Raw genomic sequence first — 56821 nt, 5'->3', positions numbered from 1 at the left:
GGTGGTATCAAGTCGATCAGTTTTGAAAAGCTCATCAATCGTGCTCCAGAGCGCGTGATCGAGTCTGCCGTAAAAGGCATGTTGCCGAAAAACCCCTTGGGTCGTGCAATGTACCGCAAGATGAAAGTGTACAAAGGTGCAGCTCATCCGCATGCGGCTCAGCAGCCTCAAGAACTCAAGATTTAAGGGATCTCATTATGTCGGCAACACAAAACTACGGTACCGGCCGTCGTAAGACTGCCACAGCTCGGGTCTTTCTGCGTCCGGGCAACGGAAATATCTCCATCAACAGCCGCACCATCGAAAACTTCTTCGGTCGCGAGACTGCACGGATGGTTGTTCGTCAGCCGCTTGAGCTGACTAACAGCACTGAGAAGTTCGATATCTATGTCACCGTCAAGGGCGGCGGCAGCTCCGGCCAGGCCGGCGCTATTCGCCACGGTATCACCCGTGCGCTGATGGAATATGACGAGACCCTGCGTGGTGAGTTGCGCAAGGCTGGTTATGTGACTCGCGATGCCCGTGAGGTCGAGCGTAAGAAGGTCGGTCTGCGTAAGGCACGTAAGCGTCCACAATACTCCAAGCGTTAATTTCCACGCTTGTGTCAACAGCGCCCGGTATCCCGAAAGGATGCCGGGCGTTGTCGTATCTGCGACATGGTGTCACGCACACCGGGCGCTGAATGCTGAAGCCCCGATTGGCGCGCCCTGGCAATGGATTGTGCACTAGAGTTGGGATGGATATCTCCTTGTCAAAAAAGGGCTTTTTCATTACCATCTGTTTCATTTTGTGCAAGTAGTACAAAAAACTTCAAAGCCTTGTCAAAAGGCCTGTTTAGCTGATGGGAGACGACTGGATGAGTAATGACGGCGTTAATAACGGCCGGCGTCGCTTCCTGGTGGCAGCCACGAGTGTTGTAGGTGCCGCCGGTGTAGTGGGGGTAGCAGTTCCCTTTGTTGGGTCCTGGTTCCCAAGCGCCCGAGCCAAGGCGGCTGGTGCGCCAGTGAGGGTGAATATCAGCAAGCTGGAGGCGGGTCAGCAGATCGTCGCCGAATGGCGGGGTCAGCCGGTCTTTGTGTCTCGTCGAACGCCTGAGGCGCTGACGATTCTGGAGGAGAACACTGGTGTTCTCGCTGATCCCCAGTCCGAGGCATCCGATCAGCCTGAATACGTTGATTCTGTGACCCGATCCATAAAACCAGAAATACTGATTGTGATGGGCATCTGTACGCATCTCGGCTGCTCGCCGCTGTTTATTCCTGAGGTCGCTTCGGCTGACATGGGGTCGGACTGGAAGGGCGGGTACTTCTGCCCCTGCCATAGCTCCCGTTACGATATGTCCGGTCGGGTACATAGGGGCCAGCCGGCACCGTTGAACCTCCCGGTCCCCCCGCATTCCTATGAGACCGACGATATCATCGTAATCGGTCTGGACGAGGAGACAGCCTGATGAGCAAGCTTTGGACGTGGGTGAATGAGCGGATGGGGGTCAACGAGGTGATCGAGAATCACCTTACCAAGTACTACGCTCCCAAAAACTTCAATTTCTTTTACTTTTTCGGCTCGCTGGCAATGCTGGTGTTGGTTAACCAGATACTGACCGGCATCTGGCTGACGATGAGTTATGAGCCTTCTGCCGCCGGTGCATTCGCCTCCATCGAATACATCATGCGTGATGTGGAATATGGCTGGCTGTTGCGCTACCTGCACTCTACCGGTGCTTCGGCCTTCTTCGCTGTGGTTTACCTGCATATGCTTCGCGGCATCATGTACGGCTCCTATCAGAAGCCACGCGAGCTCGTATGGTTGTTCGGTATGCTGATTTACCTGGCGCTGATGGCTGAAGCCTTCATGGGTTATCTGCTGCCCTGGGGTCAGATGTCCTATTGGGGTGCCCAGGTGATCATCTCCCTGTTCGGGGCGATTCCGTTCATCGGTCCGGATCTGGCGCAGTGGGTGCGTGGTGACTATCTGATTTCCGGTATCACGCTGAACCGCTTCTTCGCACTGCACGTTATTGCGTTGCCGATAGTGCTGCTGGGGTTGGTGGTGTTGCACCTTATCGCGCTGCACGAGGTGGGCTCCAACAACCCGCTGGGTGTCGATATCAAGAAGGTGAAGGATGAAACGGGCAAGCCGCTGGATGGCATCCCCTTCCACCCTTACTACACCGTCAAGGATATCGTTGGCGTGGTGGTCTTCCTGTTCGTGTTCTGCACCATCGTCTTCTTCTTTCCGGAGATGGGCGGCTTCTTCCTTGAGCATCCGAACTTCGAAGTCGCCAACCAGTTGAAGACGCCTGACCATATTGCGCCGGTCTGGTACTTCACGCCGTTCTACGCGATTCTCCGTGCCGTACCGGCAATTGGTGGCTCCGCGTTCCCGGGTGTCATGGCGATGGGTGCGTCGATCGCTATGTTGTTCGTACTACCCTGGCTCGATCGCAGTCCGGTCCGCTCTATCCGCTACAAAGGCTGGATGAGCAAGCTATGGCTGGCAATCTTCTGCGTCGTGTTTGTGATCCTGGGTGTTCTGGGTGCGATTCCCGGTAACGAGACCCGGACGCTGATCGCGCGGATTTGTACAGTCCTGTATTTCGCCTTCTTCATACTCATGCCGTTCTATACCAGCATGGAGAAGACTAAGGCCGTTCCGGAGAGGATCCCTGGCTAATGAAAAATCGACTAATTGCCCTGTTATTTGCACTGGTGCCCTGCGTTGCGCTGGGTGCCGCCAGCGGGTACGAGCTGGACGAGGCCAATATTGACTTGACCGACAAGGCTTCGCTGCAGGACGGCGCGCGTACTTTTGTTAACTACTGCATGGGTTGTCACTCTGCTCAGTATCAGCGCTATGAACGCGTTGCTACTGATCTGGGCATCCCGGAAGAGCTGATGCTTGAAAACATGGTCTTCACCGGCGCGCTGATCGGTGATCACATGGAAAACGGCATGCGCCCCGTAGACGCGAAAGTATGGTTCGGTACGGCTCCGCCGGATCTGACCATGGTTTCCCGCGTGCGCGGTGAGGATTGGCTGTACACCTACATGCGCACCTTCTACGAAGATCCGACGCGGCCGCTGGGCGCCAACAACAAGGTGTTCCCGAACGTGGGCATGCCTAACGTGCTTGCCGAGCTGCAGGGTGATCAGGTTATCGGTTGCAAGCCAATGCCGGTGTTGGAAGACGGTAAGCCCGTGCGCGATACGCTGACTGGCGACACCGTTCAGGAAGAGCAGTGTGACGTGCTGACCGTAGTGCCTGAGACGGGTACTCAGTCCGAGGAGGAGTTCGACGAAACAGTACGTAATCTGGTCGCCTTCCTTGCTTACTCGGCTGACCCGATCAAGCTGGAGCGCCACCGCATCGGCATCTATGTGCTGCTGTATCTGGCCTTCCTGTTCATCTTTGCTTACCTGCTGAAACGCGAGTACTGGAGAGACGTTCACTGATCCACGGCTTTAACCGGATCAATTGCGCGCGCCCTTTGGGGCGCGCGCTTGTTTCTGGGGTATAATGCACGCCTAATTGATAGCGGCCGGGGTAATTTCACCGGTCTGCGCGGCCGTGGCTACGCATGCAGGCTGCTACCGCAATGCGCAAAGGATGAGGGTTGATATATGGGTGTTACCGCCAGCAAACGTTCGTCGATGGCTTTTTTCTCAGATCCACGGGACCATTATTGTCACCGCGTACGCATTGTTCTGGCAGAGAAAGGGGTTACCGTCGATGTGATCAACGTCGAGTCAGGCGATCATCCTCAAGAGCTTATTGAAAACAATCCCTACAATACTGTTCCAACATTGCTCGATCGTGATCTGGTGCTCTATGAGCCAAACATCATGATGGAGTACCTGGACGAGCGATTTCCGCACCCGCCGTTGTTGCCGGTCTATCCGGTTGCGCGAGCCAATACGCGGTTGCTGATGTACCGGGTACAGCGCGACTGGTGCAATCTGGTCGATACCATTGCCGACCCAAGGACGCCCGCTGCGGCGGCGACCAAGGCGCGCAAGGAATTACGTGAAAGTCTGACCGGTGTTGCGCCGGTGTTCGCTGAAATGTCCTATTTCATGAGCGACGAATTCAGTCTGGTTGACTGCTGCATCGCGCCGATCCTCTGGCGTTTGCCCATGCTGGGAATCGAACTGCCTAAACAGGCAAAGCCCTTGCAGGATTATATGGACCGCATTTTTCAGCGCGATGGTTTCATTGGAAGTCTGTCGTCCGCCGAGAAGGACATGCAGTAGTCATTCACCTTATTCTCAGGAGGCATGCATGGCTGAAATGAGCTCAAGCCGGCCCTATCTGGTGCGTGCGCTGTACGAGTGGATTCTCGATAATCAGTGCACCCCCTACTTGCTGGTCAACGCGGAGTATCCGGACACTGTTGTGCCGGACAGCTTCGTCGAAGGCGGGCAGATCGTTCTCAATCTGTCTCCCAGTGCTATCCGGCATCTGGAAATGGACAACGACAAGATCAGTTTCGATGGCCGTTTCGGTGGCCGTCCGCAGCAGGTCTGGTTGCCCGCGCAGGCGATCATGGCGATCTACGCGCGTGAGAACGGGCAGGGCATGGTATTCGAGATAGAACCGGTTGCGCCGCCGCCGGAAGACGACAAGGGCGGTGCTGAAGGCACCAAGCCCGAGGCCAAACCGTCCGGACGTCCGTCGTTGAAGGTTGTGAAGTAGCAAGAGCTATCGAAGCAGCAAGTGCTGCTTCGGTTCAGAATGGTTCGGGCCAACTGCAGGACGGTCGGCCCGCACGGTTCAATCGATATACTCAAAGAGTTTCACGATCCGCTGTACGCCACCCACCTGCTGTATCGCCTGCACGGCCAGCTCGGCTTCGCTGCGCCTTACCAATCCCATCAGATAGACCACACCCGCTTCAGTGGTGACCTTGATCCTGCGCCCCGGAATGCTGCTGTCTGTCAGCAAGCGGCTTTTGGCACTGGTGGTGATGAGGGCGTCGTTGTTGCGCGCCAGCAGCGTCAGCTTAGGACCGACGGTCAATTCGTTATGCACCACCTTGACGCGTTGCACTTCGCTGGCGACCTTTGCAGCAGTCTGTCGCAGTTCTTCGCTAGGCACCTGGCCGGCAAGCAGTACTACACCGTTGAAGCTGGTGACCTCGATGCGAGAGTCGCGCTCCAGTGCTACGTCGGCCTTGGCGATGTTGACGCCAGTACGGGTTTCGATGAGCTGGTCATCAATGGTACTGCCGAGCGTGCGGGTGCCATGGTCGCCCTGCATGGGCGTGTCGCGGGTAGCGGTCAGCACGCCGCTACAGCCGGCTAATGTGACCACAACCATGAATACGCCGATTCCTTTAAGCATCATTCTTCACTCCCGAACAGCTGACGATCGATAAGGTCGCACAGACAATGAATGGCGAGCAGGTGTACTTCCTGAATGCGTGCGGTGGAGCGCGCCGGGACGCGGATCTCGACGTCTTCTGGAAGCAGCAGAGAGGCCATGGCGCCGCCGTCACGCCCGGTGAGCGCTACCACCAGCATGTCGCGGTCATGTGCGGCCTGGATGGCTTGCAGCACGTTGCCGGAGTTGCCGCTGGTGGAGATAGCCAGCAACACATCGCCCGGCTGACCGAGTGCGCGGATCTGCTTGGAGAATATTTCTTCGTAGCTATAGTCGTTGGCAATGGAGGTGACGGTCGAGCTGTCGGTCGTCAGGGCAATTGCCGGCAGGCTGGGGCGCTCGCGCTCGAAGCGGTTAAGCAGCTCCGAGGAAAAATGCTGAGCATCTCCGGCTGAGCCGCCGTTGCCACAGGAAAGCAGTTTGCCTTCATTTAACAGGCTGTTGACCATTACCTGGCTAGCCTGTTCTATGCTCGGTCCCAGGGCTTCCATCGCTCTGGTCTTGGTTTCGATACTGTCGGTGAACAGTTGCCTGATGCGGTGCTGCATATCCATAGGAAGGAACTCGTTAGCAAGTAAAAGCTTCGCGGATCCATCGATAGGACGCAGGATCCGCAGGACTGCCATCGGCGGCAATGACGTCGAAGCGACAGGGCTGATCGGCCAGATGAGGGTGGGTCAGCAGATAATGTTGGGCTGCGGCGATGACGCGCTTTTGCTTGCGTCGGTCGACTGTCTCTACCGCGCTGCCCCATTGGCCCGTGCGCCTGAAGCGTACTTCGACGAATACTACTGTATCTGCGTCACGCATGACCAGATCCAGCTCGCCCAGCTTGCATCGGTAGTTGCGCGCCAGCAGCCGCATCCCGGCTTCAAGAAGCAGCTGTTCTGCAAGCCGCTCGGCCTGATTGCCAAGGATCTGCTTGGCCGTCAGACGGATCATGGCGAGCTGATTGCCTCATCGACCGGCACAATGCGACCTTCAGTGATCACGCCCCAGCTGAGGCTGCGGCGAATGCGACCATCTGCACCCAGCGACAGTCGCCCGGTTGCGCCCTCGACGCTGGCTTCTTCGTAGCGTTGCAGCTGTGGCAGGCGACTGAACAGTCGTTGGGCGTCGGCACCCATTGCATATAAGCGCCCCATCGGACCAGACGCCTGAGGCCAGCTATTGCTGACGGATTCATAGAGGGCATCCGAGCGCGTGAGCAGCCAGGGAATTTCGGCTACCAGTATGCCGTCCAGATCAGTGTTCTCAGCGGAGTCCACGCCCAATTGATAGGCATGGGAGGTGGCGTACACCGGCAGATCGGCTGCGTACTGAAAGGCCAGGGTCGGTTTGATCTGCCGGGCCTGCTGCGGTGTGGCGGCAAGAAACAAGGCGTGTAGATCCTGACGGGGAGTGGGCTGGACGACGACCTTGTTGCCCAGTGCGCTCTGAATGCGTGCGCCGCGCTGCTCGCTCTCGCGGATATTAAGCAGGTCGGCGATCTGTCCGGAAATGGTCGCGGGCTCATCGATTATGTCGCGACCAACCAGGATGCCGCCCAGCGCTTCCCATTCCGCCCGGAAGGCCTCATAGGAGCGCTGTCCCCAGTCAGTCTGAGCCGCCAGCACCGCCATGTTTCGATGTCCGTCGTCCCAAGCGCGCTGTGCGGCGGAGCGGGCCTCGTCTTCGGGGGCGAGCCCGAACTGGAACAGCGTCTGATCGGAGCTGATCGGATTATCCGTATAGTTCAGTGCAAGGGTGGGCAATGGCACGTCGGTCATGTTCGCCAGGCGACTGACCTGATCGCGTTCCAGCGGTCCTATCACCCACTGCACGCCGTCGGCCTCGGCATCGCGGTAGAACGCCATCGGGTCGGCGTAGGCCGTGCTGTCGTACAGGCTTATCCGCGGCTGCTCAAGACCCTGGCTGTGTGCCTGATACTGCGAGGCCATGAAGCCGTCACGCAGGGCTTGCGCGGCCCCGGCGAGCGGGCCTTCGAAGGGTAGGAACAGAGCGATATGCGTCGGCCGGTTGGCATGTAACTCGAGCAGCTGGGCGATCGACTCGGGCATCAGTTTGGCGGCCGGGTGGTCCGGGAAGGTTTCTGTCCACTGGTTTACCGCCTGAACCTGAAGATCCAGATTGCTTTGTTCGCGACTGATCAACGCCAGTTGCAGCCAGCCGGCGAATTCACCGGTTGCCTCGCCAGCTGCTTGCCGGATGTCTTCCAGCGGCGCACGATTGAGGTCTTCCCAGATCGCCTGGTGGTTGGCTTCTCGTTCGCCCTGCGGCAGCATGCCGTCAATGAATGTGCGTTCGCGGGCAGAATTCAGCGGGTCGCCAGTGGCCTGAAAAGCCTCGGCGCGCAGTTGCTGAATGGCTAACTGCTCCTCAATGGGTTGGGCCTCGAGATGAATCATTGACGGGTGTCGCAGTGCGAGCAGCGCAGCCTCCGGTTGGCCCAGCGCCAATGCGCTACGCGCTTGCAGTTCCGCGAAGCGCAGCTGTTGGTCCGGTGGCAGTTCACTCTGGGGGATTCGGCTGAGAATGCTGCGCACCCGCTCTGGCTGGTTAGTGCTCCAGGCAGCCTGGGCTGCGTACAAGCGCAGCAGATAAGCTTCGGCCCCGGAATACCGCTCGGCATCCTCCAGGATTTCGTCCACCGATGCGTCCGGTGTGCGCGGAAGGTCCGACAGTTGAGAGGGTGGTGGGGTTGCGCAGCCCCCGAGCATTACGGCAATGGCCAGGGCTGTAAGCGACAGGCGATTCATGCGGGGCATCAGGCAATCCTTACACGGTGAGCCTTGCGGGGCAAAGCTCCGTAACTGTGAGGCAGTCATTGTAACCAAGGGGCGGTGCGACCGCCATGCGCTTCGCTGGAACCTGCTCACGTCCTGTACAATGCCGGCTCCAATCTCGTTCCCAGGTAATGATATGTCTGCCAGCGCCGGTACCCTGTTCGTTGTCGCCACGCCCATCGGCAATCTGCAGGATCTCACGCCAAGGGCGTTGGAGGTGCTGCGGTCTGTTCAACTGATCGCTGCCGAAGACACTCGCCACAGCGCCCGGCTGCTGCAGCACTACGGGGTAACCACACCTACAACTGCGTGCCACGATCATAACGAACGCGACAAGAGTCAGCGGTTGATCGAGCGGATGCTTGGCGGCGAAGACATGGCGCTGATCTCCGACGCCGGGACGCCATTGATTTCCGACCCGGGCTATCACCTGGTGCGTCAGGCGCGCGAAGCCGGCGTCAAGGTTTGCCCCATACCGGGACCTTGCGCGCTGATAGCCGCGTTGAGCGCTGCCGGCTTGCCGTCTGATCGATTCGCTTTTGAAGGCTTTTTGCCCGCAAAGGCGCATGGCCGGCGGCTGCGTCTCCAGGCGCTGGCGGTAGAGCCCAGAACCTGGATGGTCTACGAGGCGCCGCACCGCCTGCTGGAATGTCTGGAGGATATGTTTGAACTGCTTGGTGCTGACCGGCACGTGGTCCTCGCACGGGAACTGACCAAAACCTTCGAGACCATTAAAGGTGCGCCGCTATCTGAGCTGGTTGAATGGGTGCGTAACGACGCGGATCAGCAGCGGGGCGAATGCGTGCTTGTGGTGGAAGGCATGTCGGTACTGCCGGAGGGCGAAGGCCTGGATCCGGAGGCTGAACGGGTCCTCGACATCCTGCTTGCCGAGCTGCCGGTAAAGCAGGCGGCGGCGCTGGCTGCGCAGCTTACTGGCGTCAAGAAGAACCGTTTGTATCAGGTTGCGCTGGAGAAAGCCGGCAAGCTGTGAAGCCCGGTTATAGAGCGTTACAAGAGAGTGCTTGCTCATCGCGATGAAGCTCGCTAACCTTGCGCCCAAGAGTTGGCTGGACAGTCGCCGTACCGCTTGCGGTAGGGAGGAAAGTCCGGGCTCCATAGGGCAGAGTGCCAGGTAACACCTGGGGGGCGTGAGCCCACGGAAAGTGCAGCAGAAAATATACCGCCTAAGCGCGCAAGCGCCGGTAAGGTTGAAATGGTGCGGTAAGAGCGCACCGCGCAGCTGGTAACAGTCTGTGGCTAGGTAAACCCCGCTCGGAGCAAGACCAAATAGGAACCCAACGGTGTGGCCCGCACTGGGTTCGGGTAGGTTGCTAGAGGCAGTCAGTGATGGCTGTCGTAGAGGAATGACTGTCCCAGACAGAACCCGGCTTACAGGCCAACTCTTATTTTTTTCCCGCCTAGCGTGATGCCCTCCTGCAGCAAAAAATATTCTCTGGTAACAGTTCACATTAACTTCCAGATATATCTGCTTGAAACGTCAATATTTTGTCTGAGCGCTACGCCCCCGTATACCACAGTATTACGTCGCTTTTTTGCTAACCCTTCGTCATTAAAGGCTTTTTAGTGAAATGCTCACTTGACGGTCTATTGGCGCGTTCCTATAGTGTGCCGAAGTGGTGTTATGTGGACGAAAGTGGGATTTATTGGCAAGGATAGCCATTCAGTGGGGGTAGCAGGAGCGTGTTTAGAGGAGCAAGTGCCATCAATCTGGACGCCAAAGGGCGCCTCGCCATGCCGGCTCGGTATCGCGATCGGCTGCTCGAGTCCTGTGGTGGCCATCTGATTGCGACGATTGCTCTGGAAGAGCGCTGCCTGTGGATCTATCCGCTGCAGGAATGGGAACTAGTAGAACAGCAGTTAAAGAAGGCGCCCAATATGAACCCTGCAGTAAAGCGGCTGAACCGGCTCCTGATCGGTAATGCCAATGAGATCGAGCTGGACGGCAACGGCCGTTTCGTGGTGCCGCCGTTATTGCGCGAGCACGCTGGTCTCGATAAGAAGGTGATGCTGGTCGGTCAGCTGAACAAGTTTGAATTGTGGAGCGACGACGAGTGGACTGCGACGACTGAAGCCTACCTTGAGGTGCAGGATGCTGGCGATTTGCCGGTTGAACTGCAGTCGTTAAGCCTATGAGCCAATCTCCTGTGTTTCAACATATAAGTGTTCTGCTCGATGAAGCCTTGAATGGTCTGGCGGTTCAGCCTGACGGCCTTTACGTGGACGGTACATTCGGTCGCGGAGGCCATAGTAGAGCCATTCTATCCAGACTCTCGAAGGAGGGTCGGCTCATCGGGTTCGACAAGGACCCGGAGGCGATCCGGGTCGGAACCCAACTGGCGGCCGATGACGGCCGCTTTGTCGTTGTACGCCGCAGCTTCGCGGACATGGCGGAAGAGCTGCGTCAGCGCGGTTTGCACGGTCAGGTCAATGGCGTATTGCTGGACCTGGGTGTGTCCTCCCCTCAGCTTGACGACGCCGAACGCGGCTTCAGTTTTCTCAATGACGGTCCCCTCGACATGCGCATGGACCCCGCCCAGGGTCAGAGCGCGGCGGAGTGGATCAACACTGCCGACGAAGCGGACATTGCCACGGTATTGAAAGAATACGGCGAGGAGCGCTTCTCCCGGCGCATGGCGCGGGCCATCGTCATGCGTCGCGCCGAGCAGCCGTTTACCCGCACCGCTGATCTGGCCGAGGTAATCAAGGTTGCTAATCCAGCCTGGGAAAAACACAAGCATCCGGCCACCCGCGCCTTTCAGGGTATCCGCATCTTTATCAATCGTGAGCTGGAAGACCTGGCTGACGGCCTCAAGGCCGCGCTTGACGTGCTCGCGCCTGGCGGTCGGCTGGTCGTGATCAGCTTCCACTCGCTGGAAGATCGTCTGGTCAAGCACTTCATGCGCCGCGAAGCCAAGGGTGCGCCAATACCCCGTGGATTGCCCATCCGCGAGATTGATATCCCCATCAGCATCAATCTGGTCGGCAAGGCTATCAAGCCCTCGGCCGAGGAAGTCGCGGGTAACCCACGTGCCCGCAGCGCGATGCTGCGGATCGCGGAGAAGCGCTGATGACTGAGCAGCTGACCCTTCAGGAACGCACCGGTTTGCCACGTAGCAGTGGCTGGTTGCTGGCTGTCGGTCTGCTGATCCTGGTCAGTGCGCTCGCCGTACCGTACAGCGCTCACTGGAGCCGTACATTGCTCAACGAACTCGACAGTGAGATGAAGCAGCGTGAAAAAGCCCAGGCTGAATGGGGGCGGCTGGTTCTCGAACAGAGTACCTGGACTGCACATCACCGAGTTGAAAGCATCGCCCGCGGCAAGCTCGACATGCGCGTACCCTCGGCTGTCGAAGTGGTACTGGTGAAGCCATGATCAGAATCAAGTCCAACGGCAGTCTTCACCCGTGGCGATTTCGTATCGTCATTGGCGCCTTGGGCGTATGTTGCGCGGTTATCTCCTGGCAGATCGTGCAGTTGCATGTGCTGGATGGCGGATTCCTGCGTAACCAGGGTGACAAGCGCAGCCTGCGCCATGTACCCATCACCGCGCACCGCGGGCAGATCACCGATCGTAATGGCGAGCCGCTGGCGGTCAGTACGCCGGTGCTGACCCTGTGGGCCAATCCGACACAACTGATTCATCAGCAGCAGCATTGGCCGCAACTGGCCGAGGCACTGGGTACGGACCTGGCTACCTTTAGTGAGCGCCTGAAAGCCAACGCCGAACGCGAGTTTATCTATCTGCGTCGTCGCATGACCCCGCAGGATGGCGCAGCCGTTGTCGCGCTCAAGGTCCCCGGGGTCTACAGCCAGGAAGAGTATCGCCGATTCTACCCGGCGGGGGATGTCACCTCGCATTTGGTGGGCTTTACCAATGTCGATGAACACGGACAGGAAGGTCTGGAACTTGCCTACAACGAATGGTTGCAGGGCGTTCCCGGCAGCCGTCAGGTGCTGCAGGATCGCCGCGGTCGTTTGATCAAGGATGTACAGGTCGTCAAGAATGCGCGTCCCGGCAATGATCTGGCGCTGTCCATCGACCTGCGCCTGCAGTATCTGGCCCACCGCGAACTGCGCAAGGGGCTGGACGAATTCGACGCCAAGGGCGGCTCCCTGGTGATGATCGATGTGCGCACCGGTGAAATCCTCGCCATGGTCAATCACCCCAGCTACAACCCGAACAATCGCGCGGACCTCAAGCCCGAAATGATGCGCAACCGCGCCTTGATCGACGTGTTCGAGCCCGGTTCAACGATGAAGCCCTTCTCCATGAGCGCGGCACTGGCTACCGGACGCTGGAAAACCACGGATCAGGTAGACGTCTACCCAGGCACCTTGAGAATTGGCCGATACACCATTCGTGACGTGTCCCGCGCACCGGGCGGCAAGCTCGATCTGGCGGGCATTCTGCTCAAATCAAGCAACGTCGGTATGAGCAAGGTCGCCTTTGATGTAGGTGGGCCGGCTATTCGTGGCGTGATGCATGACGTTGGCTTGGGCGAGTATTCCGGGCTGGGTTTTCCGGGCGAGCAGGTCGGCAATCTACCGACCTATCGCGAGTGGGGTCAGGCAGAAACCGCAACGCTGTCCTACGGCTACGGTTTGTCATTGACCACCGTTCAGCTGGCGCAGGCGTATTCGGTTTTAGCGAATGATGGCAACAAGGTCCCGCTGTCGCTGCTGCGGGTCAACGAAACGCCAGCTGGTGAACAAGTCATTTCCAGAGACGTGGCCAAGGCCGTGCAGGGAATGTTGCAGCAGGTTATCGAAGCCGAGGGCGGCACACATCGCGCCCTGGTCCCCGGCTATCACGTCTCTGGCAAGAGCGGTACGGCGCGCAAGGTCAGCCATACCGCTAAGGGTTATAAGGAAGATTCCTATCGGTCCTTGTTCGCCGGCTTCGCCCCGAGCACGGATCCACGCATTGCCATCGCCATTGTGGTGGACGAGCCCACCAAGGGCGGCTATTACGGTGGCCTGGTCGCAGCGCCGATATTCAGTGATCTGATGGCCGGTGCATTGCGGCTGATGAACATCACGCCGGATAATATGCCGGAGCTGCAACAGGTGGAAATTCCCCCGACCAAGGGAGGATTCCGCGGATGACAACCTTGCGTCAGCTATTCCCCGATTGGCAGGGCCAGGACGTAACAGTCACTGGCCTCACGCTGGACAGCCGGCAGGTAAAGAGTGGCTATCTGTTCCTGGCGGTGCCTGGACTGAAGGTTGACGGTCGGGACTATATCGAGCAGGCGCTGCAGGCCGGCGCAGTCGCGGTCGCCTACCACGCCACCGGCGACCGTGATTACACGGGTGCGGTGCCCATGCTGGCAGTGCCTGACCTGGCTGACCGGGTGTCTGCGATTGCTGGACGCTTTTATGCCGACCCTTCCGCCACGCTAACGCTGATCGGGATAACCGGCACCAATGGCAAAACCTCGGTTTGCCAAATGCTGGCGCAGGCGCTGAACGAGCTGAACACACCTTGTGGCGTTATCGGGACGCTCGGTAGCGGCATGCCGGATGCACTGATCGATCATGGCATGACCACGCCCGATGCAGTAAGCGTTCAACGCCAACTGGCCCAGCTGCGCGACGCCGGCGCCCAGGCGGTATGCATGGAGGTGTCATCCCACGCGCTGGATCAGGGACGGGTCGCGGCGCTGGATTTCGATGTGGCGGTGTTTACCAATCTGAGCCGTGACCACCTCGACTATCACAGCGACATGGATAGCTATGAAGCGGCCAAGGCGCGGCTGTTTGATGTTGCCGGTTGTCATGCCGTTATCAATCTGGATGATCCCGTCGGGCGTCGGCTGGTCGAGCGATGCCCCGCGCGGCAGGGCGATGCTCAGCTGATCGGTTACAGCCTGCAGGATAAGACCGCTGAGCTGTACGGCAGCGACGTACGTTATGACGATGCCGGCATCCATGCCCAGCTGAATGTGGGCGATCAGCAATTTGCGCTCAATAGCCAGCTGCTCGGGGCTTTCAATCTAAGCAATTTGCTCGCAGTTGTGGGCAGCTTGCTGGTGCTGGGTTTCACTCTGCAACAAGCCGTTGAGCGCGCTGCAGGCCTGCGCGCGCCGGCTGGCAGAATGCAGCGTCTTGGCGGCGGTTCGCGTCCGCTGGTTGTTATTGATTACGCCCATACCCCGGACGCGCTGGAAAAGGCGCTGACCGCGCTGCGTGCCCACGTCGGCGGGCGGCTTACCTGCGTATTCGGCTGCGGTGGCAACCGGGATGCCGGCAAGCGTTCCCTGATGGGCCGGATCGCCGAAGAGTACGCCGATCGCGTCGTCGTCACCGATGACAATCCGCGTAATGAGCCGTCCTCGAGCATCATCGGGCAGATCTGCCAGGGTATCGGCAAGCCTCAGAAAATTACTGTCCTTGCTAATCGCGCCGAGGCGATCGCGCACACCATCAGCCGCGCCCATCGCGAAGACGTCATTCTTTTGGCCGGCAAGGGCCACGAAACCTATCAGGAGATAAACGGCGTGCGCCACGCTTTCAGTGACTACGAACAGGCCGAATGCGCCTTGCAGCAGTGGGAGGCGAGTCATGCTTGAAGCCATGCGCCTGTCCGATCTGGTCGGTCCTCTCGCTGCGACCCTGAAGGGGCTTGACGCTCAATTCGATAGCGTCGCCTTCGACAGCCGCGCTATCCAGCCCGGCGGCTTGTTCGTCGCTCTGGCGGGGACACGCACCAACGGACACGATCATTTGGCCGATGCCCGCGCGCGCGGCGCAACCTGCGCGCTGGTCGAATATCTGGTTGAAGATCGACTGCCGCAGCTGCTGGTTCACGACAGTCTGCGTGCCCTGGGCCAGTTAGCCGGCCTGGCCCGTGCAGCGTACACCGGTCCGTTGGTGGCAATTACCGGCTCCAGCGGCAAGACCACCGTCAAGGAAATGGTCGCTGCGATTCTCCGCCCGCTGGGCCCGGTATTGGCCACTCAGGGCAATCTGAACAACGAAATCGGCGTGCCTATGACGCTGCTCGGCCTGACCAACGAACACCGTTACGCGGTGATCGAGATGGGCGCCGCCGCCCGTGGCGACATTGCCTACAGCATGGACATCGCCAAGCCCACCGTCAGCGTGCTCACCAATGCGGGCAACGCACACATCGGGCGCTTCGGCAGCCTGGCCAACATCGCCAAAGCCAAGAGCGAAATCTTCAGCGCATTGAGTGGCAAGGGCAAGGCGGTGATCAATCTCGACAGTCCCTGGTTTGAAGACTGGTATCAGCTGCTGGGCAAGCGCAAGAGCTTCGTGTTCAGTCTGACCAACCCGACTGCCGAAGTGCGCGCCGAGGCCATCAAGCTGGACGGCCGCGGTTGCCCGGGATTTTTGCTGGTTACGCCTAAAGGTGAAGTCGATATTCAACTGAATCTGCTGGGCCAGCACAACGTTGCCAATGCGTTGGCAGCAACGGGTGCCGCTCTGGCGCTGGATGTGCCGCTTGAATACATCCGTAGCGGTCTCGAGAGTGTCCAGCCTATGTCGGGCCGCGCCGCCAGCCGACCGGGTCTGCAGGGCTCCATCATCATCGATGACAGCTATAACGCCAGCCCCGCATCGGTGAAGGCAGCGATTGATCTGCTCGCCTGTTTCCCGGGGCGTCGCCTGCTGGTACTTGGCGATATGGCCGAACTCGGCGAGTGGGAGAGCGACTGTCACCAGGAAATTGGTGAGCACGCGCGCCAGCAAGGTTTGGACGGACTCTATGCAGTGGGCCGCCTATCTGCGTTGGCAGCTAACAGCTTTGGCGAAGGCGCACAGCAGTTCGTCAACAAGTCCGAATTGGTTGAGGCGGTAAAAGCGCAGCTGGGCCCGGACGTATGGGTGCTGGTCAAGGGCTCGCGCAGTGCGGGAATGGAGGAGGTGGTCGCAGGACTGGTAGCCACTATGGATGACACCAACGACGGGAAGGTCGACTAGATGCTGCTCTTACTTGCCCAATATCTGCAGCAATTTCATACCGGGTTTTCGGTATTCCAATACTTGTCGCTGCGGGCAATTCTTGGTGTGCTTACTGCGCTTGCGCTGGCCTTGTTCCTCGGTCCCTGGATGATCCGCTCATTGAGCTTTCGTCAGATCGGTCAGTCGGTGCGCAATGATGGTCCTCAGTCCCACCTGTCCAAGGCCGGCACGCCAACCATGGGCGGCGCCCTGATTCTGGTCGCTATTGCGATTGCTACGCTGCTTTGGGCAGATCTACGCAATGTATATGTATGGGTGGTGCTGGGTGTCACGCTGGCGTTCGGCGCGATTGGCTGGGTAGATGATTACCGCAAGGTGGTGGAAAAGAATTCGCGCGGCCTGCCTTCGCGCTGGAAGTATCTCTGGCAGTCTGTGTTCGGACTGATTGCCGCGGTGGTGCTCTATATGACCGCCAAGACGCCGATCGAAACGACCTTGATCGTGCCGTTTTTCAAGCATGTCGAGTTTCAGCTGGGCATGGGCTTCATCGTGCTGACTTATTTCGTCATCGTTGGCTCGAGCAATGCGGTCAACCTGACTGACGGGCTCGACGGCCTGGCGATCATGCCTACGGTAATGGTCGGCGGTGCGCTCGGCATTTTTGCCTACCTTTCGGGTAACGTGCGTTTCGCCGAGTACCTGCTGATCCCGCATGTGCCGGGCGCGGGGGAGCTGATCATCTTCTGCGGTGCGCTGATTGGCGCCGGGCTGGGGTTTCTCTGGTTCAACACCTACCCCGCACAGGTATTCATGGGCGACGTGGGCGCGCTGGCACTCGGCGCTGCGCTGGGCGTGATCGCCGTGATCGTTCGCCAGGAAATCGTACTGTTCATCATGGGCGGCATCTTCGTCGTCGAAACACTCTCGGTCATCGTTCAGGTCGCTTCCTTCAAGCTGACCGGCAGACGGGTGTTTCGTATGGCGCCCATTCATCACCATTTTGAATTGAAGGGCTGGCCCGAACCCCGGGTCATCGTGCGGTTCTGGATCATCACCGTCGTACTGGTGTTGATCGGACTGGCCACTCTGAAGCTGCGTTGAGGAAGACACTGTGTCACTGATAACCACGGACAAGAAACGGATCATCGTCGGGCTCGGCAGCACCGGGCTCTCGGTCGCCCGTTTTCTGGCGGGCCGTGGTCTACCTTTTGGCGTGGCCGATACCCGCCAGCACCCGCCGGGTCTGGATCAGCTAAAGCGTTTTGCGCCCATGGCTGATCTGTATCTCGGCGAGCTGGATGCGGAGGTGCTCAGTTCTGCCGCGGAGCTGGTGGTCAGCCCGGGCATTGCCTTGTCGACGCCGGCGTTGCAGCAGGCACGCAAGGCTGGCGTGAAGCTGGTGGGTGACATAGAACTGTTCGCCCGCGAGGCCAAGGCGCCGATCGTCGCGATCACCGGCTCAAACGCCAAGAGTACCGTCACCACGCTGGTTGGTGAGATGGCGCGCGCGGCTAACGTCCGCGTTGCAGTGGGCGGCAATATCGGTACGCCGGCCTTGGACCTGCTGGATCACAACGCTGCCTTATACGTACTCGAGCTCTCCAGCTTTCAACTGGAAACCACCGAACGGCTCAACGCGGAAGTCGCGACGGTACTGAATGTCAGCGAAGACCACATGGATCGCTATGCCGATCTGGCGGCCTACCATCAGGCCAAGCACCGGATTTTCAATGGCGCACGTCAGGTAGTAATCAATCGGGACGATTTGCTCTCGCGGCCCCTGGTTGCCGATCAGCTGCCGCAGTGGACCTTCGGTCTGTCGCGCCCCGATTTCAAGGGCTTCGGTCTGATCGAAGAGGACGGCGAAACCTGCCTGGCGTTCGAATTCCAGGCACTGATGCCGGTTGCCGAGTTGAAGATTCGCGGCGCGCATAATCAGGCCAATGCACTGGCTGCGCTGGCGCTCGGGCACGCCGCTGGCCTGCCTTTCCCTGCGATGCTGCAGGCGCTGCGCGATTTCACCGGGCTGCCGCATCGTTGCCAGTGGGTCGGCAAACATGCTGACGTGGATTATTACGACGACTCCAAGGCCACCAACGTTGGCGCCGCACTGGCCGCGATCAACGGCTTCGGCGCGGATCTGTCTGGAAAGCAGGTGTTGATCGCCGGCGGCGATGGCAAAGGCGCCGATTTCGCGCCGTTGCGTGAGCCGGTCGGCCGCTATTGTCGCGCAGCGGTATTGCTCGGGCGCGATGCCTCCATGCTGGGCCAGGCGCTGGGCAATGCAGTACCGGTCATCCGCGTTGACTCTATCGAGCAAGCCGTCACCGCGGCGGCCGATGTGGCCCAGCCGGGTGACATAGTGCTGCTGTCGCCTGCCTGCGCCAGTCTGGACATGTTCAAGAATTTCGAGGAGCGCGGACGGCTGTTCGCCGAAGCGGTAGGGAGGCTGACACATGATCTTGACTGATGTGCTACAGCGCTCCGCCGCACCGCTCCTGGGTGAACGGCGTTTCGACATGGACATGCCACTTCTGGTGGCCGCGCTGTGCCTGCTGGGTCTGGGTGTGGTCATGGTTACGTCGTCCTCGATGGAAGTCGCCGCCGGTCAGCTGGGCAACCCGCTGTTCTATATGATCCGGCAGCTGATCTATCTGGCGATCGGCCTCGGCGCGCTGATTGTGGTGCTGTCGATACCGGTGAATCTCTGGCAGCAGTTCCGCTTCCCGTTGCTGTTTATCGGATTCGGGCTGCTCATCGCGGTATTGATCCCGGGTATCGGCCGTGAGGTTAACGGTAGCTGGCGCTGGATTGCGGTTGGCCCAATCAATATCCAGCCCTCCGAGCTGGCCAAGCTGTTCGCGGTAGTGTTCCTGGCCGGGTATCTGGTGCAGCGCCAGAAAGAGGTCAAGGAAAAGTGGTTCGGCTTTATCAAGCCCTTCATGGTGCTCGGGCCGATGGCTTGGCTGCTGGTTATCGAGCCGGATTTCGGCGCGACCGTGGTACTGATGGGCGCTGCGACCGGTATGTTGTTCCTCGGGGGCGTTGGCCTATTCCGCTTCCTGCTGTTGTTCGGATCGCTGGGCGGGCTGGGTGGTCTGCTGGTGGCTTTCGAACCCTACCGCCTGCAGCGTCTGACCAGCTTTCTGGATCCCTGGACCGATCCGTTCGGTACCGGTTACCAGTTGACCCAGGCGCTGATCGCCTTCGGCCGTGGCAGCTGGTGGGGCACGGGTCTGGGCAACAGTGTGCAGAAGCAGTTCTATCTGCCCGAGGCGCACACCGACTTCGTATTTGCCGTGCTCGCCGAAGAGCTCGGCCTGATCGGTGCGCTGGCTGCCTTTGGTCTGTTGGTATTCGTTGCGGTCCGCAGTCTTTATATAGGGCTGTGGGCCGAACGGGCCGGCCGGCTGTTCTCTGCCTATCTCGCCTACGGGCTGGCCATCATGTGGTGCGGCCAGATCCTGATTAACGTTGGCGTGAATGTCGGGCTGCTGCCGACCAAGGGCTTGACCCTGCCTTTCCTGAGTTACGGGGGCAGCTCGTTGGTGGTGTGCTGTATCAGTCTGGGTCTGTTGCTGCGGATCGACTGGGAGCGCCGTCAGGCGTTACGGGAGGCCGGCAATGAAAAATAGCGTGCTGGTCATGGCTGGCGGTACCGGAGGACACGTGTTCCCGGCTTTAGCGTGCGCCCGTTTGTTACGCGACCAGGGCTACGACGTGCATTGGCTGGGTACCCGCAGGGGCATCGAAAGTGAGCTGGTGCCAGCGGCGGACTTCCCGATTCACTACATCGATATCCAAGGCCTGCGCGGCAAGAGCAAGGCGGACCTGTTGAAAGCGCCGCTGAGTCTGACTCGCGCGCTGCGTCAGTCACTCCAGGTGATTCGTACGGTGCAGCCGGCTTTCGTGCTGGGCGCCGGTGGCTATGTGACCGGTCCCGGTGGATTGGCTGCCTGGATGAAGCGCATCCCGCTGATCATTCACGAGCAGAACGCAGTGGTGGGCACCGCCAATCGCTTGCTGGCGACCATTGCCGCACGCCGCTGCGAAGGTTTCCCCGGCAGTTTTGCTAATGACAGCAAGCGCCGCAGTACCGGTAACCCGGTACGTGACGAGATTTTCCAGGTACCGGCTATGAGCTGGGACGGCCAGCGCCGCCCGCGTTTGCTGGTCCTGGGCGGCAGTCTCGGCGCGCTGCCGCTGAATCGCATGTTGCCTGAGGCACTGGGCACGCTGGATGCAACCACACGCCCGGAAATCTGGCATCAGTGCGGCAAGTTGCACATTGAACTCACAAGCGAGACCTACAAGGACGCTGGCGTTGAGGCAAAGGTCGAACCCTTTATCGCTGATATGGCAGCGGCCTACGCCTGGGCTGATCTGGTGGTGTGCCGGTCCGGCGCGCTGACGGTCTGCGAACTTGCTGCGGCGGGCAGGCCCTCGCTGTTGGTGCCACTGCCGCACGCGATTGATGATCATCAGAGCGCGAATGCGCGCTTCCTGGCTGACCATGGCGCGGCCGAGCTGCTGCCCCAGGCAACGCTGACCAAGGAATTACTGGCTGAACGCCTGAAATACCTCTTTACCAATCCGGAGATTTTGCAACAGATGGCAGACAATGCCCGTAACCAGGCCGCACCCAACGCCACCGCCGACGTGATCAACGCCTGCCTGGAGGTCGCCCGTGGGTAATAAACCCCGTTCCGCAGCGACTTTCGCCTTGCCTGAGATGCGACGGATCCGCCGCATCCACTTCGTCGGTATTGGTGGCGCGGGCATGTGTGGCATTGCCGAGGTGTTGCTGAATCTGGGCTATCTGGTCTCCGGATCGGATCTGAAACGGTCGGCGGTTACCCAGCGCCTGGAGAGCTTCGGTGCACGGATCGATATCGGTCATCGTCCCGAGAACGTCCAGGAAGCGGACGTGTTAGTGGTATCCAGCGCTATCAATACGCAGAACCCTGAGGTCTCGGCGGCATTGGACCGTCGTATTCCCGTCGTGCCGCGTGCCGAAATGCTCGCAGAACTGATGCGTTATCGGCATGGCATCGCTGTGGCTGGCACGCACGGCAAGACCACGACTACCAGCCTGATTGCCTCGGTACTGGCAGCTGAAGGGTTAAGCCCAACCTTCGTCATCGGCGGTCGGCTGACCAGTGCAGGCACCAACGCCCAGTTGGGTAAGAGCCGCTATCTGGTCGCTGAAGCAGACGAAAGTGATGCGTCCTTCCTGCATTTGCAGCCGATGGTCTCTATCGTCACCAATATAGATGCCGACCATATGGCGACCTATGAGGGCGACTTCAATCGGCTCAAGCGAACCTTCGTCGAGTTTCTGCACAACCTGCCGTTCTACGGTCTTGCTGTGCTCTGTATCGACGATCCGGTCGTGCGCGAGATCCTGCCGCAGATCAACCGGCAGGTCATTACCTATGGCGAGTCGAGCGACGCTGACGTCCGCGCGGTAGATATCCATCAAGATGGCATGTCGACCCATTTCACCGTGCAGCGTGACGGCCTGGATGACCTGAAACTCTGGGTCAACATGCCAGGCGTGCACAACGTGTTGAATGCCCTTGCAACCATCGCTGTGGCAACCGAAGAAGGCGTCAGCAATGCCGCCATCATCAAGGGTTTGACTGAATTTGAGGGCGTCGGTCGGCGCTTCCAGGTGCACGGCAATTTCCCCCTGGATGGCGGCGAAGTGATGCTGGTCGATGATTACGGCCACCACCCCCGCGAGGTCAGTGCGGTGATCAAGGCCGTTCGCGCCGGCTGGCCTGAGCGGCGTCTGGTGATGATTTATCAACCGCACCGTTACAGCCGCACCCGCGACCTCTACGAAGACTTTGTTCAGGTGCTGGGCGAGACCAATGCGCTGCTGTTGATGGAGGTGTATCCCGCCGGAGAAGAGCCCGTGCCGGGCGCGGACAGCAAGCAGCTCTGCCGCAGCATCCGGCAGCGCGGCCAGATCGATCCGATCTATGTAGAGCGTGACGCCGACGTCATGCCGCTGCTCAAAGCCGTTCTGCAGCCGGGCGATATTCTCTTGACCCAGGGTGCTGGCGATATTGGCGGCTTGGCGAACCAGTTGGCCGAAGCGCTGACACGCCTGAGCACACAGGGAGGGGCAGCCTGATGATTGAACCGACCCAGTTTGGCAAGGTCGCAGTCCTCTACGGCGGCACATCCGCCGAGCGTAAGGTATCGCTCAAATCCGGCGCGGCTGTGCTCGACGCGCTGCGCGGTGCTGGCATCGATGCCTATGGTATCGACGCCGGTGATGACCTCGCTCAACGGCTGATCACTGACCGGCCCGACCGCGTGTTCATTGCGCTGCACGGACGTGGCGGTGAAGACGGTAGCCTGCAGGGGCTGCTTGAAAGTTTGAAGCTTCCTTATACCGGCAGCGGCGTGATGGCGTCTGCGCTGGGCATGGACAAACTGCGTACCAAGCTGGTGTGGCGCAGTCTTGAGCTACCCACGCCGAACCATGCCTTGTTGCGTGATCGTTCCGATTGCCCGTCGATCATCGAATCGCTGGGTACGCCATTGATCGTCAAGCCGGTACATGAAGGCTCGAGCATTGGCATGGCCAAGGTGAGCAACCTCGCCGAGCTGGAACAGGCTTGTGATGACGCCCGAGCGTACGACGACCAGACGCTGGTCGAGCAATGGATCAGCGGCGCCGAATTCACGGTGGCGATACTGGATGGTCGTGCACTGCCGGCAATCCGCCTGAGTACACCGCACACCTTCTACGACTACGACGCCAAGTATCTGGCCAACGACACTCTGTATCAGTGCCCCTGTGGCCTGCCTGCCGAGAAGGAAGCCGAGCTGGCTGAACTCTGTCTGCAGGCATTCCATGCAGTGGGCTGCCGCGGCTGGGGTCGCGTGGACGTGATGCAGGACGAGACCGGCCGCTTCTACCTGCTCGAGGTCAACACTGTGCCCGGCATGACCGATCACAGCCTGGTGCCCATGGCGGCTGCGGCTGCCGGGATGACATTTACCGATCTGGTGCTGGCGATTCTCGCCGGCGCCAGGTACTGAGGGCTCGATCATGTTGGGGTTGATGGTGCGTGATCACCGTGCAAGCAAGTCTCCGGGGCGGCGTCAGTCGCCAGCCCGAGGCGCTGTGCGCGTGGTGCCACCGGCGCCCCGTAACTGGTCGCTGCTGAGTTTGCGTCTGCCCAGGATCAAGGGCATGGGCGATCGCATCCAGCAATTGATGTGGCCGGTATTGCTGCTGTTGCTGGCGGGCGGTTTGTACGTGCTGGGCACGCAGCTGATGCCCCAGGCTGACCGACCGATCAGCGTCATCAGCGTTGAAGGCGACCTGCAATACATCGACCGTGATGCGGTGCAGGACGTTATTCAGCCTTATCTGGACGAGAGCTTTCTCGGCATTGATATCGACGGTCTGAGTGCCGAGCTGAACGCCATGTCGTGGGTCGCGGGGGCATCGGTCAAGCGGGTGTGGCCTGACCGATTGGTGGTCAACCTGGATGAGCAACTGCCGGTTGCCCGATGGGGCGATACCGCACTGTTGAACAATGCAGGGGAAGCGTTTTCGCCTGAGCACATCGACAGCTTCGAGGAGCTGCCGAGGCTCACCGGGCCGGAACGCGCCAAGCGCCGCGTTATGCAGAATTATCAGCAGTTCAACCGTCTGCTACGGCCCTACGGCCATGGTGTGGCGGAACTGGAACTACGCGAGCGCGGCAGCTGGTTCATGACCACCCGTGACGGCATCCAGATACTGCTCGGACGCGAAGACGTAGTCGAAAAAATGAAGCGATTTCTGACCATAGACCAGCTCGTGTTGTCAGAGCGGCGGGATCAGATAGCGCGGGTTGATCTGCGCTACAGCAACAGCATGGCAGTAGCCTGGCACGAGCCGGCTGCTCAAGATGAAACGGGAGAGTAACCGAAAGATTATGGCTAGCAAGCAGGGTACCAGGATGATAGTCGGGCTCGATATTGGCACCTCCAAGGTGGTTGCACTTGTCGGTGAGATTGGCGCGGACGGCGAACTAGAAATCGTCGGTATCGGCTCTCATCCCTCCCGAGGCCTGAAAAAGGGCGTGGTGGTCAATATCGAATCCACCGTGCAGTCGATCCAGCGCGCTATAGAAGAAGCGGAGCTGATGGCGGGCTGCCAGATTCATTCGGTGTTTGCGGGGTTGGCTGGCAATCACATTCGCAGCCTCAACTCGCATGGCATCGTCGCCATCCGCGACCGGGAAGTGGTCAAAGCCGACATCGAGCGCGTACTGGATGCAGGCCAGGCGGTCGCGATACCGGCGGATCAGAAGGTCTTGCACATTCTTCCGCAGGAATACGTGATCGACAACCAGGAAGGCGTGCGCGAGCCGCTGGGCATGTCCGGCGTGCGCCTGGAAGCCAAGGTGCATCTGGTGACCTGCGCGCTCAATGCAGTGCAGAACATCGAGAAGTGCATCCGCCGCTGCGGTCTGGAAGTAGAGGACGTGATCCTCGAGCAGCTCGCCTCCAGCTACGCCGTGCTCACCGAGGACGAGAAGGAGCTGGGCGTCTGCATGGTCGACATCGGCGGTGGCACCACGGATATCGCCATCTTCACCGAAGGTGCAATCCGGCATACGGCGGTTATCCCGATTGCCGGTGATCAGGTCACCAATGATATTGCGATGGCGCTGCGTACACCCACGCAGTACGCAGAAGAAATCAAAATCCGCTATGCGTGTGCGCTGGCCAAACTGGCCGGCCCGGAAGAGACCATCAAGGTACCGAGTGTCGGCGAGCGGCCGCCACGGGACCTGTCTCGCCAGGCCCTGGCCGAAGTGGTCGAGCCCCGCTACGACGAGCTGTTCACCCTGATTCAGGCTGAACTGCGACGCTCAGGATTCGAAGACATGGTCCCCGCGGGCATCGTTCTGACCGGCGGGACAGCAAAAATGGAAGGCGCCGTGGAATTGGCAGAAGAGATATTCCACATGCCGGTACGCCTTGGCGTACCACAGGAATTCAAGGGACTGACTGATGTGGTCCGTAACCCCATTTATTCAACCGGGGTCGGCTTGTTGCACTACGGCATCAAGCACCACGAGCAAGGTAGCAATAGCCCGGAGCAGGGCAAAACATCGCCGTTGGGACGCATGAAGAAGTGGTTCCAGGGCAATTTTTAAACAGACCCGCTTGAGCGGGCCGAAATAACGAAACGAGTTGAAAACTCAGGAGATGGAACCATGTTTGAATTAATTGATAACGTTCCTCAAAACGCAGTCATAAAAGTAGTGGGTGTCGGTGGCGGCGGTGGTAATGCGCTCCAGCACATGGTCATCAACAACGTCGAAGGCGTGGACTTTATCTGCGCCAACACCGATGCGCAGGCGTTGAAAAACATCAGCGCGCGTACCGTTCTGCAACTGGGCTCCGAAGTCACCAAGGGACTGGGCGCTGGCGCCAATCCTTTGATCGGTCGTGAAGCCGCCATCGAAGACCGTGAGCGCATTGCTGAGGTGCTGCAGGGCGCGGATATGGTCTTCATCACTGCTGGCATGGGCGGCGGCACAGGTACTGGTGCTGCGCCGATCGTTGCAGAAGTGGCCCGTGAAATGGGCATTCTGACGGTTGCGGTAGTAACCAAACCCTTCCCGTTCGAAGGCCGCAAACGCATGCAGATTGCCGAAGAGGGCATCCGCGAGCTGAGCCTGCATGTTGACTCGTTGATCACCATTCCCAACGAGAAGCTGCTCACCGTACTGGGTAAAGACGCCAGTCTGCTGGCTGCTTTCAGCAAGGCAAATGACGTGCTGCTCGGCGCCGTACAGGGCATCGCTGACCTCATCATGCGTCCAGGTATGATCAACGTCGACTTCGCTGACGTGAAGACCGTCATGAGCGAGATGGGCATGGCGATGATGGGCACCGGTCATGCAAGCGGGCCGAATCGTGCACGCGAAGCAGCTGAAGCGGCTATCCGCAGTCCGCTGCTGGAAGACGTCAACCTGATGGGCGCACGCGGCATTCTGGTCAACATCACTGCTGGCCCGGATCTGTCGCTCGGTGAGTTCTCTGAAGTTGGTAGCACTGTCGAAGAGTTCGCCTCAGAGACGGCTACAGTGGTCGTAGGTACCGTCATTGATCCTGAGCTGCGCGATGAACTGCGTGTGACTGTCGTGGCAACAGGTCTGGGTCCGCGCATCGAGAAGCCGGTCAAGGTCGTAGATAACACGCCTGCTCCGCGCCACCGTCATGCTGAAGGCTCCACGCCTAACTATAATGAACTTGATCGTCCTACCGTCATGCGCAACCCGACTGTAGGCGGCAACGCTGCGGCCGCGCGTCTGAGCCAGCCGGCGGAAGATCTGGATTATCTGGATATTCCTGCGTTCTTGCGCAGGCAGGCAGACTGAGGGATAGACTCTGTCAATCGCTCGTATAGGTCTGATCAGTATTCAACAATGGCGTGTTTTGCTATGATGCACGCCGACTTGTTGAAAACTATTCGCAACTAAGCGGAACCCGTACATGATTAAGCAACGCACACTGAAGAACATCATCCGGGCCACTGGTGTTGGTCTGCATTCGGGTGAGAAGGTGTATCTCACGCTGAAACCCGCGCCAGTGGATACCGGAATTTTGTTCTGCCGAGTGGATCTCGACCCTGTGGTCGAGATTCCCGCGCGTGCCGAGTTCGTAGGTGAGACCACCATGTCCACCACCCTGATAAAGGATGGTGCCAAGGTCGACACGGTCGAGCATCTGCTGTCCGCCATGGCGGGCCTGGGCATCGACAACGCTTACGTTGAACTCAGCGCACCGGAAGTGCCGATCATGGACGGTAGCGCCGGCCCATTCGTATTTCTGATTCAATCGGCAGGGATCGAGGAGCAGGACGCGGCGAAGCAGTTCATCCGCATCAAGCGTGAAGTGACGGTGGAAGAAGATGGCAAGACAGCCACCTTTGTTCCCTTCGAGGGATTCAAAGTGGCATTCGGCATCGACTTCGATCATCCGGTATTTCGCGGTCGCAGCCAATTCGCCAGCGTGGATTTCTCCAGTACTTCCTTTGTAAAGGAAGTCAGCCGTGCGCGGACCTTCGGGTTCATGCGCGACATTGAATATCTGCGTTCACAGAATCTGGCGCTCGGTGGCAGCGTGGATAACGCCATCGTGGTGGATGAATACCGAGTGTTGAATGAAGACGGCCTGCGCTATGAGGACGAGTTCGTAAAACACAAGATACTGGACGCCATTGGCGATCTGTATCTACTGGGCAAAAGCCTGATTGGTGAGTTCCGAGGATTCAAATCTGGACATGCCCTGAATAACAAGCTGCTTCGTTCTCTGCTTGCTACCAAGGATGCGTGGGAAATAGTGACTTTCGAAGACGCCGGTACAGCGCCCATCTCCTTTATGCGCCCGGCGGCTGCGGTCTAAACCGTTTCGTTTCGTTTCTGCGGTCACTTCGGTGGCCGTTTTTTTTGCCGTACTGATTGGTAACTGACTCACATAAGGTTGAACTAAACGCACCTCGCCTGCTCAGACAGCTGAGAGCAAATGCCCGGTCAGTTGCCTTCGTGGTGCTTCGCCAGCCGCTCAAGCGCCGCTTTGAGAGAGGGGTCTTCAATCTGGACCGCTGTTTCACGCAGGCTGGCGGCAGCGACTTGTGAATGCCTCATTTTGCGAACTGGTGGTGCTTTTTTGACCAATGGCGGTTGAACCTTACAATGTATTTTCGTTAAGGTTGCGAACTCTGTGTACGCCTGTAACTGGCGTACCAGGCGTTTTTGCTGGTAGCGCATGCGGGTCGCCCAATGGCTGTCCGTGACCACCAGCCGGAGAACACCATCACGCAAGGATGCGACACGGCAATGCTCACGCGCAGCCGGTTCCATGACCGTTTCCAGCAGTATCTGCAGGCGCTCAACTGCTCGAGCCTTTGCGAAAAGGCCCTTGAGGGTCGAATGGGTGCGTATCAAGTCACCAGGTTGGCGAGCATCCAGCGGAGTAAAGGCCATGAGAGAGTGCGAACCGGAGTTATTGAGCAACCGGCATCCTATCAGAATGGCGAAGCCAGTTGTTTGGGGATCATGACGTGAACATTATTATACTTACTGACCGCCACGGCTCCGCCAGGGCGCTCACTTTAAGCACTCCCTGGGTGATCCTTGCAGCGTTGATCATCCTGGCAATGCCCGCCGCTGCAGCCGTATTGACCTGGCAAGCGATCGACGCCAGAACTCCTCTTTCCGCCCAGGTGGCCGACTACGATCAGTTGTGGCGCGACACCCTGGAAGAATATCAGGCAGACACCTCATCCGAGGAATCTCAGGCACAGCTCGAACGGATGACCCAGCAGCTGGGCCGCTTGCAGACGCGGCTTACCCGTCTGGATGCCTTGGGTGAGCGGCTGACCGAGTTGGTCGACATGTCCGACGGTGAGTTCGATTTCAATACAGACCCTGGCATGGGTGGTCCGGAGTTGCGCAAGGACAGCATGCGATACGAAGGCCCCGATGTGCAGTCGGTCATTGATCAGCTGGCTGAACGCATCGACAATCGTACCCAGCAGCTGCGACTGCTCGAGGAGCTGGTACTGAACCGCGAGACCGATGCCAATGCGTTGCTCGATTTCATGCCAGTGCAGGAAGGCTATATCTCCTCCGGCTTCGGTCGGCGTACCGACCCTATCAGCGGTCACATGTCGCATCACTCCGGTCTCGATTTCGCCGCACCCCGCGGCACGCCCATCCATGCAGTCGGTGCTGGCGTCGTGACTTTCTCCGGGCGCAACGGCGCCTATGGCAATATGGTCGAGGTCACCCACGGCAGTGGTCTGAAGAGCCGATACGCCCATGCGCACAAACTTGAAGTGGTGAAGGGTGATCTGGTCAAGAAGGGCGAAGTCATTGCCCTGGTCGGCTCAACCGGGCGCTCTACCGGCCCGCATCTGCATCTTGAAATTTACAGCAACGGTCGAGCTGTTAATCCGGCGCGTCATATTGCGCTCAAGTAACGCTGAGCGCCTGTCGATCCCCGCAATACCTGCTTGCAGCGGGCCCACTAGACGGGCCCGCGTGTAGCGCGCAAAACCTGCGCTCCTTCCGCTACCTGTTTGTTGATCGTGGTAGGCTGCATAGCGATGTTGCAGCTGCCAATTCGCAGGATGCTGGAGCCGAAGTCCCCGCAGTTTATTGTCTCGTCGGATTCAGAGTAGAATGCCAGATCCCCGGCAACGGCCAAGTCGGATTGATTTGGACCCGCCAACCATCAAACGGATATCGAAGTCGACTATGTTTGCGCCTTTATTGAGAAAACTGTTTGGAAGCAAGAACGAGCGTGAGCTGAAGCGTATGAACAGGATCGTCAACGCTATCAATGCTCTCGAAGAAAACCTCAACTCGCTTAGCGATGAACAGTTGAAAGCCAAGACAGGCGAATTCAAGGAGCGGCTAGCGAAGGGCGAAACGCTCGAGCAGATACTGCCGGAAGCCTTTGCCCTGGTACGTGAAGCCAGCAAGCGCGTCATGGGTATGCGCCACTTCGACGTCCAGTTGATCGGTGGTGTGGTGCTGCACGACGGCAAGATCGCCGAAATGAAAACCGGCGAGGGCAAGACGCTGGTCTCCACTCTGCCGGCTTATCTGAACGCGTTGTCCGGCAAGGGCGTCAACGTGGTTACGGTGAACGACTATCTGGCGCGCCGCGACGCAAATCTGATGCGTCCGCTGCACGAGTTTCTCGGGCTGACCGTAGGCGTTGTGGTTCCTTTTCAGGATCCCCAGGAGAAACGCCAGGCATATCAGTGCGATATCACCTACGGCACCAACAACGAGTTCGGCTTCGATTACCTGCGCGACAATATGGCGTTTCGCCTGGAAGACAAATTCCAGCGCGAGCTTAACTTTGCGATCGTCGATGAGGTCGACTCGATTCTGATCGATGAGGCACGAACGCCTCTGATCATCTCCGGCCCAGCCGAAGACAGCTCGCAGATGTACACCGCGATCAACAAGCTGATCCCTCTGCTCAAGCGCGGCTATCAAGAGGAAGAGGGGCAGGAAGAGGTCGAGGGCCACTATTACATCGACGAGAAGACCCGCCAGGTCGAGCTCAATGAAGGCGGCCATCAATACGTCGAGGAGCTACTGGTCAAGGAAGGTCTGTTGCCCGAGGGCGATAGTCTGTATGCGGCGCCGAATCTGGGCCTGCTTCACCATGTGCACTCGGCGCTACGCGCGCACACCCTGTTCCATCGCAACGTCGAATATATCGTCCAGAATGAGCAGGTGTTGCTGGTTGATGAGCACACTGGCCGTACCATGCCGGGTCGTCGTCTGTCCGAAGGTCTGCATCAGTCCATCGAGGCCAAGGAAGGACTGAAGATCCAGGCCGAAAGCCAGACGCTGGCTTCGACCACTTTCCAGAACTACTTCCGTCTCTACAACAAGCTGTCTGGCATGACCGGGACAGCGGATACCGAGGCGTTCGAATTCCGCCAGATCTACAATCTGGATGTGGTGGTCATCCCCACCAACAAGCCAATGATCCGCAAGGATTACAACGACCTGGTTTATCTGACCATCGAGGAGAAGTTCGCTGCGATTGCCGCTGACATCAGAGGTTGCAGGGAAAGTGGTCGTCCGGTGCTGGTCGGTACTGCTTCAATCGATTCCTCGGAAGTCGTGTCCCAGTTGTTGAACAAGGAAGGCATCGAACACAAGGTACTGAACGCCAAGTACCACGAGAAAGAAGCCGAGATCATCGCCCAGGCCGGCCGCCCAGGTGCCGTCACCATCGCCACCAACATGGCTGGCCGTGGTACCGACATCATTCTCGGCGGTAGCTGGGAAGCGGAAATCGCCAGCCACGAAAACCCCTCTCCGGAAAAGATCGCGCAGATCAAGGCCGATTGGCAGGAACGCCACCAGCAGGTACTGGATGCGGGTGGTCTGCATATCATCGCCTGCGAGCGTCACGAATCACGCCGCATCGATAACCAGCTACGTGGTCGTTCTGGTCGTCAGGGTGACCCGGGTTCGAGCCGTTTCTACCTGTCGCTGGAAGACAATCTCATGCGCATCTTCGCCTCTGACCGGGTGAAGAACTTCATGAAAGCACTGGGCATGGAGAAGGGCGAAGCGATCGAGCATCGCATGGTCTCCAATGCGATCGAAAAGGCGCAGCGCAAGGTTGAAGGGCGCAACTTCGACATCCGCAAGCAGCTGCTCGAATACGATGACGTCGCCAACGAACAGCGCAAGGTGATCTACGGCCAGCGCAACTCGATCCTTGCTGCCGAGACTGTTCAGGAAACCATTACAGCGATTCGCGAAGATGTCGTCGCTGCAGCGGTCAGCCAGTACATCCCACCGCAGAGTCTGCCCGAACAGTGGGACGTTGCCGGTCTGGAACAACACCTGGAAAACGAGTTTGCGCTCAAGCTGCCCGTGCAACAGTGGCTGGACGATGACGACCGGCTGCACGAAGAAGGTTTGCGTCAGCGTATCCTTGAGGAGCTGGTCGCAGCGTACAAGCAAAAGGAAGAAATGACCGGCGCCGACGCGCTGCGCACCTTTGAGAAACAGATGCTGCTGCGCGTGCTGGACGACCTGTGGAAGGAACACCTGGCGGCCATGGATCATCTGCGTCAGGGTATTCATTTGCGCGGTTACGCGCAGAAGAACCCCAAGCAGGAATACAAGCGCGAAGCCTTCAACATGTTCGAGGAAATGCTGGAGTCAATGAAACACGACACCATCCGCATCCTCAGTCACGTTCAGGTACGTCGGGAAGATCCGGCTGAAGAGGAAGCGCGCCAGCGCCAACGCGCCGAAGAAATGGCCAAGCGCATGCAGTTCAAACATGAAGAAGTCGCACCTGTTGGGGAGCCGCTTGACGAGGAACAACCGAGCGCCGCAGCGCCCACAGGCGCTCCCGTTACCCGGGAAGGCCCAAAGGTAGGGCGCAACGATCCCTGTCCCTGTGGCTCCGGCAAGAAGTACAAGCACTGCCACGGCCAGATCTGAACCGATCCGTCTAAGTCGCTGCATGCCCTGGGAAGGTCGAGTTTAATCTCGACCAGCAGAGTTCCCAGCACGCACCCCCGGGCATAATGAAGCCAAACGATGGAAGGTCGAGTTCCATCTCGACCAGCAATGTCCCCGGCAGCCACTTTGGCCGGGATGGAACCCAGCCCTCCATCTGACGTGCAGTCTCAACGGTAATCTCCGCAAGCACGACTCCCCGCAGAATACCCACCAAGCAAGCCCTAACAAGCGACAATCCACCACCCGCTCTATGCGCCACAACCCGCTCAGCTGTATCATCCCTGCTTTGCATCCCACTTGGAGATACACCCCATGGCAGTCGGACTCGGCCCGCTCCCGACCCTTCATCCGGTCCCTGGTTTTCGTCTTGGTATCGCCTCGGCAGGCATTAAAAAGCCCGGCCGCAAAGACGTAGTGGTAATGGAAGCAGTCGAAGGCTCGACGATCGCCGGAGTGTTCACCACCAATGCCTTCTGCGCCGCCCCCGTTACGCTGGCCAAGCAGCGCCTGCAGTCCGCGCCACGCTATCTGCTGGTCAACACCGGCAATGCCAATGCCGGAACGGGCAAACCTGGCATGCAGGCCGCGCAGCAGACCTGTGAGGCTTTGGCCGAGTTGGTGAAGGTTGCTCCAGAGCAGGTGTTGCCCTTCAGCACCGGGGTGATTGGTGAACTGTTACCGGCAGACAAGGTAATTAGCGCGCTGCCGGCTGCCCTGGAGGATCTGAGCCCGGATAACTGGGCCGCGGCCGCCTCGGGCATCATGACCACCGACACCCTGCCCAAGGGCGCAAGCAGGCAACTGCAGCTTGCCGGGCAAACCGTCACCATCACCGGTATCTCCAAGGGTGCGGGGATGATCAAGCCCAACATGGCGACCATGCTTGCGTACGTAGCCACCGACGCCAAAATCACACGACCAGTACTGCAAAGCCTGCTGCGCGAAGCCGCTGATCTATCGTTCAACCGAATCACCATTGATGGCGATACCTCGACCAACGATTGCTGCATGTTGATCGCGACAGGGCAGGCCGCGATGTCGTCCATCAGCGATACCGCCGGTGCGGAGTATCAAGTGCTGGCCGAGGCGATCAAATCCATCATGCTGGAACTGGCCCAGGCGATTGTCCGGGACGGTGAGGGCGCGACCAAGTTCGTTACGGTTCAGGTCAACGGTGGCGGCAATCGCGATGAGTGTCTGGATGTCGGATACGCAGTAGCCCATTCACCGTTGATCAAGACCGCCTTGTTCGCGTCCGATCCGAACTGGGGGCGTATTCTTGCTGCGGTGGGGCGCGCTGGCGTGCCGGATCTGGATGTGGAAAGGATTGATGTCTATCTGGACGATATCTGCATCACCCGCAACGGCGGGCGCGCAGAAGAATATCGTGAAGAACAGGGCGCCAAGGTGATGGCTCAGGCTGAAATCACCATACGCATCGAACTGGGCCGGGGAGATGTCAGCGAAACCCTGTGGACCACCGACCTGTCGCATGAGTATGTACGCATCAACGCCGAATACCGTACCTGAACGCCAACCGGGGCTCTCAGACGAGGGCCTCGCTGCATGTTCGTTTGCTGTCAGCTGGTGCAATACCGCGCATCTATCACTGCACGCTCCAAGCGCACACGTCCGATCCGGTTGATGATCAGCTTTCGCCCCTCTGCCTCGACCTTGCGCGGACAGAAGCGGAAGGTTCCTGCTTGAAAGCCGCCATTGAGCAATACCGATTCGCCGTGCGGGTTGTAACGCACATAGCTGGCGACATGGGTGTTGGCGTGCACGTAGGCGACATCGGCGGGAATGTCTTCACGGAGCAACGTTTCGCCGTCGTCATAAACGCCGTTGGTATTATGGTCCAGAAAAATGCGCCAGCCTGCGTTCCAGTCGGCGTCTATCGGTGACACCGTTACCGGACGGTTGCGGCGTACCGCTTCGGTACGGGTGTAGTTCAAGCCGCGTACCAGTCCGTTGACGCCATCGTCCATCCGCTGGCTATCGATCACCGTGCCAAAGGCAGGCACACCGATCGCCAACATGATGCCGAGAATGGCGAGCGCCACCATCAACTCCAATAAAGTAAATCCATAGGACCGCATGGCCCGTCCTCCTTGACGTAAGCGGGCTACAGCCATGCGCCCGAAATGAACCTGAGCGGTTCGATACGGGAATTGTAGGTCAGCGGTTCGTTATAGACCTGACTGTAGTCTGAATTTGCGCGCAGGTTCACGTTGGGAGAGGGTCTGCCAGTAAACCTGACCCTTGCAACGCCATCTTGTATTGTGGAATATACAATGCATAATGGGCTCAACGGCCACGATTGCATTGGATATATGACATATGAGCGTCGAAGAGCTCGGCAAAACCATCCGCCGGTTGCGTAAGGAACGCGGCTTCACCCAGGCTGAGCTTGCGACGCAGGTGGGTATCAGTCGAGCAACCGTATCGGGTATCGAGAACAACACGGTATTGGAGCTCGGCATACGCAAATATGAGCGGCTGCTGAATGCGCTTGGGCATACCCTCTCAGTAAAAACACAAAGCGGCCGACCCACGCTGGATGAGCTGAAGGAGCGGGGCTTTGATGATTGAACTCACTGCTGCAAACAAAGGCGTCAGCTACGAGAGGCTGCCGGTGCGTGTTTCTGGCGTGGCGGTCGGGTATCTCGAGTCTGCGTCCGGCCGTGGAAAGCACCGAGAACACCTGTTCAGGTATGAGCCGGCAATCTCGGAGCGGCTAGCGGTCTCGTTGAACATGCCCGTTCGTGCGCAACCTTACACATATGAAGGTATTCACCCCATTTTTGACATGAACATGCCAGAGGGTCATCTACGTATGGCGCTCATGAACATGTTTCGCAAAGCCGTCGCCGGTTTTGACGCGCTGCAATTGTTGCGTGTGATCGGGCCCTATCAGCTGGGTCGTATTACCCTCGGCCAAAAGCGGGACAAGCCCATGCCTGGCACTTCGATTCAGGAGCTGCTGGTGCATGATGGCGCGCAGGATTTGTTCGATGATCTTTTAGAGACCTATGCTGCTTACTCCGGAGTGTCCGGTGTGCAACCCAAGGTCTTGGTACGTGCTGACTCAGGCGGCGACGTGACCCGCCTGTCCCATCGCGGCGCAACACACATCGTCAAGGCGTGGCAGGCCAACCAGTACCCTGAATTGGCGACCAATGAATTCTTTTGTCTGCGCGCAGCCACCTATGCAGGACTCGATGTGGCCAAGCATGAGCTCAGCTCAGGCGGCAAGTTTCTAATAGTCGAGCGTTTTGATGTGGCTGAAGGGGGCTACCTGGGCTTTGAGGACTTCTGCGTACTCAGTGGCAAGGTAAGCGACGAAAAATATGACTCAAGCTACGAAGCCTGCGCGCGAATCATCAACGCTTACCTGCCCGTAGAGCGCAGAGCCCGCGCGCTGCAAGAGTTGTTTGTGAGTGTTGCGCTTACCACGGCGATACAGAACGGCGACGCTCATCTGAAAAACTTTGGCCTGCTTTACGACCATACGGGTGTTGATGCTGACATCCGACTGGCACCGGCGTTTGACCTCATTACCACCACCGCGTATCTGCCCAAAGACCATATGGCATTGATGCTGGCCGGCTCCAAGAACTGGCCAAAGCACAAGCTCCTTTATAACTTCGGCAGAATATCCTGCGGCCTGGGCGAAGCACAGGTCGCGCAGCTGCTTGAATTGGTGGCGGACGGAATCAGTAAAGCCGCCGCCGAGCTGCGCCAGCACATGCGCGAAGCAGACTCTTTTGCCGATATTGGGACCAAAATGCTCAGTGCCTGGGATAAAGGAACCATGCGGAGCTTACTGGACGACAAGCGGAGGTGGGTGAGTCTGGCGAATGTCTGAGCTGCCTGTAGTCGCTTCTCTGCACTTGCTAGACGATAGGACACTGCGGATCAGCCAACGGCATTTCTCCCCCATTCCGATCAGGGTATTCTGTGACTGAGTTCGAATAAAAACATGTTCCGAGGCGCACCGATGCAAGCTCTGCAATCTCCCCATATATTCTTCCGCCGTGTGATCTTTGAGGTAACGGCCACCGAATGCCAGGTCGCGATGGAGGATGAGCACCATTACTTCCTGATCAATGTTGGGCACGATGGCGAGCGCATCACCTCGGTTGACAGCACATCCCGCCGCACCCCATGGACCATCTGCCCACAGGCCGCGGCCAAGCTGCAGGAGTTCGTTGGTCAACCACTGCGTCAACGCATCGCCGTCAACCTGGCGGATATTGATGGTAAACAGCAATGCACCCACCAGTACGACCTGCTGATGGTTGCGCTCTCCCAGGCGCGACGCCCTGGGCGACGCGAGTACATAGCGAAAGTGATTGGCGCCATGCACGAGCATCGGCGTGCGGAGCTGTGGCTCGACGGTGAGAAATTATTGGATTGGCGATTGCGCGGCACGCTCATCGATAGCACCGATCAGCTCGACCAAAAAGACCTGCGCAACATCCTGCCCTGGGCGGAAGATACACTCGATGATCAAACCCTCGAAGCGCTATACGTCCAACGACGTGCAGTTATGGTCGCAACAAGCAAGGGATTTGATCTGGACCAGATCCGGGATGCGGGCCAGGTATTGAAAGCACGTTCCGGAGCCTGTTTTGTGTTCCAGCCTGAGCGGGCTGCCAGCGCGGTGCGGGTGATCGGAAGTACGCGGGATGACGTGCATCAGGCTGGGGATTTGTTGGTTGGGTGGGGTGAGCCGGTGGCAGGGGCTGAGCGCTAATATAAGCGCCCTGGCGGTAGGTCGGGTTCAGTTCGTGCCAGTGAAAGCCTATCGCTCTGAAGCCGGTAATGCTTGCCTGTCTTCCTCACTAACCACTTCATCCCCAGGAATGTGCCACTCGTCTCCAGCGACAAGACGTTTGATGAGCGTTCGATCATAGTGTCATGACTATCAGGAGGATGATTGATGGAACATCGGTTGAAGGGATTCACACTAATTGAGTTAATGATCACTGTGGCAATCGCCGCCATCTTGATCAGCATAGCGGTACCCTCATTTCGAAATCTCATTATCAATTCCCGCCTTGATACCATTGCTGCTGAGCTGGCTGAGTCCATCAGCCTCGCACGGTCTGAAGCGCTCTCTCGAAATCGCCCCGTATTGCTTTGCCAGGTTGATGAAGCTGACCGCGAAAAGTGCGCTGCAGGTGGAGACTGGTTGCACTGGGCCGTTCTGGATAATTCGATGGATGCCGGAAAAAAGGTTCTTAGGATAGGAAGAATTAACACCTTTGGAGGCACGGTTAAGGTTAAATCCGATTTGGCGAGCCAGACCGCGGTTTTTGCGGGAGATGGGCTGGCCCGAACCAATAACACCCTAATTGACGAGGCTGTAATTACGGTTTGCGCCACGAGTGGATCTGGGGAAAAAAAGCGAACGGTTAGTTTTGGAGCGGCAGGCCGGGTGTCTGTAACCCGTGTGGCGGGGGTGTGTCCATGATTATTGGCCAACGGTTCACTGCGCGACGCCTGCAAGGTGGGATCAGTCTTATCGAGATATTGATTACCGTACTGGTGCTCGCTATCGGATTACTTGGTCTTGCCGGCTTGCAGCTGACGTCTTTGCGAAATAATCAGAACGCGATGGAGCGCTCGGTGGCAGTTGTACAAAGTTACTCCATTATTGAGGCGATTCGTGCAGATGCCGACTCTGCGAAAAGTGGTCGCTTCAACGTGGAACTGGGCAGCGCTCCCAGCGGAAGTACCTTTCCGGCGCAAGCACTCATCTCATGGCGGGAACAGTTGGCACTGAACCTCGGCGAGACTGCGGCGGGCTCAGTCGCCTGCAGCAGTACTGGCTGCACGGTAACGGTGCAATGGGAAGATCCTCGTGCGTTCGATGGAAGTGGAAAGCAGAAGATAGTGACCGAGGTAAGGTTATGAGAAAAGCTATAAGCCAAATAATCCTGGTGGGGCGTCTCCGAGAGCAAGGGCTCGCATTAATCGAACTGATGATTTCTTTAGTGCTAGGGCTAGTTATAATCGGCGCTGTAACCGGGATTATGCTGTCCAATATGCAGAGCTTTAGAACTACAAAAGGATTGTCTCAAATTCAAGATAGCTTGCGAGTCGGTTATGAACTGCTGGCAAGGGATATCCGGCAGGCTGGAAACGTACCTTGTGGAAAGGATATTGACCTGGTCAATATTCTTATGCCGGCAAACACGGAGGGTGAAACCCCCTGGCAGTATGATTTTGCTGACGGAATACACGGGGTGGCCGCCGATAAGGTGCTTAATGGTGTCGATAACCGGGTTGATGGCACAGAGGCTCTGATACTTGTCTCAGGTGTAGTCGGAAATATATATATGGCGACATATGATGACGATAATAGCTCTGCTAACTTCACGGTTGGTACCGCTGATGGGGATCCGCATGGGCTGCAAGATGGAGAGATATTGCTGGTTTGTAACGCAAAGCAAGGCACCATATTTCAAATGACAAACGGAAGTGGTCAAGGTTCTGGAACAATTGTTGCAAATACAGGTGATAAGCAGGAGCCTGGAAACTGCACTAAAGGGTTGGGTCCGATTATTCCGGGAAATAACGATAATCAGCCGTGCGATATAAATGGTAATAGAGGGCCGTATGGGCCGAATACGGTTGTCGCTAAGTTTGAATCAGTGGCCTGGTATATTGGAGACACAGGTCGTGCAGGTGAGGGCGGGCGTTCTTTGTTTATGGCAAGACTAGATTCGACCGGTAATAGTTTGACGCAAATAGAAATAGCTACCGGTGTGATTGACGTGAACTTGAGGTACAGGCTTGTCGATACATCCAGCTTCGTCAATGCAGGTGAAGTCACGAACTGGGCCGATGTGAATGCAGTAGAGGTCTCGTTGAAGCTGGCGACTCTGGATAGGAATATTTCTACCGATGCTAGCGAGAATGACGGGCGTCTCTCCCGAGAATTGACCAGTGTCATTGCAATCAGGAATCGCTCGCTATGAAAAGACATCAACAATCTGGCGCGGCGTTACTGATCGCCCTGATTATGCTATTAATTTCTACAACAATCGGGCTTGCAGCGATTCGGGGTGCCACTTTAAGCGAAAAAATGACAGGTAACCTCTACGATCGCTCGCTCGCTTACCAGGCTGCTGAATCGGCGTTGAGAGCGGGAGAAGCGGCGCTGGAGTCGGGAGCCGCGACGCCAATTGATTGTGTTATCGTAGATCCCTCCACTTTCAATCCTGCCACTCATGGTTGCCCACCCACACCGCGCAATACCTTTGAACCGAATAGTAATTCAGGGTGGAATAATGTTGGCAGCAGCTACCTAGTAAATACTGATTTGATGGCAGGTAGCCCTCAGTACTATGTAGAAAAAATGGGCGAGATCGGGGGAACCGACGAATTTGGCCTCGCGGACAGCGCAAATTGCGCAAACTACGCTGGTTGTGATGAAACGCCGCCTAGCGCTGAACTCTATCGTATTACTGGCCGTAGCACGGTAAGAGGCGATGATGGTCGCTCCGTCGTGGCTCTGCAAATAACTGTTAAGCAAAACCTGTGAACCGGAAAGGAAACTGGACTATGGACAGCCGCCGCCTTCGCTCGACCTTGTCGGGCTTTACCCCTTTTGCATTGAGCTTGGTTCTGTCCACTGGGACCGCCACGGCTGCCGTTGGCATCGATCAGCAACCACTCCTTGTGGCCAAGCCGGTGCCAGGGAACATGGCGATAATCGGTTCGTTCGAATTCCCAACAATGGTTTCGAAAGCCAACAACGGTGCACCTGGACAAAAAATAGATACGAGCTACAGCTCGAGTGACGAATACGTGGGCTACTTCGATAGCAAAAAATGCTATGAGTATGTCTATGATCAAAATGAAGAGAATAGACACTTTAAGCCTGTAAACTGGAGCGGCAGTGACTGTCAAGGTCTTTACTGGAGCGGTCATTTCCTTAACTGGTCTACAAGCCAAGCTATCGATGTGTTCCGAAGCGTCCTGACAGGTGGTCATCGAGCTCGTGATACAGATGGAGAGACTTGGCTAGAAAAAGGCTGGGATACAGGGCAAGGAAGTGATGAAAACTTTCCGGATAGCCAGATAAACTCAAATAAGGATTTAATAAAAAAACTAACTCCACTCCCATTTGCAACGTTGACTGCTAGTGTCAAGCGCCTGGGAAATAAGCTGTATTTTATCAGCGGAAATGTATGGGGCGGTGATAAGGTTGATTATAATCCTAGTGAGCATAAAAACTATACCGTGCATAACGGTGACTCAAGCAAGGGAGGTTGGAGTGGCCACGCCGAAAAGGAATATATTGCAACTGTCCGTGTAAAAGTTTGTGTCAAGGGGCTAGAAGAGCTGAATTGCAACGAGTATGGAGGAAATAGTAAGCCTGAGGGACTTATTCAGGAATATTCGGACAGCATGCGTTTTAGCCATTTTTCTTATCTCGGAGATGGCGAGGGCGCTTTCAATGAGTTTGAAGGCGTAGGTATGCGCGCCCGTATGAAATATGTTGGCCCGAAGCGCCTGAATGAAGATAATATTTGGGAAGCGAACCCAAATAGAGAATGGAATGATGACGGTGTGTTTGACCAAAATCCAGACCCCGTTGATGCACAGAATTCTATAGGGACCGTAGTTTCTAGCGGAGTTATTAACACTATTAATAACGCAGGCATGATAGTGGATGATGCGCGCTACAAGAAATATGATACGGTCAGTGAACTTTACTACTTGGCGTACAGGTATCTTAAAAAACTTTCTTCCCCTACAAATTATGGCAGCATTGAAAGTAGCTCTAATGTGGGTGTCTTGGTTGACGGTCTTCCTGTGATAAGGGATTGGCATCCAGACAGGGATGGCTTCTCCGATCCTGTCCAGTTTTCATGCCAAAAGAACTTCGCACTTGGAATTGGAGATACCAATACCCATTATGATAGGACGCTGCCAGGCGGTAGTGGCAGTGGAAAAGGGACCCCGCCTTCCGATGATGATGTGAATGTTGAGACAGAATTGACCAGAATTGTTTCGCTCCAAAATAAAGAGAATGGTGGATTCGCTTTGCATGGTGATCTGGTTAATGGTCATAGATCGGCATATATTGCTGCGTTAGCCTATAACGCTAATACTCAGGATTTGCGGTCTGATATAGATGGTAAGCAAACAATGTCTACCTATTGGATCGATATTCAGGAGTATGGGAAGCTGAAAGGGAAGAGTGCGAACCAGTATTGGCTGGCGGCTAAGTACGGTGGCTTGAAGGTTCCAGAGGACTATGATCCCGCGACTCGAAGTGCTGTGTTGCCTTTGGAGTGGTGGTATACAAATGGGGGGACCCTATCCCCTAATGAATCTGATACTGTCAGCATGCAAAAACCTGACAATTTCTATACGGTAAACAAGGCTGCGGATCTGGTGGCCAGTCTCACTCAAGCCTTTTCGGATATTCAGAGTGAGCGACAAGGGAACCGCTCTTCTCTTGCGTTGAACTCGACGGTGCTGAAGGAGGGCGCAGCTACCTTCCAGGCTGAGTACACTAGCGGCTCTTGGACCGGAAATCTAAACGCGTACATCATTGATGCAGATACAGGTGAAGTGAATCTGACTCCTGCTTGGAGTGCTGCCAGTCAATTGCCTTCACACGACGCGCGTTCTATAAGGGTTGGGACTGGGACTGAAATGATGAATTTCATTTCCACCAACACAACGCTCCCCGCAACAATAAAAGATGCGCTGAGGAACGCCGCTGGAGTCGACGCGAATCGCACGGCGGATTTGATTAATTATCTTCGCGGTGACAGTAGCAATGAAAACAAGGGGAACGGTTTTCGCATTAGACAGGGAGTTCTCGGGGATATCGTAAATTCGCAACCCGTATATGTGGGCGCCCCTAGTACGACGTTATTCAGAAATCGCACTTTTAATGGTTCTGAAGAATATGCATCTTGGGCAGCGGGCAAATCTGACAGGGACGCGGTCGTATATGTAGGATCTAACGATGGCATGTTGCATGGTTTTGACGCCTCAGTTGGAGAGGATGCTAGCGGGAAGGAAGTTTTCGCCTATATCCCTCATACGGTCGTTCAGAATGGCTTAGGCGTGCTCGCGCGAAACGATTATGAACACCGTTATTTTGTCGACGGTGAGTTGACTGTCGCAGATGCCTACGATGGCACCAACTGGCGTACGGTCTTGATAGGGACCTTGGGAGCGGGTGGGGTTGATCAGGAAGGCGAGACTAATAACGCGGTTTTTGCGCTTGATATTACCGATCCGGCTAACGTCCAATTTATGTGGGAAAAGGACTCTACCGATATCCCGGCGCTCGGTGTTAATTCTGGGAGACCAGTGATAGCGCAGGTCGCTAATGGAAAATGGGCCGTTCTTCTTGGAAATGGTCCTAATAGTGAAAGCGGTATAGCGAATCTAATCTCTGTCGGTTTGTTTGATGGGGCACCTCAATCCTTTGCAGTTTCCGCAGCCACCGAAAACGGGTTATCGGGCGTGCGAGCATGGGACAGTGATGGAGATGGATTCACTGACACCGTTTATGCGGGTGACTGGCAGGGCAACCTGTGGAAGATCGGTGCAGTTGGCACCGATAGCCCCACGGCAACATCGTTATTCACCGCAGCGAGTATAAATCCTAGCGGAGCCATCCAGCCGATCACTGCTATGCCGCTCGTTGGCCGCTCGCCCTACAACCAGCAGTTGTGGTTATTTTTTGGAACCGGTAGTTACGTCAATACGGGTGATCTGAGTGACTTCACTGTGCAGTCCTGGTATGGCGTAAAGGACACTGGCATATCGGTTGATCGAGATGACCTTCTTGAGCGCAAGATCCTGGCGGACGTTCCTGTTGGTAACGGCCTTACAGCTCGGGTAATCGAAGAGGGCGCCCGGGAGGATCTCAATGATAAAGCTGGATGGTTTATAGACCTGATTGTCGGCTCTGATGCTTTAGGCGAAAGAATGGTAACGCCGAACCAGTTCCAAGGTAGCGCGTTGATTGGTAACACTCGAATCCCTGATGCTAGCGATCCTTGTGCTCCCTCAGGGCGAGGTGTCATCATGGCGATCGATCCTTTTACTGGCGCGAGGCTGGTCGATACCTATTTTGATCTGAATGGGGACTCTCTATTCACAGCGGGGGATCTCGTTACGGTCGGAGGGGAAGAGGTGCCTGCCTCTGGGGTGGGTCTTGATACTGGTTTCAGTAACCCTTCATTCCTTGATGAGGAAATGCTAATTCCAACTGACGATGGAAAGATCCGGCAGATTGATATCAATCCGTTTTCGACGGGTGCCGGCCGCACCTCTTGGCGTGAACTGATTAACACAGGACAGTGAGAAGAATTATGCGCAAGGGAAACGGTTCAAGCGTCAGGAAGCAGGTTGGCTTTACGCTGATCGAAGTAATGATTGTGGTAGTGATCATCGGTATATTGGCGGCTATCGCTTATCCGTCTTACGTTAACCATGTGACGAGAACATACCGTGAGGCAGCAAAAGCCTGTATGTCGGAATATGCGCAATTTATGGAGCGGTACTACAGCACGAACCTGACATACGATATAGATGCAGGTGCCGTGCCCGCCCTAAACTGCTCTAGCGCAAGTAATCTCGATACTCGGTATACCATTAGCTTGGATAATTTGGCGCAACGCAGCTATACGGTCGTTGCCGAACCTATCAACGTACAACTCGCAAATGACACCACTTGTGGCGAGCTCCGCTTGTCCCATACCGGTGATAAGTCTGCAACATCTGTTGATGCGTGCTGGTAGCCATTTGGATCAGATGAGTCTCGCCAGATTCTACTGAAAGCAGCCGATTCTAAAGTCGGCTGATTCGGAACCCCCGCGGATCCACGGTCGATTCATCGACCGGCCGCGGGTCTTACCGTTCTCGTCGCGATAGCTCGTGCCATAATCCATCGGCTCCCCGCCTGCTTTCGCCGCAACCCTGATCCCCGACCATTCAGCTAACCAATCCACCCCCTCCCTCATTGGCACTATCACCCCCGCTTGGATAGTCTCAAGCCATAACAAAACCGAGCCAGCGTGCTTACGCCGTGAACAAATGATCATTAATGGAGGTGACATTGGCTACTGTCCTGTTGTCTGCGCAAGGTGCTGCTGTGGAGCTGCCCGATCCCGAGTCGGTGCGTTTTGAGCCTTTGCAGTTGATGGAAGGTTTCCCGCCGCCTGCGGATAAACAAGTCACGATGGCCGGGTTTATGCGGCCGTATCCCAATCCCCGGTGGAGCTTTCACCATGCGCGGGAGCTGTTTCCGTCCCGGCGTGTGGCTCGTGGTAATGAAGGTGTATCTGCGTTGCTACGCGCTGATGGTCTGGAGCAGAAGATTGGCGAGCTGACCTTCGTCGGGCCGGATGGCGAGCCGATGAGCTTTGTCCAATATCTGGATTCAACCTATGTCGATGGCGTGCTGATCATGCAGCACGGCAAGGTCATCTTTGAGCAATATGAGGCGGGAGTGCCTGCGGATGAGCCGCATATTCTCTGGTCTGTGACCAAGTCGGTAGTGGGGCTGCTGGCCACGCAGTTGATCGAGGAGGGCGCGCTGGACCCCAACGCGCTGGTTACCCGCTATCTGCCGGAGTTGGAGGACAGCGGCTGGCGCGGGGCGACAGTGCAGCAGGTGCTGAACATGACGGCGGATATCGATTACAGCGAGGTCTACGCTGATCGTACCTCCGATGTCGCCAGATATTCCCGTGCCGCGGGCATGAGCCCGGTACACCCGGATTATGCCGGTGCGCGAGATCTGTATAGCTATCTGCCGACCATCGGCCCTGGGGTGGATGAGCACGGCAATGCGTTTCGTTATCGCACCACACATACGGAGACGCTGGGTTGGATTCTCCGGCGAGTGACCGGTTTGTCCACCGCGGCGCTGATTGAACAGCGTATCTGGAGCAAGCTGGGTGCCGAGCAGGACGGTTATATGCTGCTGGATCCGAAGGGTGCCGAATGGGCGGGCGCGGGTTTCAACGTGACGCTGCGTGATCTGGCGCGCTTTGCCGAGATGGTGCGTCTAAACGGAGAGTTCAACGGCCAGCAGATAGTGAGTCCCGCTGTGGTACAGACGCTCCGCGAAGGTGGCGACCGTGAGGCATTCAAGGCAGCCGGACGGGATTTTCAGCCGGGTTATTCCTATCGCAACCAGTGGTGGATCAGCCATAACAAGGATGGCGCCTATGAGGCGCTGGGTGTGCATGGGCAGATGATCCACATCAACCCGGCGGTCGGAATGGTGATGGTGCGGTTATCGTCGCACCCGGTGGCGACCAGTGCGCAGACAATGCCGGTGACTATCCCTGCGATGGAGGCGTTGGCGGATCTGTTACGCATAAACGCGGGCTGATACGTGTCGTGTTATCGCAATTCGGAGGGCCGAAGCCCTTCGAACAATCCCTTTACTGCGTCGTTTGACCACGGCTAACTCGCCAGGTCGCATGCGGCAAAATAACGTATAGTTGTCTCTCGTTTTCTGGCTCTATTTTGACGTGATCTTTTCCCCCAATATTGTCAGAATCCTTCTGGCAACGCTCTAGAACGGTACAGGTTGATCAAGGATGTGTGCGGATACTGGGTTCAGGTCCGACGCATTCTGATTGTTGGTCGTGTTCCCTACATCCAATCGGAGCTTATGTATGCGGTCGATGTTGCACTGCAAGCGGACACTACGAGTACGCCCCTACAAAACCCGTGGTTTTACCTTGATTGAGCTGATGGTTGTCATAGCGATCGTCGGGATTCTCGCGGCTATCGCTTTGCCGTCGTATCAGGGTTACATCAAGAAGAGTCGCGCCAAGACGGCGGCCGCGGATCTCGTATCGCTGGCCGCAGTGGTTGAGGGCCGCTTTCAGCGGTCGCTCGCCTATCCGGCAGCGGATATCACGGGTACCCCAGCGCTCAAGGCGGCATTCAGTCAGTGGCGTCCTGCCCAGTCTGAGCATTTCACCCATGCGTTCATTGCTAGCACTCCTTATCGGCTGACTGCGACCGGTAGCGGTGCAATGCAAGGCTGCATCCTGACCCTGGACGGGGAGAACCAGCGCTCTGCTACGTCAGAGTGTGGCTTTGCATCATGGTAATGAGGCGCTGCAGACTGCAGAGCGGTGTGACCTTGGTCGAGCTGGCCGTGGTGCTGTTGATCATCGCATTACTGGCCCTGGCGGCCACGCCGCTCACTTCCTCCTGGACGACCAATGCGGATTTGCATACCGCAGGCGGTCAGATCAACCAGGCGTTCAGTCATGCCAAGGCGGCGGCTCTGCGCAACGCGTTAGGTGCTATTGGCGATGCGCCGGCAGCCCGTATTGCCTATGACACTGCTGACCGACAGCTGAAGGTGTGCAAAACCGCTTCTGGGGTCTGCGATGAGACCCTATGGCGAGCCACGCTGCCGGCAGGGGTGGAGTTGAGCCTGACGGGGGCAAGCTTTCCTATTGAGCTGAACAATCGTGGGCAGCACGCCACGGGCTTCACTGCACGCCTGTCCAAGGGAGGTGAGACGGATGTACACCCATTCCATTAATGCGTCGGCGGTAAAACAGCGGCTGCGTCAGCAGGGAGTTTCGCTCATCGAGGCGCTAGTCAGCGTTCTGCTGGTGGGCATCACTGGCGCGGGTCTGGTGGCCGTCACCTCACAAGTACTCTCCACACAGCGCTATGCCACGACCGAGAATCAGGTACTGCTGGGCCTGCGCGAAGCGCTGCTTGAAGACCCTGGCGTGACGTCAATCAACGTGGCCGGAAGCACTATCGGTTTCAACCGTGAGCCGCAGACGCTGCAGCTCACGGTGCGTATGGGGAGCGTGGAAAAGACAGTGAACCTTGAGACGAATACGCTGGTAGTGACCGATGACCCTGATGGGCTGATTGGCGGTGATGGGGGATTTCAACTTGGGTATTAAGCCTGCAGGTGGGCAATGGCCGGTGCGGCAAGAGGGTGCTTCCCTTGTCAGCTTGATGGTCGGAATGCTCATTTCCCTCATCGCGGTAATGGGCATGGTGGCGCTGTATCGCACCGTGGTGCACGCAACGGCGGAGTCCGGGAGTTACGCCCGGATGACGGGTGACCGTTCGGCAGCTGTATTGACGGCACATATGCAGTTGCAGGAGGCGGGATTCGGGATCGAGAACGCCAGTCTGGCAACAGACTTGGCGTTCTGCACGGCTAACCTGACGCAAGGACAACTGGCAGTTGGCAATTGCTCCAGCGACCGCAGCGGTGATCTGCTGTTATGGCGCACTCAGTCAGTCGGCGAGCGCTGTGCAGGGCTGTATATCAATGCCGCTGGGGAATTGGAATATCTGCAACCTCGTCCCTGCGCAGGGGCAGTGCTTTCAGGCTCCTGGCCTTCCCAGGAGCGGGTCAGTTTGTATGCCAAGAGCCTGGAAGGTGCGGTTTTTGACTCGATGGAAATAATAGAAGAAAGCTGCCAGGCGCTAGGTGTCACCGGCGCTGGGGCTCTCAAGGTCAATCTGGTGGCCCATCATCCCGTGGCAGAAGAATACGATGCCACAGACGCCAGCACTTTCCTGCTGATCAACAGCAGCACCTGTCTGATCAATTTCCGGTGAAACCAATAACGTGAAACCAATTCCTTCGGCCAAAAAAGAACACGGCATCGCGACGATACTCACCGTGGTGTTGATTGGCTTGTCCCTTGCTGCCGCCACCCTGGTGGGTGTTTCGCATTTGCGCTCAAGCCAGGAGCTCAGCACCAGCCTGCACGCGCAGACCATGGCGCAGAAAAGAGCGTGGTTGGCGGCCGATGCGTTCGGCGACTTTCTAACTCAGGTCATTCAGGGGCAAGATGATTGGCAGGCTTTCGACGAGGCCGCCAAAACGCAGCCCGACTCCTTGCAGATCGAAGGTCTGGACGGGGTGGCGCTACGCCTCGCCAACTATGACGACAGCCTGCCCGCTGCTCATGCATTGACTCTTCATATCACCGCCACGGCAGCACCCGATTCACGTGCCACGGCGTCAACGACGCTGGAGGTGGTGTATCTGATAACGCCGCCAGGCATGAGTGAGGGGGAGGGGCCGCAATCGGACCGTCGGGCCATTCAGTTTCGAGACGGTCTGAATATCAGTGGTGATTTGAAGGTGTTAACCCTGCCCGGCGAAAGCTACCAGATCACCGTGGACGGCGATGTGAATCTGGGGGGCTTGTCCGCTGGCGGCATCGATGTGATCCGTTCGACCAAGTCGATCCGTTTTGTCGGCGGCTCCTCGACTGATTTCAGAGAGATGCATGCCAATTGCGATGTTGAGGTCCGCAACGGTGCTTTTACTGTGAACACGGTTAAGGCAACGCGAAACGTGTGTCTGGCCAATACCATCAACAGTCAGTCCATTACTGCAAACGGGTCGGTTGAGGTCACGGGCGGTACCCATGGGGATATTCGTGCCCTCGCCAACAAACCGGCGGGTGTTGCCGAGTGCAGTACCGGGGCAGCGCAGTTGTGCTCTATCAGTCCCTCATTCGGGGTGCGAACACATCCCTCACCTCGTATCGGCAATATCTACTCGAAGAATCACGTGGAGTTCAATAGCAGCGTGAACGTAGGGCGCGTTCAGGCGGAGGGCAATCTGCTTATCAACGGTTGTTCGCCTGAATGGTCCTCCGCTACGTACGGCGGCAGCTTTGGTAATAATCCCAGTTGCAGTCGCTCGGCCACGCGTTCGGCCCAACCGGTTCTGCTGGACCCGGTCCTGCCTGTGGAAGTGGAACCGGAAGTTTTCGATGCCAATGTGCTGCGTGACGTGGCGCATTACATTTACTCGCTCAGGAATGGTGTAGTGCGAGTTAAAGTGCAGGGCGTGGACGGGATACGGGATTCTGCGGATGAGCTGAATTCGCAGGAGGTCCGCCAAAACGGTTACTTCTACCGCACTGCCAATATCATCGATCCCGGCAATCCTGGCTGGACAAGCCGTGAAGTCGCCGGTTATGCCTGCATCAATAACAATGCTCCGTCGCGCCGGGACGAAACTGACGGACATTGTCTGGCTCAATTGGGTCGGGCGAACAACAATTCGACGCCGGTCCCTGAGTTTGGCCGTGACAACGCATGGCATTTCAATGGACTCAGCCATGCGCCGGGCATCGTCCTGGCCGAGGGTGATGTCGAGATCGGCAGCGGCACTTACACCAATACTTTCATTAGCACCGGCAACATACATGTGACGACTGCCGGTGGCGCAGTCTTCGCTCCAAACTACGCGGGACGCGACGGCGTTACCGTTGAGGGCCATACGGCCATGGGGGTGTGCAACAACGCCGTCTATTCATTTATGCCGGAAGGCTTCTGCAATGCGGGCGGCTACGACCATCGGGCATTTGGCGGCATCGGTAATTATGCGTTACTTGCTGGCAGTTGCCCGTCTGGCAGCGTGGATGGTTGTGCGAAGAATCTGTATGCGGGAGGCGATATCCGTGTTGAGAAGTCGGTATACGGAGCAACCAAGGCGGGCAACCTGTTCAGCAGTTCGGGTAACGCGAAGTTGTACGGCTACGTCTCCTCGCTGGCCCAGCGCAATAACGGTACGACCATCAATATTATGGGTGCCAGCACGACCATCAACCTTCAGGTCCCGGTTGAACTGCAGGAGCGTTATGATCCGGCCGGAGGTGCAATCATCGGCAGCGATGGCGGCAGTGGTGGAACGCCTGGCGAAGGGACGCCGGGCAGTGTTGAGTTGCGCTGGGGACGCTATTTGTAGGAGGCCGGACCAGGCAAATATTGCGGAGAGTTCAGGTCTTAATGCGGGTAACGCTGCTATGCCGAGCGCGCTCGCTCTGCATAGCAATGCTGACAAGACTGAGGATCAAGGAGCCTGTATTTCGGTCTTGGTACCGTCTTTGTCTTCGAATTTCAGACTGATACCGGTCGCTTCCTTCGGCGCTGCGGGGGCTTCGATCACGGTGGTGTTGCTAGTGCTGCTCTTGTTACCCAGGGCACCTGTGTAATAAAGCACGCCCGCGCCCGCAATCAATACACCGACGACAATAATCGCCACGATTGCCACATTGTTGTTACCTTCAGCCGTAGCCATGTACATCTCCATTTTTATCATGATCTCGCAGCGGGATTTCTATCCCGCTTGCGCTCAAGTGCGCGAGTATGCCCTGTTAAGGTGCTGGTCGTTATGTTTATTAAGTGGGTGCGTGAGAAAGGTTTTCTGGTTAGTCAGGGCCAGATGAACATTGCATGACCTTTAACGAAATCAGCCGACCCCTGGGTCGGCTGATATCCACGGACTCATGGACGCTTGATTACTCGGCCAGCACAACCCGCCAGACTGTATTCGACAGGTCATCCGCCACAATAAGCGCACCCCGCGGATCCACGGTCACGCCAACGGGTCGGCCGCGCGTTTTGCCGTCGTCATCGCGAAAGCCCGTGACGAAATCAATCGGTTCACCGGACGGGCGTCCATCACTGAAGGGCACAAAGATGACTTTGTAGCCGACGGGGTCCTTGCGGTTCCAGCTGCCATGTTCGCCAATGAACACGCCTTCGGCAAATTCCTGGCCCATCACCTCTGACGAGAAATCCAGACCGAGCGCAGCCACGTGCGATCCCAGGCTGTAGTCAGGCGTAATCGTCGCGGCGACCTTGTCCGGATCCTGCGGGCGCACCCGTGTGTCGACATTCTGGCCCCAGTAGCTGTAGGGCCAACCGTAAAATCCGTCTTCCTGCACAGACGTCAGGTAGTCCGGCACGAGGTCCGGTCCGAGTTCGTCCCGCTCATTCACTACTGCCCAGAGCTCATCGGTTCCCGGCTGGATGGCGAGCGCGGTCGGATTGCGCAGGCCGGTGGCATAGGGCTTGTAGAGGCCAGTTTCGGCATCGATCTGCCAGACCATCGCTCGATCGACCTCTGCTTCCATTCCACGTTCGGTGATATTGCTGTTGGAGCCTATGCCAACGTATAGGAAACGTCCGTCGGGACTGATGGTCATCGCCTTGGTCCAGTGATGATTGATCTCGGAGGGCAGATCCGTGATCTTTTCAGGTGGACCGCTGGCCGTGGTCTGACCTTCTTCATAATCGAAGCGCACCAGCGCGTCCTGGTTGGCGACATAGAGGTTGCCGTCGTAGAACGCCAGACCATAGGGCGCGTTAAGGTTGTCTGCGAATATGCCCTGTTCTTCATAAACACCATCCCCATTGCTGTCTCGCAGCAATGTCAGGCGATTGCCACTCTCCACCGACGTATTGCCCTTGGCCTTGATATAGCCGGCGATGACGTCTTTGGGTTTAAGTTTGGCTGCGTTACCTCCGCGGCCTTCGGCCACCAGAATATCGCCGTTGGGCAGAACCAGCGTCTGTCGCGGAATCTGCAGTTCTGTGGCAATAGCCGATACCGTGAATCCGTCCGGCACAGTCGGTTGCCTGTCACCCCATTGCTCTGGTTCGGCAATCTCCATGCTGGGCAGCAGACCGCGCTGCGGTTCCGGTAGCTGTGGGTCCGGGCCATACAGCTCGGCTGCCTCCTGCGGATCACCGCCACATGCGCTCAACAGTAATGTCATCAGACTCAGCGATAGCACTCTTGGATGATTCATTCTGCGACCTCCGAACGAGTGGTGGTGAGGCCAATCCAGGTGGCAACGCACGCGAGTACAGCGACGATAATTGAAAGAACCAGCCCGGCGGGCATGATCGCCCAGGCATCCTTGGCATGCACCAGGGCGTTGATGAAACCCAGAATCCAGGTCGCGACCAGCAGAAGAAGATAGATCAGGGATCTGCTCCCGCGTCCGCCGGCGCGAAACAGGCCAAGTAGTGCGCATAAAAGCGCCAGACCGTTGAACACCAGGCCACCAGCGATTAGCCAGGAAGCGAAGTTGCTCCACTGGATCTGAAAGGTATTGAAATAGGCGACGTCACTTAAAAGCGCGCCTAGATAAAGAGGAACGGTACCGGCGAGTAGGGTGGCGTGCAGCGGGTTCGGCGAGTGGTGATAGGTGCGGTGGGCAGTAACAGTCACGGCGGATTCCTCATTGCTGATTCTAGCGATGCGCTAAAGCGATATTCGGCTTCAGAACACCGCAAAGTTGTACCTGCAAGGACGTCGTACTGCCGGAGTATAGTTCACCGCGACTCGCTGGCCAGGCGGATGCGGTCGCTTTAAAAGGGGCGTTCGAGTGCCATTGGATGACGGCACCCAAACTCAGGTTCAGAGTTGTCTGATCGACTATTCACTCATCTCGTTGGATTTATCCTGGATTTCAGCACAGGCCTTTTTTTGCTCTTCCTGGGACAGACTTTCCCATCTCGCTTCTGCTTCACGCATACCGGTCATATACGCCTGATCGAAGCTGTACTCATCGACGCCGTTCTTCTCCAGCATTTCCTGCTGTTGCGACTTGAGCTCCTCAAGCTGTTGTTCGGAATATCCGCCGCAGGTCGAAGCAGTGAAATGCATTGCTCCACCAAATTTGGCCAGTTGTATGCCTGAGTCGTCGACGGGTGGCTCGTCCTGGGCGTGGCTGACACTCAAGGTGCAGGCCAGAACCAGGCCAGAAAGAAGGGCAAGTCCGGTGGATATGGTGGCTCTGAAGATCGACATGGGCGTTCCTATTGTTGCGGGAGTTGTTGCGGGAGTCAGTAAGCAAAGTTCTTGGACCATGCCGCCGGAGGAATTGCTCACAAGTTTGTGCGAATCAGCTAATGAACCGGGAAGTCTTGATGAGCGATGCTTCCGCCTGCTCTCTGATACCCCCGTAATCAGCTATGCTCCCCTACTGTTAAGCCGTTGCACTGATGGGTTGGGACGATTAGATTGACGCCGGCCATTCGGCCTCACCGGAGAAACAAAAGATGAGCATTGGAAAAGAGTTCAAGACGTTTGTAATGCGGGGCAATGTGATCGACATGGCGGTGGGCATCATTATTGGTGCGGCTTTCGGTAGGGTGGTGTCGTCCTTCGTCGACAACATCGTTATGCCGCCGCTGGGAATGTTGATCGGTGGGGTGGATTTTAGTGATCTGGCTATCGTATTGCGCGAAGCCCGGGGCGAACTGGAAGCGGTCACCATAGGTTACGGTGCTTTCGTCCAGAGTGTGGTTGATTTCCTGATCATTGCAGCGGCGATTTTCGTTGCGATCCGGGTGATGAATAGCCTCAAACGCAAGGAAGAGGAAGCACCTCCAGCGTCTATTGTGCCGAGCAAGGAAGAAGCGCTGTTGACCGATATTCGTGACCTGCTGCAGCAGCAGGCGAACAAACCCCAACTGTAAGGTGAAAGCCCGCTTCTAGCGGGCTACGCACCACCTGACGGGACGGCGAACGGCCCGTCTTTGTCATGGCACTTTGCACCACAGCGAAACCCTGGTGCACCACCCAAGCGCAGCGGCGGCCTAGGGAGGATTCACTTCTCTGCAGAAAAATTACGATAAGTGTTTGATAAATAACATAATTTATAAACTGGCAAGCTTAATGCTATGTACTCCATACCACCTTTCTTCGCACTTTGGATTAAAGCAAACATGGAGTACTACCGGATGATGAAAAAAATTGCCCTTGCCGTTGCTGCTGTCAGCTCGATCGGTTTTGCCAGCCTTTCTCAAGCCGAAGCCTTTGATACCGCCGTGGGTGAGCTGGATGTCAGCATGACCGCCACGCTTGCCACCGATTACATCTGGCGCGGTCAGTCACAGACTGATGGTGCTGGCGCCGTGCAGGGCAGTCTGGATATCGCCCACGAGAGTGGCCTGTATATCGGCGCCTGGGCATCCAACATCGATGGCTCCGAGGAAGGCTTCGACGGCGCGAGTATCGAGATTGATTACTACGTCGGCTTCGGCGGCGCTATCACCGATGACATCAGTTACGACCTGCAGTGGGCTACCTATACCTATCCCGGAAACAGCTCCTGGGATGTTGACGAAATCATCGGCAGCCTCGGGTTCTATGGTTTCAACGCAGGTGTTAAATATGCGTATGAAGTAGATCCCGAGCCGCTCTACTATTTCCTCGATTACGGTTTCAGCCTTCCCTATGACATGGGTCTCGGTCTGCACTACGGTTATGCGGACGCCAACGATAGCGACGTCGATAACTACAGCGACTGGGCAGTGAGTCTGGGTAAGAGCATGCTGGGGCTGGATCTGGCGTTGATGTATTCCAACACGGATATCGATGGCGGCTGCAATGGCAACTGCGACTCGAACGTAACGTTCTCGGTATCCAAGACGCTCTGATTGGAGGCAGCTAACGCGCTGCATTCTCGACTGCATTTACGCCGGCTTCGCTCTCGGGCCGGCGTCTTTTTGTGCGCCGTTCCCAGGTTCTGCTTGCAAGCTCCCCTCCGGCTGGGCAGCCATCCAGTGTCTACCGCGTCGCGGTTATCTGTCCCCGGATTGATCCTGATCAAGCTCTCGGCTTTTGCTTGGAACAGGTTAAGACGCTGGAATGGCTAGCTGCCATACTGCTGTTTCATTCTGCGAACGGTGATGGATGCGCATATGTCGGTCAAAAGGTGGCTTCCCTGGGTCGCAGTAGTAATTGTCGCGGCGTTGGCAATCTGGGCCTGGAACCAATATCGCCCCAGTGGCTTGCCGGCAAACATTGCCAGTGGCAACGGCCGGATCGAAGCGACGGAGATCGATATCGCGACAAAATCCGGTGGTCGCCTTCTGGAAGTGTTGGTGCGCGAAGGCGAGTTTGTCGACGCAGGGGAGATGCTGGCGCAGGTCGATACACAGTCGCTCCAGGCTTCGTTGCGTGAAGCCCAGGCTCAGGTCCAGCAGGCCGAACACGCAAAAAGTGCGGCCGAGGCAATGGTGCTGCAACGTGAGAGTGAAAAAGCGGCTGCCAGAGCCGTGGTGGCCCAGCGACAGACTGAGCTCTCATCTGCTCGGAACCGCTACAAGCGTTCCCAGACGTTGGCCAGTCGTGGCTCGATCTCGGTGCAGCAACTGGAGGATTACCAGGCCGCGGTGGAAGGCAGCGCGGCGGCGTTGAATGCGGCAAAAGCTCAAGAGTCTTCGATGGATGCGGCAATTGCCGCCGCCCGGGCGCAGGTTGTGCAGGCGCAATCGTTGATTGCAGCGGCCGAAGCAACAGTCGCCCGGTTGCAGGTGGAAATAGACGATGCTGATCTGCGCGCGCCCCGCGCCGGGCGCGTGCAGTATCGGGTGGCAGAGCCCGGCGAGGTGCTGGGCGCCGGTGGGCGTGTGCTGAACATGATCGACGTCAGCGACGTGTATATGACCTTTTACCTGCCGACCGCCGCCGCTGGGCGCGTGGCGCTCGGAACGGAAGTACGCCTGGTGCTTGATGCAGCGCCGGACGTCGTGATCCCGGCAAAAATATCCTTTGTTGCCAGCCAGGCCCAGTTCACGCCCAAGACCGTGGAGACCCAAAGCGAGCGGCTGAAGCTGATGTTCCGGGTCAAGGCCAGCATCGATCCCGAACTGCTGAGAAAATATGCCCAGCAAGTGAAGACCGGGTTGCCCGGAATGGCCTATGTACGCCTGGACGAGTCCGAAGAGTGGCCACCCATGCTGCAGATGCGGCAAGTGCAGTAAAGGTGCCCGTGATGAGTGATGACACTGAAGGGGATGCACCGGCCGTCATCCGGTCGGACGGTGTCAGCCTGCGCTACGGCAAAAAGCCGGCGCTGCAGGACATCAGTCTGGAGGTTCCGGCACGGCGCATGGTGGGGCTGATCGGGCCGGATGGGGTGGGTAAATCCAGTCTGTTATCGCTGATCAGCGGCGCCCGGGGAATACAGCAGGGCCAGATTGAGGTGCTGGGTGGCGATATGGACGATGCTCGGCATCGCCGTCTGACCGGACCGCGCATCGCCTATATGCCGCAGGGGCTGGGCAAGAACCTGTACCCCACCTTGTCGGTTTACGAGAATCTGGATTTCTTCGCGCGGCTGTTCGGCCATGACAAGCAGGAACGGGCGCTGCGCATGGAGGAGTTGCTGGCCGCGACGGATCTTCTGCGTTTTCGCGACCGACCGGCCGGCAAGCTCTCCGGGGGCATGAAACAAAAACTGGGGCTGTGCTGCGCGCTGATTCACGACCCGGATCTGCTGGTGCTGGATGAACCCACCACCGGCGTCGATCCGTTGTCGCGGGCACAATTCTGGACGTTGATCCAGAAAGTGCGCAGTCGCCGGCCCGGCATGAGTGTACTGATTGCCACCGCCTATATGGAGGAAGCCGAGGGTTTCGACTGGCTGGTGGCCATGGACGAAGGGCGCATCCTCGCAACCGGCACCGCCCAGGCGCTGCGCGAGCGTACCGGCACCGATTCCCTGGAAGCTGCATTCATTGGTCTGTTGCCCGAGCATAAGAGCAGCCGACACCAGACGGTGGTTATCCCGCCCCGACATCCAGCAGCGGACGGCCAGCCTGAGATCGCCATCGAGGCGGAAGGCTTGACCATGCGCTTTGGCGATTTTGTGGCAGTCAAGAACGTCAACCTGCGGGTCGAGCGGGGCGAGATCTTCGGCTTTCTCGGCTCCAACGGCTGCGGCAAGACCACCGTGATGAAAATGCTCACCGGGCTGTTGCCGGCGTCGGAAGGCCAGGCCCGGCTGTTCGGACAGTTGGTGGACGCCAACGATCTGGCCACCCGCCGCCGGGTTG

General features: G+C 57.5%; 56 protein-coding genes and 1 other RNA gene (2 of these 57 running past the window's edge). 47 read left to right on the top strand and 10 right to left on the bottom strand.

What is annotated here, in order from left to right; translation table 11 throughout:
- The 7 genes from rplM to FHK95_RS03550 form a co-directional block, all read left to right on the top strand.
- Window positions 1–186: the 3' end of a 50S ribosomal protein L13 gene (gene rplM / locus FHK95_RS03580; protein ID WP_150303222.1), read on the top strand. Its footprint begins 243 nt before the window's first position; 186 of the gene's 429 nt are visible here — the last part of the coding sequence; its start codon lies off the left edge, out of view; its stop codon occupies window positions 184–186.
- Window positions 187–197: 11 nt separating this feature from the next.
- The gene (gene rpsI, locus FHK95_RS03575; RefSeq protein ID WP_150303221.1) at window positions 198–590 is read left to right on the top strand and encodes a 30S ribosomal protein S9; all 393 of its coding nucleotides are present in this window, start codon (window positions 198–200) and stop codon (window positions 588–590) included.
- A gap of 266 nt (window positions 591–856) precedes the next feature.
- Entirely contained in the window at window positions 857–1450 is a 594-nt protein-coding gene (petA, locus tag FHK95_RS03570) for a ubiquinol-cytochrome c reductase iron-sulfur subunit (RefSeq protein WP_150303220.1), read from the top strand.
- Window positions 1450–2673 carry a cytochrome b gene (locus FHK95_RS03565; RefSeq protein WP_150303219.1) on the top strand — a complete coding sequence of 408 codons (1224 nt, stop codon included), beginning with the start codon at window positions 1450–1452 and terminating at the stop codon, window positions 2671–2673. Before petA ends, FHK95_RS03565 begins: the two co-directional genes overlap by 1 nt.
- On the top strand, window positions 2673–3452 hold the full coding sequence (locus tag FHK95_RS03560; RefSeq protein WP_150303218.1) for a cytochrome c1: 780 nt from the start codon (window positions 2673–2675) through the stop codon (window positions 3450–3452). The genes FHK95_RS03565 and FHK95_RS03560 overlap by 1 nt, the downstream gene beginning before the upstream one ends.
- 168 nt (window positions 3453–3620) lie before the next feature.
- Window positions 3621–4250, top strand: coding sequence for a glutathione S-transferase N-terminal domain-containing protein (locus tag FHK95_RS03555; RefSeq protein ID WP_150303217.1), 630 nt, complete (start codon window positions 3621–3623; stop codon window positions 4248–4250).
- Window positions 4251–4287: 37 nt separating this feature from the next.
- The gene (locus FHK95_RS03550; RefSeq protein WP_150303307.1) at window positions 4288–4692 is read left to right on the top strand and encodes a ClpXP protease specificity-enhancing factor; all 405 of its coding nucleotides are present in this window, start codon (window positions 4288–4290) and stop codon (window positions 4690–4692) included.
- A 78-nt stretch (window positions 4693–4770) separates the two neighbouring features.
- On the opposite strand, the gene FHK95_RS03545 is transcribed toward FHK95_RS03550, so the two are convergent.
- The 4 genes from FHK95_RS03545 to FHK95_RS03530 are packed head-to-tail and all read right to left on the bottom strand — an operon-like array spanning window position 4771 to window position 8147.
- Window positions 4771–5340: a BON domain-containing protein gene (locus FHK95_RS03545; protein WP_408003587.1), complete on the bottom strand. Its 570-nt coding sequence runs from the start codon at window positions 5338–5340 to the stop codon at window positions 4771–4773.
- A complete protein-coding gene (locus tag FHK95_RS03540) occupies window positions 5340–5933 on the bottom strand; it encodes a phosphoheptose isomerase (RefSeq protein ID WP_150299471.1) in 594 nt (197 codons plus the stop codon). Before FHK95_RS03540 ends, FHK95_RS03545 begins: the two co-directional genes overlap by 1 nt.
- 13 nt (window positions 5934–5946) lie before the next feature.
- On the bottom strand, window positions 5947–6321 hold the full coding sequence (locus tag FHK95_RS03535) for a YraN family protein (RefSeq protein WP_150303215.1): 375 nt from the start codon (window positions 6319–6321) through the stop codon (window positions 5947–5949).
- On the bottom strand, window positions 6318–8147 hold the full coding sequence (locus FHK95_RS03530; protein WP_178114700.1) for a penicillin-binding protein activator: 1830 nt from the start codon (window positions 8145–8147) through the stop codon (window positions 6318–6320). Before FHK95_RS03530 ends, FHK95_RS03535 begins: the two co-directional genes overlap by 4 nt.
- A 154-nt stretch (window positions 8148–8301) precedes the next feature.
- Between FHK95_RS03530 and rsmI the strand changes: the two genes are divergently transcribed.
- The 18 genes from rsmI to lpxC all read left to right on the top strand — a co-directional run bounded on the left by rsmI (window position 8302) and on the right by lpxC (window position 27548).
- The gene (rsmI, locus tag FHK95_RS03525; protein ID WP_150303213.1) at window positions 8302–9156 is read left to right on the top strand and encodes a 16S rRNA (cytidine(1402)-2'-O)-methyltransferase; all 855 of its coding nucleotides are present in this window, start codon (window positions 8302–8304) and stop codon (window positions 9154–9156) included.
- A gap of 68 nt (window positions 9157–9224) precedes the next feature.
- Window positions 9225–9573: RNase P RNA component class A (gene rnpB / locus FHK95_RS03520), an RNA gene on the top strand.
- 293 nt (window positions 9574–9866) lie between these two features.
- The gene (mraZ, locus tag FHK95_RS03515; RefSeq protein WP_150303212.1) at window positions 9867–10319 is read left to right on the top strand and encodes a division/cell wall cluster transcriptional repressor MraZ; all 453 of its coding nucleotides are present in this window, start codon (window positions 9867–9869) and stop codon (window positions 10317–10319) included.
- Complete coding sequence (gene rsmH, locus FHK95_RS03510) at window positions 10316–11254, top strand: 16S rRNA (cytosine(1402)-N(4))-methyltransferase RsmH (RefSeq protein WP_150303211.1); 939 nt, start codon at window positions 10316–10318, stop codon at window positions 11252–11254. The genes mraZ and rsmH overlap by 4 nt, the downstream gene beginning before the upstream one ends.
- Complete coding sequence (gene ftsL / locus FHK95_RS03505; protein ID WP_150303210.1) at window positions 11254–11559, top strand: cell division protein FtsL; 306 nt, start codon at window positions 11254–11256, stop codon at window positions 11557–11559. The genes rsmH and ftsL overlap by 1 nt, the downstream gene beginning before the upstream one ends.
- Window positions 11556–13292, top strand: a complete 1737-nt coding sequence (locus FHK95_RS03500) for a peptidoglycan D,D-transpeptidase FtsI family protein (protein ID WP_150303209.1) — start codon at window positions 11556–11558, stop codon at window positions 13290–13292. Before ftsL ends, FHK95_RS03500 begins: the two co-directional genes overlap by 4 nt.
- Window positions 13289–14758 carry a UDP-N-acetylmuramoyl-L-alanyl-D-glutamate--2,6-diaminopimelate ligase gene (locus tag FHK95_RS03495; RefSeq protein ID WP_150303208.1) on the top strand — a complete coding sequence of 490 codons (1470 nt, stop codon included), beginning with the start codon at window positions 13289–13291 and terminating at the stop codon, window positions 14756–14758. Before FHK95_RS03500 ends, FHK95_RS03495 begins: the two co-directional genes overlap by 4 nt.
- On the top strand, window positions 14751–16133 hold the full coding sequence (locus FHK95_RS03490) for a UDP-N-acetylmuramoyl-tripeptide--D-alanyl-D-alanine ligase (RefSeq protein WP_150303207.1): 1383 nt from the start codon (window positions 14751–14753) through the stop codon (window positions 16131–16133). The genes FHK95_RS03495 and FHK95_RS03490 overlap by 8 nt, the downstream gene beginning before the upstream one ends.
- Window positions 16134–17216 carry a phospho-N-acetylmuramoyl-pentapeptide-transferase gene (mraY, locus tag FHK95_RS03485; RefSeq protein ID WP_150303206.1) on the top strand — a complete coding sequence of 361 codons (1083 nt, stop codon included), beginning with the start codon at window positions 16134–16136 and terminating at the stop codon, window positions 17214–17216.
- 10 nt (window positions 17217–17226) lie between these two features.
- The gene (gene murD, locus FHK95_RS03480; RefSeq protein WP_150303205.1) at window positions 17227–18585 is read left to right on the top strand and encodes a UDP-N-acetylmuramoyl-L-alanine--D-glutamate ligase; all 1359 of its coding nucleotides are present in this window, start codon (window positions 17227–17229) and stop codon (window positions 18583–18585) included.
- The gene (ftsW, locus tag FHK95_RS03475; protein ID WP_150303204.1) at window positions 18572–19750 is read left to right on the top strand and encodes a putative lipid II flippase FtsW; all 1179 of its coding nucleotides are present in this window, start codon (window positions 18572–18574) and stop codon (window positions 19748–19750) included. Before murD ends, ftsW begins: the two co-directional genes overlap by 14 nt.
- Window positions 19740–20810, top strand: coding sequence for an undecaprenyldiphospho-muramoylpentapeptide beta-N-acetylglucosaminyltransferase (gene murG / locus FHK95_RS03470; protein ID WP_150303203.1), 1071 nt, complete (start codon window positions 19740–19742; stop codon window positions 20808–20810). Before ftsW ends, murG begins: the two co-directional genes overlap by 11 nt.
- Window positions 20811–20847: 37 nt before the next feature.
- Entirely contained in the window at window positions 20848–22257 is a 1410-nt protein-coding gene (gene murC / locus FHK95_RS03465; protein ID WP_150303306.1) for a UDP-N-acetylmuramate--L-alanine ligase, read from the top strand.
- Window positions 22257–23174: a D-alanine--D-alanine ligase gene (locus FHK95_RS03460; RefSeq protein WP_150303202.1), complete on the top strand. Its 918-nt coding sequence runs from the start codon at window positions 22257–22259 to the stop codon at window positions 23172–23174. The genes murC and FHK95_RS03460 overlap by 1 nt, the downstream gene beginning before the upstream one ends.
- A 10-nt stretch (window positions 23175–23184) precedes the next feature.
- Window positions 23185–24051, top strand: a complete 867-nt coding sequence (locus tag FHK95_RS03455) for a cell division protein FtsQ/DivIB (RefSeq protein ID WP_408003585.1) — start codon at window positions 23185–23187, stop codon at window positions 24049–24051.
- A gap of 10 nt (window positions 24052–24061) precedes the next feature.
- Window positions 24062–25291: a cell division protein FtsA gene (gene ftsA / locus FHK95_RS03450; protein WP_150303201.1), complete on the top strand. Its 1230-nt coding sequence runs from the start codon at window positions 24062–24064 to the stop codon at window positions 25289–25291.
- Window positions 25292–25351: 60 nt separating this feature from the next.
- On the top strand, window positions 25352–26521 hold the full coding sequence (gene ftsZ / locus FHK95_RS03445; protein WP_150303200.1) for a cell division protein FtsZ: 1170 nt from the start codon (window positions 25352–25354) through the stop codon (window positions 26519–26521).
- Between the two features lie 115 nt (window positions 26522–26636).
- Complete coding sequence (lpxC, locus tag FHK95_RS03440; protein WP_150303199.1) at window positions 26637–27548, top strand: UDP-3-O-acyl-N-acetylglucosamine deacetylase; 912 nt, start codon at window positions 26637–26639, stop codon at window positions 27546–27548.
- A gap of 128 nt (window positions 27549–27676) precedes the next feature.
- On the opposite strand, the gene FHK95_RS03435 is transcribed toward lpxC, so the two are convergent.
- Window positions 27677–28129 carry a DUF721 domain-containing protein gene (locus FHK95_RS03435; RefSeq protein WP_150303304.1) on the bottom strand — a complete coding sequence of 151 codons (453 nt, stop codon included), beginning with the start codon at window positions 28127–28129 and terminating at the stop codon, window positions 27677–27679.
- Window positions 28130–28206: 77 nt separating this feature from the next.
- Here FHK95_RS03435 and FHK95_RS03430 point away from each other — a divergent pair, with 77 nt between their 5' ends.
- From FHK95_RS03430 to argJ, 3 genes are all read left to right on the top strand, one after another.
- Window positions 28207–29127, top strand: a complete 921-nt coding sequence (locus FHK95_RS03430; RefSeq protein ID WP_150303198.1) for a M23 family metallopeptidase — start codon at window positions 28207–28209, stop codon at window positions 29125–29127.
- 277 nt (window positions 29128–29404) lie between these two features.
- Window positions 29405–32140, top strand: coding sequence for a preprotein translocase subunit SecA (gene secA, locus FHK95_RS03425; protein ID WP_150303197.1), 2736 nt, complete (start codon window positions 29405–29407; stop codon window positions 32138–32140).
- 333 nt (window positions 32141–32473) lie between these two features.
- On the top strand, window positions 32474–33691 hold the full coding sequence (gene argJ, locus FHK95_RS03420; protein ID WP_150303196.1) for a bifunctional glutamate N-acetyltransferase/amino-acid acetyltransferase ArgJ: 1218 nt from the start codon (window positions 32474–32476) through the stop codon (window positions 33689–33691).
- Between the two features lie 50 nt (window positions 33692–33741).
- On the opposite strand, the gene FHK95_RS03415 is transcribed toward argJ, so the two are convergent.
- Complete coding sequence (locus FHK95_RS03415; protein ID WP_178114699.1) at window positions 33742–34260, bottom strand: GspH/FimT family pseudopilin; 519 nt, start codon at window positions 34258–34260, stop codon at window positions 33742–33744.
- Between the two features lie 241 nt (window positions 34261–34501).
- On the opposite strand from FHK95_RS03415, the gene FHK95_RS03410 reads away from it, so the two are divergent.
- The 15 genes from FHK95_RS03410 (at window position 34502) to FHK95_RS03340 (ending at window position 49928) form a co-directional block, all read left to right on the top strand.
- Window positions 34502–34753: a helix-turn-helix domain-containing protein gene (locus FHK95_RS03410; protein ID WP_150303195.1), complete on the top strand. Its 252-nt coding sequence runs from the start codon at window positions 34502–34504 to the stop codon at window positions 34751–34753.
- Window positions 34746–36029: a type II toxin-antitoxin system HipA family toxin gene (locus FHK95_RS03405; RefSeq protein ID WP_150303302.1), complete on the top strand. Its 1284-nt coding sequence runs from the start codon at window positions 34746–34748 to the stop codon at window positions 36027–36029. The genes FHK95_RS03410 and FHK95_RS03405 overlap by 8 nt, the downstream gene beginning before the upstream one ends.
- 132 nt (window positions 36030–36161) lie before the next feature.
- On the top strand, window positions 36162–36920 hold the full coding sequence (locus FHK95_RS03400) for a DUF2889 domain-containing protein (protein WP_178114698.1): 759 nt from the start codon (window positions 36162–36164) through the stop codon (window positions 36918–36920).
- Between the two features lie 186 nt (window positions 36921–37106).
- The gene (locus FHK95_RS03395; RefSeq protein WP_150303193.1) at window positions 37107–37640 is read left to right on the top strand and encodes a GspH/FimT family pseudopilin; all 534 of its coding nucleotides are present in this window, start codon (window positions 37107–37109) and stop codon (window positions 37638–37640) included.
- Window positions 37637–38083, top strand: a complete 447-nt coding sequence (gene pilV, locus FHK95_RS03390) for a type IV pilus modification protein PilV (RefSeq protein ID WP_150303192.1) — start codon at window positions 37637–37639, stop codon at window positions 38081–38083. Before FHK95_RS03395 ends, pilV begins: the two co-directional genes overlap by 4 nt.
- A complete protein-coding gene (locus FHK95_RS03385) occupies window positions 38080–39150 on the top strand; it encodes a PilW family protein (protein WP_150303191.1) in 1071 nt (356 codons plus the stop codon). The genes pilV and FHK95_RS03385 overlap by 4 nt, the downstream gene beginning before the upstream one ends.
- On the top strand, window positions 39147–39716 hold the full coding sequence (locus tag FHK95_RS03380) for a pilus assembly PilX family protein (protein WP_150303190.1): 570 nt from the start codon (window positions 39147–39149) through the stop codon (window positions 39714–39716). Before FHK95_RS03385 ends, FHK95_RS03380 begins: the two co-directional genes overlap by 4 nt.
- A 20-nt stretch (window positions 39717–39736) precedes the next feature.
- Window positions 39737–43513, top strand: a complete 3777-nt coding sequence (locus tag FHK95_RS03375) for a pilus assembly protein (protein WP_150303189.1) — start codon at window positions 39737–39739, stop codon at window positions 43511–43513.
- Window positions 43514–43521: 8 nt separating this feature from the next.
- Complete coding sequence (locus tag FHK95_RS20190) at window positions 43522–43950, top strand: type IV pilin protein (RefSeq protein ID WP_178114697.1); 429 nt, start codon at window positions 43522–43524, stop codon at window positions 43948–43950.
- A 317-nt stretch (window positions 43951–44267) separates the two neighbouring features.
- Complete coding sequence (locus FHK95_RS03365; RefSeq protein ID WP_178114696.1) at window positions 44268–45551, top strand: serine hydrolase domain-containing protein; 1284 nt, start codon at window positions 44268–44270, stop codon at window positions 45549–45551.
- Window positions 45552–45840: 289 nt separating this feature from the next.
- Window positions 45841–46284 carry a type IV pilin protein gene (locus FHK95_RS03360; RefSeq protein ID WP_150303186.1) on the top strand — a complete coding sequence of 148 codons (444 nt, stop codon included), beginning with the start codon at window positions 45841–45843 and terminating at the stop codon, window positions 46282–46284.
- Window positions 46278–46727: a prepilin-type N-terminal cleavage/methylation domain-containing protein gene (locus FHK95_RS03355; RefSeq protein ID WP_150303185.1), complete on the top strand. Its 450-nt coding sequence runs from the start codon at window positions 46278–46280 to the stop codon at window positions 46725–46727. The genes FHK95_RS03360 and FHK95_RS03355 overlap by 7 nt, the downstream gene beginning before the upstream one ends.
- Window positions 46708–47106: a type II secretion system protein gene (locus tag FHK95_RS03350; RefSeq protein ID WP_150303184.1), complete on the top strand. Its 399-nt coding sequence runs from the start codon at window positions 46708–46710 to the stop codon at window positions 47104–47106. The genes FHK95_RS03355 and FHK95_RS03350 overlap by 20 nt, the downstream gene beginning before the upstream one ends.
- Window positions 47107–47170: 64 nt before the next feature.
- Entirely contained in the window at window positions 47171–47776 is a 606-nt protein-coding gene (locus FHK95_RS03345) for a hypothetical protein (RefSeq protein ID WP_150303183.1), read from the top strand.
- A gap of 10 nt (window positions 47777–47786) precedes the next feature.
- Window positions 47787–49928, top strand: coding sequence for a hypothetical protein (locus FHK95_RS03340; protein ID WP_150303182.1), 2142 nt, complete (start codon window positions 47787–47789; stop codon window positions 49926–49928).
- A 105-nt stretch (window positions 49929–50033) separates the two neighbouring features.
- Here FHK95_RS03340 and FHK95_RS03335 read toward each other — a convergent pair whose 3' ends face one another.
- From FHK95_RS03335 to FHK95_RS03320, 4 genes are all read right to left on the bottom strand, one after another.
- Entirely contained in the window at window positions 50034–50261 is a 228-nt protein-coding gene (locus tag FHK95_RS03335; protein ID WP_150303181.1) for a hypothetical protein, read from the bottom strand.
- Between the two features lie 220 nt (window positions 50262–50481).
- A complete protein-coding gene (locus tag FHK95_RS03330; RefSeq protein WP_150303180.1) occupies window positions 50482–51777 on the bottom strand; it encodes a PQQ-dependent sugar dehydrogenase in 1296 nt (431 codons plus the stop codon).
- Complete coding sequence (locus tag FHK95_RS03325) at window positions 51774–52202, bottom strand: DUF2231 domain-containing protein (RefSeq protein ID WP_150303179.1); 429 nt, start codon at window positions 52200–52202, stop codon at window positions 51774–51776. Before FHK95_RS03325 ends, FHK95_RS03330 begins: the two co-directional genes overlap by 4 nt.
- Before the next feature lie 207 nt (window positions 52203–52409).
- Entirely contained in the window at window positions 52410–52784 is a 375-nt protein-coding gene (locus tag FHK95_RS03320; protein ID WP_150303178.1) for a hypothetical protein, read from the bottom strand.
- A 251-nt stretch (window positions 52785–53035) separates the two neighbouring features.
- Between FHK95_RS03320 and mscL the strand changes: the two genes are divergently transcribed.
- The 4 genes from mscL to rbbA form a co-directional block, all read left to right on the top strand.
- Window positions 53036–53455 carry a large-conductance mechanosensitive channel protein MscL gene (gene mscL / locus FHK95_RS03315; RefSeq protein ID WP_150303177.1) on the top strand — a complete coding sequence of 140 codons (420 nt, stop codon included), beginning with the start codon at window positions 53036–53038 and terminating at the stop codon, window positions 53453–53455.
- Window positions 53456–53719: 264 nt separating this feature from the next.
- Window positions 53720–54418, top strand: coding sequence for a TorF family putative porin (locus FHK95_RS03310; RefSeq protein ID WP_178114694.1), 699 nt, complete (start codon window positions 53720–53722; stop codon window positions 54416–54418).
- 264 nt (window positions 54419–54682) lie between these two features.
- Window positions 54683–55747 carry an HlyD family secretion protein gene (locus tag FHK95_RS03305; RefSeq protein ID WP_206668525.1) on the top strand — a complete coding sequence of 355 codons (1065 nt, stop codon included), beginning with the start codon at window positions 54683–54685 and terminating at the stop codon, window positions 55745–55747.
- Window positions 55748–55758: 11 nt separating this feature from the next.
- Window positions 55759–56821: the 5' portion of a ribosome-associated ATPase/putative transporter RbbA gene (gene rbbA, locus FHK95_RS03300; protein WP_150303174.1), read on the top strand. 1685 nt of this gene lie beyond the right edge of the window; the window shows 1063 of its 2748 coding nt (coding positions 1–1063); the start codon lies at window positions 55759–55761; its stop codon lies off the right edge, out of view.

It is taken from the genome of Pseudomonas saliphila (assembly GCF_008638345.1).
GTDB lineage: Bacteria > Pseudomonadota > Gammaproteobacteria > Pseudomonadales > Pseudomonadaceae > Halopseudomonas > Halopseudomonas saliphila.
The sequence above is the reverse complement of the archived record's forward strand: the minus strand, read 5'-3'. Positions and strand labels throughout refer to the sequence as shown.

Bases quoted from the DNA above. Each gene is read 5' to 3' on its own strand.
- rpsI (WP_150303221.1), top strand. From the start codon at position 198: ATGTCGGCAACACAAAACTACGGTACCGGCCGTCGTAAGACTGCCACA.
- petA (WP_150303220.1), top strand. From the start codon at position 857: ATGAGTAATGACGGCGTTAATAACGGCCGGCGTCGCTTCCTGGTGGCA.
- FHK95_RS03565 (WP_150303219.1), top strand. From the start codon at position 1,450: ATGAGCAAGCTTTGGACGTGGGTGAATGAGCGGATGGGGGTCAACGAG.
- FHK95_RS03560 (WP_150303218.1), top strand. From the start codon at position 2,673: ATGAAAAATCGACTAATTGCCCTGTTATTTGCACTGGTGCCCTGCGTT.
- FHK95_RS03555 (WP_150303217.1), top strand. From the start codon at position 3,621: ATGGGTGTTACCGCCAGCAAACGTTCGTCGATGGCTTTTTTCTCAGAT.
- FHK95_RS03550 (WP_150303307.1), top strand. From the start codon at position 4,288: ATGAGCTCAAGCCGGCCCTATCTGGTGCGTGCGCTGTACGAGTGGATT.
- FHK95_RS03545 (WP_408003587.1), bottom strand. From the start codon at position 5,340: ATGCTTAAAGGAATCGGCGTATTCATGGTTGTGGTCACATTAGCCGGC.
- FHK95_RS03540 (WP_150299471.1), bottom strand. From the start codon at position 5,933: ATGGATATGCAGCACCGCATCAGGCAACTGTTCACCGACAGTATCGAA.
- FHK95_RS03535 (WP_150303215.1), bottom strand. From the start codon at position 6,321: ATGATCCGTCTGACGGCCAAGCAGATCCTTGGCAATCAGGCCGAGCGG.
- FHK95_RS03530 (WP_178114700.1), bottom strand. From the start codon at position 8,147: ATGCCCCGCATGAATCGCCTGTCGCTTACAGCCCTGGCCATTGCCGTA.
- rsmI (WP_150303213.1), top strand. From the start codon at position 8,302: ATGTCTGCCAGCGCCGGTACCCTGTTCGTTGTCGCCACGCCCATCGGC.
- rsmH (WP_150303211.1), top strand. From the start codon at position 10,316: ATGAGCCAATCTCCTGTGTTTCAACATATAAGTGTTCTGCTCGATGAA.
- ftsL (WP_150303210.1), top strand. From the start codon at position 11,254: ATGACTGAGCAGCTGACCCTTCAGGAACGCACCGGTTTGCCACGTAGC.
- FHK95_RS03500 (WP_150303209.1), top strand. From the start codon at position 11,556: ATGATCAGAATCAAGTCCAACGGCAGTCTTCACCCGTGGCGATTTCGT.
- FHK95_RS03495 (WP_150303208.1), top strand. From the start codon at position 13,289: ATGACAACCTTGCGTCAGCTATTCCCCGATTGGCAGGGCCAGGACGTA.
- FHK95_RS03490 (WP_150303207.1), top strand. From the start codon at position 14,751: ATGCTTGAAGCCATGCGCCTGTCCGATCTGGTCGGTCCTCTCGCTGCG.
- mraY (WP_150303206.1), top strand. From the start codon at position 16,134: ATGCTGCTCTTACTTGCCCAATATCTGCAGCAATTTCATACCGGGTTT.
- ftsW (WP_150303204.1), top strand. From the start codon at position 18,572: ATGATCTTGACTGATGTGCTACAGCGCTCCGCCGCACCGCTCCTGGGT.
- murG (WP_150303203.1), top strand. From the start codon at position 19,740: ATGAAAAATAGCGTGCTGGTCATGGCTGGCGGTACCGGAGGACACGTG.
- murC (WP_150303306.1), top strand. From the start codon at position 20,848: ATGCGACGGATCCGCCGCATCCACTTCGTCGGTATTGGTGGCGCGGGC.
- FHK95_RS03460 (WP_150303202.1), top strand. From the start codon at position 22,257: ATGATTGAACCGACCCAGTTTGGCAAGGTCGCAGTCCTCTACGGCGGC.
- FHK95_RS03455 (WP_408003585.1), top strand. From the start codon at position 23,185: ATGTTGGGGTTGATGGTGCGTGATCACCGTGCAAGCAAGTCTCCGGGG.
- ftsA (WP_150303201.1), top strand. From the start codon at position 24,062: ATGGCTAGCAAGCAGGGTACCAGGATGATAGTCGGGCTCGATATTGGC.
- ftsZ (WP_150303200.1), top strand. From the start codon at position 25,352: ATGTTTGAATTAATTGATAACGTTCCTCAAAACGCAGTCATAAAAGTA.
- lpxC (WP_150303199.1), top strand. From the start codon at position 26,637: ATGATTAAGCAACGCACACTGAAGAACATCATCCGGGCCACTGGTGTT.
- FHK95_RS03435 (WP_150303304.1), bottom strand. From the start codon at position 28,129: ATGGCCTTTACTCCGCTGGATGCTCGCCAACCTGGTGACTTGATACGC.
- secA (WP_150303197.1), top strand. From the start codon at position 29,405: ATGTTTGCGCCTTTATTGAGAAAACTGTTTGGAAGCAAGAACGAGCGT.
- argJ (WP_150303196.1), top strand. From the start codon at position 32,474: ATGGCAGTCGGACTCGGCCCGCTCCCGACCCTTCATCCGGTCCCTGGT.
- FHK95_RS03415 (WP_178114699.1), bottom strand. From the start codon at position 34,260: ATGCGGTCCTATGGATTTACTTTATTGGAGTTGATGGTGGCGCTCGCC.
- FHK95_RS03410 (WP_150303195.1), top strand. From the start codon at position 34,502: ATGAGCGTCGAAGAGCTCGGCAAAACCATCCGCCGGTTGCGTAAGGAA.
- FHK95_RS03405 (WP_150303302.1), top strand. From the start codon at position 34,746: ATGATTGAACTCACTGCTGCAAACAAAGGCGTCAGCTACGAGAGGCTG.
- FHK95_RS03400 (WP_178114698.1), top strand. From the start codon at position 36,162: ATGCAAGCTCTGCAATCTCCCCATATATTCTTCCGCCGTGTGATCTTT.
- FHK95_RS03395 (WP_150303193.1), top strand. From the start codon at position 37,107: ATGGAACATCGGTTGAAGGGATTCACACTAATTGAGTTAATGATCACT.
- pilV (WP_150303192.1), top strand. From the start codon at position 37,637: ATGATTATTGGCCAACGGTTCACTGCGCGACGCCTGCAAGGTGGGATC.
- FHK95_RS03385 (WP_150303191.1), top strand. From the start codon at position 38,080: ATGAGAAAAGCTATAAGCCAAATAATCCTGGTGGGGCGTCTCCGAGAG.
- FHK95_RS03380 (WP_150303190.1), top strand. From the start codon at position 39,147: ATGAAAAGACATCAACAATCTGGCGCGGCGTTACTGATCGCCCTGATT.
- FHK95_RS03375 (WP_150303189.1), top strand. From the start codon at position 39,737: ATGGACAGCCGCCGCCTTCGCTCGACCTTGTCGGGCTTTACCCCTTTT.
- FHK95_RS20190 (WP_178114697.1), top strand. From the start codon at position 43,522: ATGCGCAAGGGAAACGGTTCAAGCGTCAGGAAGCAGGTTGGCTTTACG.
- FHK95_RS03360 (WP_150303186.1), top strand. From the start codon at position 45,841: ATGCGGTCGATGTTGCACTGCAAGCGGACACTACGAGTACGCCCCTAC.
- FHK95_RS03355 (WP_150303185.1), top strand. From the start codon at position 46,278: ATGGTAATGAGGCGCTGCAGACTGCAGAGCGGTGTGACCTTGGTCGAG.
- FHK95_RS03350 (WP_150303184.1), top strand. From the start codon at position 46,708: ATGTACACCCATTCCATTAATGCGTCGGCGGTAAAACAGCGGCTGCGT.
- FHK95_RS03345 (WP_150303183.1), top strand. From the start codon at position 47,171: ATGCTCATTTCCCTCATCGCGGTAATGGGCATGGTGGCGCTGTATCGC.
- FHK95_RS03335 (WP_150303181.1), bottom strand. From the start codon at position 50,261: ATGGCTACGGCTGAAGGTAACAACAATGTGGCAATCGTGGCGATTATT.
- FHK95_RS03330 (WP_150303180.1), bottom strand. From the start codon at position 51,777: ATGAATCATCCAAGAGTGCTATCGCTGAGTCTGATGACATTACTGTTG.
- FHK95_RS03320 (WP_150303178.1), bottom strand. From the start codon at position 52,784: ATGTCGATCTTCAGAGCCACCATATCCACCGGACTTGCCCTTCTTTCT.
- mscL (WP_150303177.1), top strand. From the start codon at position 53,036: ATGAGCATTGGAAAAGAGTTCAAGACGTTTGTAATGCGGGGCAATGTG.
- FHK95_RS03310 (WP_178114694.1), top strand. From the start codon at position 53,720: ATGATGAAAAAAATTGCCCTTGCCGTTGCTGCTGTCAGCTCGATCGGT.
- FHK95_RS03305 (WP_206668525.1), top strand. From the start codon at position 54,683: ATGTCGGTCAAAAGGTGGCTTCCCTGGGTCGCAGTAGTAATTGTCGCG.